Raw genomic sequence first — 55,060 nt, 5'->3', positions numbered from 1 at the left:
TTATTCTTTAGTGAACAGGATAATATATCAAGTTAATATTTCCGTTTATGTTTCCACATTAAATTCCTTTAATATTTTTTAATACTAGTCGAGGTTTTACCACAACGCCACGATTTGATAATGATTATCATACCCATTTGTGAGTATGAACTCAACGGCACATTAAAAATAATGCAACATCAAGTTAAAAATTAAGGTTATTGGCAGAATAAAGAATAACGAAATAATCATTACTGTAATAAGAAGAGATATATTTAAGTTTCTATAATGCAAAATGGGCCACTATAAAAGTGGCCCATTTCTAATATTAATACTTGGCGAACTAAAACAGCCGCGCTTTAGCCTCTGCAATGGCTGAAGCCACTTGCTGCGGTGAAACACCGCCTTTAGCAACCCGCTTATCTAAACAAGATTGCAATGACAAAATTGGATAAACATCATCACCAATGACCGCACTGAATTTTTGCAAATCGCTCAGCGATAAAGCCTCTAATGCTTTCCCCTGACGAATAGCTTCAACCACAGCCTCACCGACAATATGGTGAGCTTCACGGAAAGGCACACCTTTGGCGACCAGATAATCCGCTAATTCAGTGGCATTGGCATAACCTTGCTCAGCAGCTTCTTTACAGCGCGGGCGTTTTACCTGAATGCCATCCAACACCAGCGCCGCCATATGCAAGCAGTCGAGCCAGGTATCGAGGGCATCAAACAGCCCTTCTTTGTCTTCCTGCATGTCTTTGTTATAAGCCAGAGGCAAGCCTTTCAGCGTCATCATCATCCCTGTCAATGCGCCTTGTACCCGGCCACATTTCCCACGGATTAATTCCAGCGCATCGGGGTTTTTCTTTTGCGGCATCAGAGAGGAACCTGAGGTTACGCGGTCAGATAAATCGACAAAAGCTGCTTCGCCGCTGTTGAAGAAGATCAAATCCTCAGCAAAACGCGACAAATGCACCATACCGATGCTGGCGTCAGACAGTAATTCCAACACATGGTCACGGTCAGAAACACTGTCCAAACTATTGCGAGTCGCCGAGGCAAAGCCTAACCAGCCCGCCAATTGTTCGCGATCGATAGCATAAGCGGTACCCGCCAATGCGCCACTGCCTAACGGGCTGACATCAAGGCGTTTTAGGGTATCTTGCAGCCGGCTTTCATCGCGGGCTAACATTTCAGCATAAGCCAGGCACCAGTGGGCGAAGGTGACAGGTTGAGCACGCTGTAAATGGGTATAACCCGGCATCACTGCATCCTGATTGGCTTCAGCAGTAATAACCAGCGCTTGCTGCAACTGCTGCACAGCAGTTTTTAATTCGGTTATCTGGAATTTGCACCACAATTTCAGGTCAGTCGCCACTTGGTCGTTACGGCTGCGCCCGGTGTGCAGTTTCTTACCTAAATCACCCACTTTATCAATCAGCTTGGTTTCTACCCAGCTGTGAATATCTTCAGCATCACTGGCTAAAATGGCCTGTGGATTGGCCTGTACTTCCTCTAATAAAACAGAAAGTGCCTGCTCAAGTTGTTGCTGTTCAGCCGCCGTTAACACGCCCACCGTGACCAGTGCTTTCGACCAGGCAACAGAACCGATAATATCCTGCTCTGCCAGCCGGTAATCAAACCGCAGGGAATCGTTAAATTGCTTAAAACGCTGATCTGCCGCCTGACTGAATCGCCCGCCCCACAATGCCATAATCTTGCTTCCCTAATATCTGAATAAAAACGCATAATATACCCAAAGTAGTTGGAGTGGCAGCAAACGCACAAATCCCGTTGAGCTGACTCAAGTCAGTGATTCGGGTGAGTAAGAGCCGCTAACACCGCTGCAACTTCAAATAAGAAGGGTATTTAGGCCAGAATACGCGTGCCAATTGGCACACCGTTAAACAGCGCCGGTAACTGGTCTGCATGACGCCAACTGGCGATATCCACTGGACGGCCCAATGAGCGAGCCGCATCCAGCGCCGCATTCACTTTGACAACCATACCATCAGTAATGATGCCCTGAGCAATCAATTGCTCGGCTTTTTGTGCCGTCATTTCAGCAATACGCTGGCCTTTGCCATCTAAAATCCCACTGACATCTGACAGCAAAATCAAATCGGCTCCCAGTGTCGCGGCCAAGGCTGTTGCAGCTTGATCGGCATTGACATTCATCAATTTGCCATCAGCGGTAATACCAATAGAGCTGATGATTGGCATGTAATTCGCGGCCAGTAAGGTTTGCACTAAAGCCGGTGAGCCAGCTTCGGCTTTGCCCACATGGCCGAGTTCCGCCTCCAGCGGTGTGACCGACACGGTATTGCCATCACCCAAGCATAAGCCAACAGCATTGATGTCATGCTTCACCGCCCAAGCCAGCAATGTTTTGTTGGCAGTACCGGCTAATGCACCGGTAATAATGTCAATTTGATCAGCTGGAGTCACCCGCAGGCCATTTTTCTTCACCACCGGCAACGCGAGTTTTTTCATTAAATCATCAACCAGACAGCCACCGCCGTGCATAATCACCAGCGGGCGCTCATGCTTCTCGCGATAGGTCACCAATGCAGTAAACAGGCGTCCCAGCGCTTCTTCGCTGTCCAGCAACACGCCACCTAATTTAATGACCAACGGGTTCATCATGTTTCGCCTCAATATAATTGGATAAAAATGTCAGTTTCGACTCGGTTACACCCCCTCCAGTGACCTACAACAGGGATTGGGTTTCCACAAAACCAAAACGTATATTCATGCATTGCACGGCCTGCGCCGCCGCTCCTTTCAGCAGGTTATCTTCTGTCGCGACAATAATTAAATGCTCGCCCTGCACAGAGAAACCGATATCACAGAAAGGTAAACCGACCACTGCTTTCAGTGCTGGCACGCCTTGCTTATAAAGCCGAACCAAGGGTTTATCTTGGTAAGCATTGTGGTATGCCTCGGCGATATCTTGTGCCGTCACACCCGCTTTCAGACGACAGGTAATGGTTGCCAAAATACCGCGGGCGAAATTCCCCAAATGCGGGATAAAAATGACCGGCGTGCCAAGGTGGGCGACAATTTCTGGCTGATGGCGATGATTAAACAAACCATACGGCTGCAAACTCACTTCACAGAAACTATTGCCAATACTGGCTTTACGTCCCGCGCCACTGACACCGCTGACGGCGTTAATGACTGGCCACTGCGCCTCATTGAGTAAATCGCCATCAACCAACGGCTTAAGCGCCAGTTGGGATGCGGTAGGATAGCAGCCAGGTACCGCAATCAATTGGGCCTGTTTAATTTTTTCGGCCTGCCATTCGGCTAATCCATAGACCGCTTTGTCCAGCCAATCGGCATGTTGATGCTCAAAACCGTAATATTGACTGTAAAATTCCGTATCCTGAACCCTGAATGCACCGGAGAGATCGAATACGACACAACCCGCCGCCAGGAATTGTGGCGCTAAATCATGGCTGACTTCATGGGCGGTGGCGAGGAAGACAACATCAACACCTTTTGCCGCCAGAGCCACATCCACCAAGGGTTGTAGCGGAAGATCAATAATGCCTTTTAGCTGCGGATGCAGATCAGAAAGTAATTTCCCTGCATCTGCACTTTGCGCTGAAACCGTTAAACCGGTTATGTTCATATGTGGGTGACGATTCAGGTAAGCCGTAAGTTCTGCTCCGGCATAGCCACTGGCACCAACAATCAGCGTATTCAACATGGGTTTAGTTCACCTTCTGAGTATTCTTACCTAGGTATATACCTCATTATGGATATGGGTATAACAACATAAGTAGTCAAAACCGGCATTTGGGTTATCAGCAAGGTCTTACTGTTCCCCCACGTGATTGAGTATTGACTTTTTCGTCAATTTAAGGGTGTTTTTAGGTTCCCTTACGCTCAAGCTTAATGTATTTTTATTCATAATTAATGCATGAATATTGATACTATCCTAACCAAAGGCTGTCAACAGTGAAGATGAAATTACCTCCATTTATTGAGCTGTATCGGGCGTTAATCGCAACGCCATCGATCAGCGCAACCGATAGCGCCCTTGATCAAAGCAATGAGGCGTTAATCAACTTGTTGGCCGGATGGTTTGCAGATTTGGGTTTTCGCGTCGAAATCCAGCCAGTGCCTGACACACGCCACAAATTTAACCTGCTTGCCTCCATTGGTGAAAAAAGCAGTGGAGAGGGTAGCGGCGGGCTGTTATTGGCGGGTCATACCGACACCGTTCCTTATGATGAAGGGCGCTGGACCCGTGACCCATTCACTCTGACCGAGCATGACAATAAATTGTATGGTTTGGGTACTGCCGACATGAAAGGCTTCTTTGCCTTTATTCTTGATGCAGTGCGCGATATCGATGCCAGTACATTGAGCAAGCCGCTGTATATTTTGGCGACTGCCGATGAAGAGACCACCATGGCGGGCGCGCGCTATTTTGCTGCCTCCACCCAGCTGCGCCCTGACTTTGCCATTATTGGTGAGCCAACCTCGCTGCAACCCGTGCGGGCGCACAAAGGGCATATTTCCAATGCTATCCGCATTACCGGTCAGTCCGGCCATTCCAGTGATCCGGCCCGCGGTGTGAATGCTATTGATTTGATGCATGAATCCATTACTGAGCTTATGAAGCTGCGCACCACGCTGCAAGAGCGCTATAACAACCCAGCATTTGCTATCCCCTACCCGACTATGAATTTCGGTCATATTAATGGGGGTGATGCTGCAAACCGTATCTGTGCTTGCTGTGAATTACATATGGATATCCGCCCGCTGCCAGGGCTGACATTAAGTGATCTGGATGAGTTGATGACTGAAGCACTGGCCCCCGTCAGTGCGCGCTGGCCGGGCCGCTTGAGTATTGATGAACTGCATCCGCCGATTCCGGGCTATGAGTGTCCGACCGACCATCATATGGTCGGGGTTATCGAGAAATTGTTGGGTGAGCGCACGGCGGTGGTGAACTACTGCACCGAAGCGCCATTTATTCAGCAAATTTGCCCGACATTGGTGTTGGGGCCAGGTTCTATCAATCAGGCTCATCAGCCGGATGAATTTATTGATATGGCCTTTATTGAGCCAACCCGCGAGCTGATTGGTCAGTTAGTTAACCATTTCTGCCAACAGAAATAACCCCTATGGGGTAGGCGGATCAATATTGCTGATTAGCTAAACTGATAACGTGGCCCTAGTAATTAAATTTCAGCAATATCCCTAAAAATGATGTTTTTTTGCTAAAAATAGTGTCAATTGGGGTATGGAATTGAACGTGGCGAGTGGATTTGTCCATCTCTGCCTTTTGGGTGAAACTAATTTACATATCCAGCAAGTTGCGAAGGGTACTAAAAGAGATCATATGAACGAACAATATTCCGCAATGCGAAGTAACGTCAGTATGCTCGGCAAACTACTCGGGGATACCATCAAGGAAGCGCTTGGCGAGCACATTCTTGATCGGGTAGAAACCATCCGTAAATTATCTAAATCTTCGCGTGCTGGTAATGAAGCAAGCCGTCAGGAATTGCTGACGACACTGCAAAATCTGTCCAACGACGAGCTGCTGCCGGTAGCCCGTGCTTTTAGCCAATTCCTCAATTTGACGAATACGGCGGAGCAATATCACAGCATTTCGCCACATGGTGAAGCCGCAAGTAACCCGGAAGCCCTGGCCCAGCTATTCACCCGCTTGAAAGACAAAAAGCTGAGTGAGCAAGACATGCGCAGCGCGGTTGATGAGTTGTCTATTGAGCTGGTGTTGACGGCTCACCCAACCGAAATTACCCGCCGAACCCTGATTCATAAACTGGTCGAAGTGAATACCTGCCTGAGCCAGTTGGATCATAATGATTTAGCCGATTACGAACGCAACAAGATCATGCGTCGTTTGCGGCAGTTGGTTGCACAATCATGGCATACCGACGAAATTCGTAAAATTCGCCCATCCCCGATTGATGAAGCCAAATGGGGCTTTGCTGTGGTCGAAAACAGCTTATGGGAAGGGGTACCCGCTTTCCTGCGTGAGTTTAACGAGCAGCTGCAAAACTCTCTCGATTACCGCTTGCCGGTAGAAGCCGTGCCAATCCGCTTCACTTCATGGATGGGCGGCGACCGCGACGGTAACCCGAATGTCACGGCCGAAATTACCCGCCATGTGCTGCTACTAAGCCGCTGGAAAGCCACCGATTTGTTCCTGCGGGATATTCAGGTTTTGGTATCAGAACTTTCAATGTCGGAATGTACGCCAGAACTGCGCGAATTGGCCGGTGGCGAAGAGGTGCTCGAACCTTATCGTGAGCTGATGAAGCGCGTACGCACTCAGTTGACCAACACCCAAGCCTATCTGGAAGACCGCCTGAAAGGCGAACGTGTCTTGCCGCCAACGGATCTCTTGGTCAGTAATGACCAACTGTGGGACCCGCTATACGCCTGTTATCAATCCCTAAAAACCTGTGGTATGGAAATCATCGCCAACGGCCAATTACTGGATACTCTGCGCCGCGTGCGCTGTTTTGGTGTGCCACTGGTGCGTATTGATGTGCGTCAGGAAAGTACCCGCCATACCGACGCTATTGCTGAACTGACCCGCTATTTAGGTCTGGGCGATTATGAAAGCTGGTCTGAGGCGGACAAACAAGCCTTCCTGATCCGCGAGCTGAACTCCAAGCGCCCATTGGTTCCACTGAAATGGGAACCGAGTGCCGATACCCAAGAAGTGCTGGAAACCTGCCGGGTCATTGCCGAAGCACCGCAAGGTTCAATTGCTGCTTACGTAATTTCCATGGCCAAAGTGCCATCGGACGTGCTCGCGGTGCATTTACTGCTGAAAGAAGCCGGTTGCCCGTTCACTCTGCCAGTCGCGCCATTGTTCGAAACTCTCGATGACTTGAACAATGCTGACGACGTGATGACCCAGTTACTGAATATCGACTGGTATCGCGGCCTGATCCAAGGCAAGCAAATGGTGATGATTGGCTATTCGGACTCAGCGAAAGATGCCGGTGTGATGGCGGCGTCTTGGGCGCAATATCGCGCGCAGGATGCTCTCATCAAAACCTGCGAGAAAGCCGGCATCTCTCTGACACTGTTCCATGGCCGTGGCGGTTCTATCGGCCGTGGTGGCGCACCGGCGCATGCTGCACTGCTTTCTCAGCCTCCGGGCAGCCTGAAAGGCGGCTTACGTGTCACTGAACAAGGCGAGATGATTCGCTTTAAGTTTGGTTTACCGGAAGTCACTATCAGCAGCTTAGCGCTTTATGCCGGTGCGATTCTGGAAGCTAATTTGTTGCCGCCGCCGGAGCCGAAAAAAGAGTGGGTGGAGGTGATGGATATCCTGTCTGATGCTTCCTGCGATATGTATCGTGGCTATGTGCGTGAAAATCCTGAGTTTGTGCCTTACTTCCGTGCCGCGACGCCAGAACTGGAATTAGGCAAATTACCATTGGGTTCACGCCCAGCCAAGCGCCGTCCGAACGGCGGAGTAGAAAGCCTGCGGGCTATTCCCTGGATTTTCGCCTGGACGCAAAACCGCCTGATGTTACCCGCCTGGCTGGGTGCCGGTGCCGGTTTGCAGAAAGCGATCGACGCCGGGAAACGGGAAGATTTAGCCACTATGTGCCGTGATTGGCCATTCTTCTCAACCCGGATTGGTATGCTGGAAATGGTGTTCGCCAAAGCAGATTTGTGGCTGGCAGAATATTATGACCAACGTCTGGTGGATAAATCGCTGTGGCCGTTAGGTCAGCAATTACGCGACCAACTGGAAGCCGATATTAAAGTGGTGCTGGCCATTGCCAATGATGACCATTTGATGGCGGATTTACCGTGGATTGCGGAGTCTATTGCGCTACGTAATGTCTACACCGACCCATTAAACGTGTTGCAAGCCGAGCTACTGCACCGCTCGCGCCAGCAAGAACACCCAGATGCCCGCGTTGAGCAAGCATTGATGGTGACGATTGCAGGTGTGGCGGCAGGGATGCGCAATACCGGTTAGTCATTGATTTTGGGGGAAGAGATTCCCCTGATTATCTTTTTTTGGTTGATAGAGCACCGGACCATTATTTCGGTTGTTAGAATTTCAGTGACCACTTAATCCCAGTAGCCTCAACCGAGCAGGAGGGCTAGCCGGCCCTCCTGCACCTGCGGCTTGCGCGAAATATTGCCCTGCGGGTAAACCTCCTACGTCTTTCGGGCTGACGAGCCAGCGCGATTTGCTCCTGCTCAAGCGCGCTTTTCGCGGCCGTCCATGGCCGCTCACTCTACCCTCCATCCTTGTCGGCAATATTCCTGATTGCGCTCAAGGTCAAAAGCCCATTCAAAACCCTGTTTTTAGGTTTTGATCTTAAAAAGCACATTTGAGCCGCCGAGTGAAGAGTGGAGGTAGGACGCGAGGTATGGACGCCGAGCGAGGGCCGCTTGAACAGGAGTGAATCGGCCCGTTCCGTCAGCCGAAACGATGAGTAAGGGAACCCACGCAGTGGGCAGGCGATACGTGCGAAGCGCGGGATTCCACAAGGGTGCGCGCCCGCACCCTTTGGCGGTTGGTTCGTCGGTGGCTAAGCTAACTAGGTGCTTTAACAACCGAACTATTCACTCTGCGAATATCAACCGAAATCAGATCAAACTGAATGACTAATCAAAGCCAATGGGGATTAAAGGGACCACCGCCCCTTTCAAAAACTACGGCCTCACCCCAAGGGTATGGCAAATCGCATAACTCAATTCTGCCCGATTCAGGGTATAGAAATGGAAATCCTTCACCCCTTCGCGGCTGAGAATCTTCACCATATCCATCGCCACTGATGCCCCGACCATTTTGCGCGTCTCAGGGTCGTTATCCAGCCCTTCAAAAATCCGGGTCATCCAATTAGGCACCCGCACATTGGTCATGGTGGCAAAGCGCTGAAGCTGTTTAAAGTTAGACACCGGCAAGATACCCGGCACGATTTCAACGTCAATACCGGTTGCCACACAGCGGTCGCGAAAACGCAGGTAACTTTCTACATCAAAAAAGAACTGCGTAATGGCACGGTTAGCGCCAGCATCAATCTTGCGCTTCAGGTTAATCAAATCAGCCTGCGCACTTTTGGCTTCTGGATGCACTTCTGGATAGGCGGCAACCGAAATATCAAAATCACCCACGTCTTTCAGTAAGCCAACCAAATCAGAGGCATACATTTCTGGCTTGCCACTGTCCGGCGGTAAATCACCCCGTAGGGCGACAATATGGCGAATGCCACTATTCCAATAATCCGTGGCAATCTCACGTAGCTGAGTCGGAGAAGCATCAATGCAGGTCAGATGCGGCGCGGCTTCAAGGCCAGTGCGCTCTTTAATCCCCTTGATGATGCTGTGGGTACGGTCTCGCTCACCAGAGTTTGCACCATAAGTCACTGAGACAAACTTCGGTTTCAGAGTGCTGAGACGGTCAATAGAGCTCCACAGGGTGTCTTCCATCTCGCTGGTACGCGGCGGGAAAAATTCAAAAGAAACATTAATTTGGCCTTGCAGCTCTGCCAAACTTTGATTCAGCGCTTCCCGCTGGTTTGCGTGGAAAAAACTCATACCCTGTTACCCCATTGCCTGTTGTCATCATTTTGATGACTTATGTTATCTGTCATTTTTTATAAGCGTCTATACGTTTAGACGTCTAAATAGAAAATGACCGAAGTTGGCTAAAGAGTCAACTTTTAAATAAGTTTAGAGCGATGATTAATATTCACACACAATGTGCGGAAAATTCATGTTGGAGGAAATATGGCGATTTCACCTCCCCTGCCGCGGGCAGAGGAGGCGAATAAAGACAGTTTACAGCAGTTGAGAAAGGCGATTTAAATCAGATTGAATAGCGCCAGCAGTAACATCACGCCCAGCGCCAGGGCCACGGATGACCAACGGGTTGTCGCGATACCAACGGCTTTCAATGGCAAAAACGTTATCGCACGGCAATAAAGAAGCCAATGGATGGTCAGCACGTACTGCTTCAACGCCCACCCGCGCCTTACCATTAGCATCAAAGCGGGCAACGTAACGTAACACCAGACCCATTTCGTTCGCGGCTTCTAAGCGCTGAATCATTTGCTGATTCAATGCCTCGCCATTTTCAAAGAATTGATCCACGGAACCCACATCAGCACCGGCAGGTACTAGCGATTCTACCCGCACCTGATTTGGTTCAATGTCGTAACCGGCTTCACGGGCTAAAATCACCAGCTTGCGCATCACATCTTGCCCGGAGAGATCCACGCGCGGGTCAGGTTCCGTTAGGCCCTGTTGCCAGGCTTGATCCACTAGCTCGGTAAAAGGCACCGTGCCATCAAATTGCAGGAATAACCAAGATAGGGTGCCGGAGAAAATACCGCTGATCGCCAGAATACTGTCGCCGCTATCACGCAGGTCGCGCACCGTGTGGTTCACCGGCAAACCGGCCCCCACCGTGGCGTTATACAGCCAATGGCGGCCTGTTTTGGAGAAAGCATCGCGGATTTGGCGGTAGTTATTACTGCTGGAGGCTCCGGCTAATTTATTGGCGCTGATAACGTGGAAACCGTAGCTGGCAAAGTCCAAATATTGCTCGGCCAGTGATTCGCTGGCGGTCACATCCAACACCACCAAATCATCAAACGGATGCGCGCGCATCCACAAGAACAGTGACTCTTCATCCTGTTCTTTGGCCTCATCATCATAAAATGCTAACGTCCGGCTGGCATCCAATCCATCATAACTCAACAGACTGCGGCGGCTATCCACAACACCGGCCAGCACGAATTCAAAACCACTGCGCGCCGAGATATTTTTTTGCTCCCGGGCGAAAAGCTCCAACCAACGCGCGCCAATATTGCCTTTACCGAACAGCATCAAGCCAATGCGTTTTTCGGCGCGGAATAATGATTGGTGCAAACCTTGAATTAAGTGCTCAGTCGGCCCAAGACGCAGCACGGCGACCATGCTGATACCATCTTCAGCTTGCCAGATAAACTCGACCGGCTGGTCTTTCAGTTGTTGGTAGAAACGATGGCTGTGCAGTGGGTTCTTACTGACCCCCGCCCCCACCAAGGCCACCAATGCCAGCCCCTCACGCAGAGATAATTTCCCCGGCAGCGCGGCATCTTCCAACACTCTTAGCGCGCTATCGACCACTTCTGAGGTATAGCAAAGTTGCAATAAATTACGGTCAGGGTGAATACCGGTCGCCAGCGGCTTGATTTGCGCGCGTTTGAGCAGTAAATCAATTTCTTTCTGTGCCAGCGAGAAATCATGATGACTGGCAATCTGCAATTCGATCAGGCAAACATCATCGTGGCTGGTGACAATTTTGGCACCCGAACCTGAAGCCAGTACCCGCTCAATGCGGGTTGAACCTTGTTCTGGCTGATAGCTACAGCGCAACTGCAAATCGATATCACTGCCCGAAACCGGCTGCAGTGTGCGGGTATGCAACACTGGAGCCGCCAAACGGGCCAGCTCACTGGCTTCATCCAAGCGCAATAAGGGCAGCAAACAAGCATCTTTCACTTTGCGCGGGTCTGCACTGTATACCCCCGCCACGTCACTCCAAATAGTAACGCGTTCGACTCCCGCCAACGCCCCGACCTGAGTGGCCGAGTAGTCACTGCCGTTACGCCCCAACAACACGGTTTCGCCGGTGTTATTACGCGAGATAAACCCAGTGACCACCAGACGTTGGTGGGGATACTGCGCCATCAATTGTTGCAACAACGGATAAGAACGGCCTTCGTCGATTTGTGGCTGCGCCGCACGTTCAGCACGTAAGAAGCTGCGAGCATCAAGCCAGGTCGCTGCCATATCGAGTTTGTTCAATACCGCAGACATCAAGCGAGCAGACCAAATCTCACCATGGCCGACCACTTCAGCATAAATTGCATCGTCGACTTTGTTATCTAACAGGCCCGCCAGGCGTTCCAAATCATGGATAAACTCACTAATCAGCGGTTCAGCCATTTCTGGCGATAATAAACCGCTAATCAGGTCATGTTGGTAACGACGCAAATTCTGCTGCACCTGATGGGCAGAAAGACGATCACTTTGGCTGAGTTTCAGCCAACTAATCAGTTGGTTAGTGGTGCTACCTGCCGCAGATACCACCATGAGATCGCCGGGATGGCTGTAGTTGGCCATAATATTAGCCACCCGCAGATAACACTTCACATCCGCAAGGCTACTACCACCAAATTTATGCAGTTGACGACCCGTCACCGCCGCTGCTACCGCTGTTGCATTCATACTTACCTCAGTCTCTCGCCAACTGGAAAGCATTGTCCAAATCGGCAATCAAATCTTCGCTGTCTTCGATACCCACGGAAATTCGCAATAAACTATCAGTAATACCTGCGGCAGTGCGCGCTTCTGGCGCCATACCGGCATGAGTCATGGTCGCGGCGTGGGAAATCAGGCTTTCAACGCCCCCCAAAGATTCTGCCAAGGTAAATAATTCAAGGGCAGAGAGGAAACGGCGCAGTACCTGTTCATCACCATTCAGCTCAAAACTGAGCATCGCACCAAAACCAGACTGCTGACGGCGAGCAATTTCGTGGCCGGGATGTTGTGGCAGAGAAGGATGATACAGCTTTTTCACTAAAGGCTGCTGCTGTAAATAGCGAACAATTTCATCCGCGTTGCGCTGTTGTTGAGCCATACGTGGTGATAACGTGCGTAACCCGCGTAATAACAAGTAACTGTCGAATGCCGCGCCAGTCACACCAATATTGTTCGCCCACCATGCCAACTCGACAGCAAGTTCAGGATCTTTGGCAATCACCGCGCCAGCGACCACATCTGAATGGCCATTCAGATATTTGGTACAGGAATGAACCACCAGATCCGCGCCTAAAGCCAGCGGCTGCTGTAATGCTGGGCTAAGGAAGGTGTTATCGCAAACCGTTAATGCGCCGACGGCATGAGCGGCTTTACAGATAGCGGCAATATCCACCACCCGTAACAGCGGGTTACTCGGGGTTTCAATCAACACCAGCTTGGGTTTTTCCGCCAGTGCCTGACTCAGCGCCACTTCATCGCCTTGGTCAACAAACAGAACCCGATATGCACCGCGCTTGCTTAAACTATCGAATAGGCGGTAGCTGCCGCCGTAACAGTCGTGGGGGGCTACCAGTAAATCGCCCGGTTTAAGAAAAGTGGTGCAAACCAAATGAATCGCCGACATCCCGCTGCTGGTCATTACCGCGCCAGCGCCCCCTTCCAGCTCAGCTAATGCGCGCTGCACGACATCACGCGTCGGGTTGCCGCGACGTGAATAGTCATGGGCGCGTGGCTGATTAAAATCGATAAAATTATAGGTACTGGAGAGGTGAATCGGGGGGACAACGCAGCCGTATTGCTCGTCATCGTTCAATCCGCTACGGACTGCTATTGTTGCCTGTTTACGCGTCATATGGATTTCCACCAGCCGGATATCGAGAAAATGTTACGTCAGAGTAGACTCACAAATTACGGACGTCAATACATCTGGACATCTAAACTTCTTTGCGTATAGATTGAGCAATGGGATAATAACCGCTAAAATTATAGAGGTTTTAGATATCCTCATGATGTCAGTCAGATTTCAGTGGTGCTTTGTTTAACCGCAAAGATGATAGAGAAAGGTAATAGCTATCAATAAATAGCAAAAAAGGTTATTTCAGTGACATTAGTCTAGTAAAATCGACATTTATTTAGTGAGAACAGTGAAGATCGGGCATAATTGGCCGGTTTTCAGAATTTAGTATTTTTCCGACAAATTTAAGGTGTCCCATGGCTGAGTGGAACGGCGAGTATGTCAGCCCTTACGCTGAACACGGTAAGAAAAGCGAACAGGTCAAAAAAATTACGGTATCCATTCCGCTGAAGGTGTTAAAAATCCTCACCGATGAACGGACCCGCCGTCAGGTGAACAACCTGCGCCACGCCACCAACAGTGAATTGTTGTGTGAGGCTTTTTTGCATGCATTTACCGGTCAGCCGCTGCCGAATGACGAAGATCTGCGTAAAGAGCGCAGTGATGAAATCCCGGAAGCCGCGAAGATTTTAATGCGTGAGTTGGGTGTTGATCCCGATACTTGGGAATATTGATTTCCGGCGGCAGCTCAGTTTATTGGTCAATGTGAGCCAGGCGGTAGAAATGAAAAAAGGCGCCTAAGGCGCCTTTTTCGTCTGACGGGCAATTACGCTTTAGCAGCACCCGGCACGCTGAAACGCTTGTTAAAGCGGTCAACACGGCCACCGGTCGCAACATCACGCTGCTTGCCAGTGTAGAACGGGTGGCATTCGCCGCACACGTCCAGATTCAGGTCATGACCAACAGTTGAGTTGATCTTGATAACGTTACCGCAAGAGCAAGAAGCAGTAACTAAATCGTATTTAGGGTGGATACCTTTTTTCATGGAAAAACCTCTATATTTAGGCCGCGTCGCTATCCAGCCCTACTCCGCCAGACACCACACGATTGATAAATAACAATTTATCGTTAACGAATAGTTGATTGCTAACGAACAGTTGATTGCTAACGAATAATCGCCGATAAAACAAACAACGGTTGTTAACAGAATTTGATATCGAATTATATCAAAGGCGGCAAATAATACAGAATTTGACCAAGCCGCGCAATCGAATCCGCACATTGTGGGGCACGCAGTGTAAACTGTTCAATCTTTATTTAGACCATTTTATTTATACCCTAAATAATTCGAGTTGCGGGAAGGCGGCAAGCGAGTAAATCCTCAGGAGCTTACATAAGTCAGTGACTGAGGTGATTGAGCACGGCCAACGCACATGCGGCTTGAAGTATGACGGGTATATTAGGATAAAAACACATGTCCGTTGTTCAAGTGGCCTTACCCGTACCGCTAACTCGCACCTTTGATTACCGCCTCGACAGCGCTATGGCCTGCCCGGTAGTTGGGGCCCGCGTCAGTGTGCCATTTGGCAAACGTAATGCCATTGGGATCGTGGTGGGTATCAGTGATACCAGCGCATTCCCCCTTGAACAACTCAAAGCCATTGATGCGGTTTTGGACAGTGACAGCTTATTCCCACCCAGCTTGTGGCGCATTCTGTGCTGGGCAACGGAGTATTATCATTATCCGATAGGCGAAGTACTGTTTCATGCTTTGCCCATTTTATTGCGCCAGGGAAAGCCCGCGAAATCCGCTCCTTTATGGCAATGGTTTGCCACAGAACTTGGTCGCGCCACACCGCCGGAGAGCTTAAAACGTGCTCCGAAGCAACAACAGGCCCTTGCTGCATTATTACAAAAGCCGGTTTATCGCCATCAAGTGAATGAAATGGCATTAACTGAAAGCGCGTTGCAAACCTTGCGTAGCAAAGGGTTGATTGATCTGCGAGCGCAAGAAGTGGCGACCACGGACTGGCGCAATGGGTTTTCGGTGCTGGGCGAACGTCTGCGGCTCAATACCGAGCAAGCCACTGCCGTCGGGGCAATTCGCAGTGAAGATACCCAGTTTGCCGCCTGGCTGCTGGCTGGGGTGACCGGCTCCGGTAAAACCGAGGTTTATCTCAGTGTGCTGGAAAATATTCTGGCGCAGGGCCACCAGGCGCTGGTTTTAGTCCCTGAAATTGGCCTAACTCCGCAGACCATTGCCCGTTTTCGCGAGCGTTTTAATGCACCGGTTGAGGTGCTCCATTCCGCTTTAAACGACAGCGAGCGCTTATCCGTCTGGCTACGGGCGCGTAACGGCGAAGCCGCGATTGTGATTGGGACTCGCTCTGCGCTGTTCACCCCATTCTCCCGTCTGGGGGTCATCATTATTGATGAAGAGCATGACAGTTCCTATAAACAGCAGGAAGGCTGGCGCTACCACGCCCGCGATTTAGCAGTGTTCCGCGCCCGTGAAGAAGGCATTCCTATTGTGATGGGGACAGCCACTCCCGCGCTGGAAACTTTACATAATGTTCAAATGGGTAAATATCGCCAGCTAACCCTGTCAAAACGGGCGGGTAATGCCAAGCCAGCGGTGCAGCACTTACTGGATCTCAAGGGGCTGCCATTAAAAGTTGGCCTTTCTCAGCCGCTGCTAAAACGCATGAAAGCCCATTTGCAAGCCGACAACCAAGTGATTTTGTTTCTCAACCGCCGCGGTTATGCCCCCGCTTTGCTGTGCCATGAATGTGGTTGGATTGCGGAATGCCAGCGCTGTGACCACTATTACACCCTGCATCAGAATCACCGCCAATTGCGCTGCCACCACTGCGACAGCCAACGCCCAGTGCCGCAACAATGTCCGAAATGCGGCTCGACCCATATGGTCTCCGTGGGTGTCGGTACCGAACAGTTGGAAAACGAATTAGCGCCTTTATTCCCAGACACCCCAATCACCCGCATTGACCGCGATACTACCAGCCGAAAAGGCTCGCTGGAGCAACACCTGGCTGATGTGCATCAAGGGGGGGCGCGGATATTGATTGGTACCCAAATGTTGGCAAAAGGCCACCACTTCCCGGATGTCACTTTGGTGGCATTGCTGGATGTCGATGGCGCGTTGTTCTCGGCAGATTTCCGTTCGGCGGAGCGCTTTGCGCAGCTTTACACTCAAGTATCAGGCCGCGCAGGGCGGGCGGGTAAACAAGGCGAAGTCATTTTACAAACGCACCACCCTGAGCATCCGCTGCTGCAAATTCTGCTACAACAAGGCTACGATGCCTTTGCCAAACAAGCATTGGCGGAGCGAAAAAGCGTATTTTTACCGCCCTATACCAGCCATATCATCGTGCGCAGTGAAGACCACGATAACCAGCAATCTGCGCTATTTTTGCAGCAATTGCGCAATTTGTTGGAAGCCAGCCCGCTGAAAGACGAGGCATTATGGATTATGGGGCCGGTTCCGGCGTTGCAGGCTAAGCGCGGCGGGCGCTTCCGCTGGCAATTACTGTTGCAGCACCCCTCACGGCAATTCCTGCAACGGCTGATTAAAACCTCTCAGCCACTTATCAATACGTTGCCGCAAGCACGGAAAGTGAAGTGGACATTAGATGTTGACCCAATAGACAGCTAATCGACCGATATCACCGTGATGTTAGCGGTAATGCCAATGATTTTGGGCGTAAAATCGCATCATAAAGCAATCGATTACCCCACTTTCTGCGAGTCAGTTCGAAAAAACCTACTTATGTCACACTTTTTATGCAAATTAGGTAACAAATTGCCCCAACGATCTGTATAGAATGACGGAAAGCCTGCATTAAGCATTAGTGCTGACTCGGAGTCAGAGCAAGGAGAAAGGCGTTGGAACATAAGAAAGAATTCACGATGGCCACCATGAAGGATGTGGCCGAAATGGCCGGTGTTTCAACTGCGACGGTATCGCGCGCATTGATGAATCCGGAAAAGGTTTCAACAATGACTCGGCAAAAAGTGGAGCAAGCTGTTCTGGCTGTCGGTTATTCTCCCCATGCTTTATCTCGCAATATCAAACGTAACGAATCGCGCACTATTCTGGTTATTGTGCCGGATATCAGCGACCCCTTTTTTGCTGACATCATCCAAGGCATTGAACATGCCGCTGCCCAACAAGGTTATCTGATATTAATTGGTGATTGCGCACAACAACCCCAGCAAGAGCGTAGCTTCGTTAACCTGATTATCACCAAGCAGATTGATGGCATGTTGTTGCTAGGCTCCAATCTACCTTTCGATGCCAGCAAGGAAGAACAACGTAATTTACCGCCGATGGTGATGGCAAATGAGTTTGCACCCGAGTTAGAACTGCCCACCGTCCATATTGATAACCTTACCGCGGCCTATGAAGCGGTAGAATATCTGATTAGATTGGGTCACAAACGTATTGCCTGTGTGGCAGGGCCTGAAAACTTTCCGCTATGCCAATATCGGCTACAGGGCTATATCCAGGCGCTACGTCGTAATGGTATTGAGGTCGACAGCAACTATATTATACGCGGCGATTTTAGCTATGAAGCGGGCGCTGACACCTTTATCAAGCTGATGGAGCTGCCGGAACCCCCGACCGCAATATTCTGTCACAATGATGTCATGGCGATAGGCGCGATGTGGCAGGCGAAGAAAATGGGCCTGCGCATCCCGCAGGATGTCTCTGTCGTCGGCTTCGACGACTTGAAACTGTCACAGTATTGCGATCCCCCTTTGACCACCGTGGCACAACCACGTTATGAAATTGGTCGGCAAGCCATGTTACTATTACTCGAACAGTTACAAGGGCATCCAGTACAGAGTGGCTCCCGCTTGTTAAATACCGAATTAATTGTCAGGGAAAGTACTGCTGCGCCTAAACGCTAGGCAAATATTCAGGGGTTCAGTAACATGACGGGCTTATTCCATCATCACGACGCAGCGAAACGATAGTGGCACAAAGAGATTATGTAAGCCGAGGGCGCTCAGGAGCGCGGCGCAAAAGCACCAGCCGGAAAAAACGCAGTGCTCCAGCAGTATCCAAAACCGTGATGGCACTGGCCGTCGCGCTATTAGTGGTATTTGTTGGTGGCCTTTATTTCATCACCCACAATAAGCCGGGCGAGCTTCCGTTACTGCCCAGCCATGATCCGCGCACCGGCAATGGCTTGCCGCCGAAACCCGAAGAACGCTGGCGTTATATTAAAGAGTTGGAAAACCGTCAGATTGGCGTCCCGACACCGACAGAGCCCTCTGCCGGTGGCGAAGTCAATTCTAAAACGCAACTGACCAATGAGCAGCGCCAATTGCTTGAGCAGATGCAGGCGGATATGCGCCAGCAGCCAACCCAGCTTTCAGAGGTGCCGTATAACGAAGGGATGCAGGTGCCACGCTCTGCGGTGACCATCAAACCCCCGGTCACCAATATGCAGCAGCAACCATTAACGCCGCCGCGTCAGACGGTTGCGCCAGTGCCAGCACCACAGACACAAGTGCCGCCGCAGGTCACGACACCACCGCGCACTCAGCAACCGGTTACTCCAGTCGCGCCAGCGGTGACACCGCCGAAACCGGAAAAAGAGAAAGAAAAAGCGCAACGCTGGATGGTGCAATGTGGTTCATTTAAAGCCGCAGAACAGGCGGAATCTATTCGCGCCCAATTGGCATTCGAAGGTATCGAAAGCCGCATTACCGCAGGCGGTGGCTGGAATCGCGTGGTACTCGGCCCTTACAGCACCAAAGCTGCGGCGGATAAAGCTTTACAGCGTTTGAAAGGTGCGGGCCAATCAGGATGCATCCCCCTCGCGGTTGGGGGTTGAAAAGTAGTAATCCTCCCCCATTTATAATCTCAATATACCCCGTATTGTTTTGCTGAAAGGCAATACGGGGACTCATTCAGTCCGCAACGAGGGTCCGCTCGTGACAACAATTGTAAGTGTACGCCGTAATGGTCATGTAGTTATCGGTGGTGATGGCCAGGTCACTCTGGGCAATACCGTAATGAAAGGCAACGCCAAGAAAGTACGCCGCCTTTATAACAATAAAGTCATTGCTGGGTTTGCTGGCGGTACTGCCGATGCCTTTACACTATTTGAGCTATTTGAACGCAAACTGGAGATGCACCAGGGACACCTGACTAAAGCGGCGGTTGAATTAGCCAAAGATTGGCGCACTGACCGCATGTTACGCAAACTCGAAGCACTCTTGGCTGTTGCTGATGAAACCGCATCACTCATCATCACCGGTAATGGTGATGTGGTTCAGCCTGAAGATGACCTGATTGCTATCGGTTCCGGTGGGCCTTATGCCCAGTCTGCCGCGCGCGCGCTGCTAGAAAATACTGAATTGGGTGCGCGGGATATCGTGGAAAAATCACTGAGCATTGCGGGGGATATCTGTATCTACACCAACCGCTTCCAAACCATTGAAGAATTAACGTACGAAACGTTATCAACACATAAAGCGTAAGGATAGAGTGACATGTCTGAAATGACCCCACGCGAGATTGTCAGCGAACTTGATAGCTATATTATCGGCCAGGATAAAGCTAAACGTGCAGTGGCCATTGCCCTGCGTAACCGCTGGCGTCGGATGCAGCTTAACGAAGAGCTGCGCCACGAAGTTACTCCTAAAAATATTCTGATGATCGGCCCGACCGGCGTGGGTAAAACTGAAATTGCCCGCCGTCTGGCAAAACTGGCCAATGCGCCGTTTATCAAAGTAGAAGCCACCAAGTTCACCGAAGTGGGCTATGTAGGTAAAGAAGTTGATTCTATTATCCGCGATCTGACCGATGCAGCGGTGAAAATGGTTCGTCATCAATCCATTGAGAAAATGCGTTATCGGGCGGAAGAATTGGCCGAAGAACGTATTCTGGATGTGCTGATCCCACCGGCCAAGAATAACTGGGGCCAACCGGATGAAACTCAAGAGCCATCCGCGACTCGCCAGGCTTTCCGCAAAAAACTGCGCGAAGGTCAGCTTGATGACAAAGAGATTGAAATTGATCTGGCGGCATCACCGGTCGGTGTTGAAATCATGGCCCCTCCGGGCATGGAAGAGATGACTAACCAGCTGCAATCGATGTTCCAGAACATTGCTGGCCAGAAACAAAAACCGCGCAAAATCAAAATCAAAGAAGCATTTAAACTGCTGATTGAGGAAGAAGGCGCGAAGTTAGTCAATCCAGAAGAGCTGAAGCAGCAGGCGATTGATGCGGTTGAGCAACACGGTATCGTGTTTATCGACGAAATCGATAAAATCTGTAAACGCGGCCAGACTTCAGGCCCGGATGTGTCCCGTGAAGGGGTACAACGTGACTTGCTGCCATTGGTTGAGGGCTGCACCGTATCAACCAAACACGGCATGGTGAAAACAGACCATATCCTGTTTATTGCCTCCGGCGCATTCCAAGTCTCCAGCCCATCAGATCTTATCCCGGAATTGCAAGGTCGCTTGCCAATCCGTGTAGAATTGCAGGCGCTGACCACCGATGATTTTGAACGCATCTTGACTGAGCCGAGTGCTTCGTTGACTGAACAGTACAAAGCGCTGATGGCAACTGAAGGGGTGACGGTTGAGTTTACCCGTGAAGGTATTCGCAAAATCGCGGAAGCGGCATGGCAGGTTAATGAGCGCACCGAGAATATTGGCGCACGTCGCTTGCATACCGTGTTGGAACGTCTGATGGAAGATATCTCTTATGACGCAAGCGAAAGTAATGGTCAGTCCATCACTATTGACGCGGCATATGTGGGTAAACATCTGGATGAGCTGGTAGCCGATGAAGATTTGAGTCGTTTTATCCTATAATTCGCTTTATAAGCCTTTGCTGGATAAAATGGTTCGCCAAATTAATATTGAGTGGGAGGCGATGCCTCCCACTCTTATTTTATTAACTCGCCGATATGGGCGGACCAGACTCCTATAAAATGAAGCAGAAAATGAGCCTATCAACTAATACCAGCCAGACCCAGGCTTGGCTGGAAAGCCTGCGGCCAAGAACGCTGCCACTGGCCTTTGCCTCTATCGTTACCGGTTCAGCACTGGCTGTCTGGCTCGATAGTTTTAAACCCGCTGTCGCCTTGCTCGCCTTATTAACCGCTGGCCTGCTGCAAATTTTGTCCAATCTCGCCAATGATTATGGCGATGCTATCAAGGGCAGTGATACCGAAGAACGTATCGGGCCATTGCGCGGTATGCAAAAAGGGATGATTACGCGCCAGCAAATGAAAGTCGCGCTTATCATCACTGTTAGCATGACCGTCATTTCAGGTATCGCGCTTATTGCCGTGGCCTGCGAAAAACCCAGCGACATTTTAGGCTTTTTACTGCTTGGGCTGATGGCCATTGTAGCCGCAATTACCTACACCGTGGGTAGTAAACCCTATGGTTATATGGGGTTAGGTGATATTTCAGTATTGGTTTTCTTCGGCTGGCTGAGCGTCGCAGGGACTTACTATCTTCAAGCTGGGCACTTTGACAGTATCGTCATGCTACCCGCCACCGCCTGTGGTTTACTGGCGACGGCCGTTTTAAATATTAATAATTTGCGTGATATCGAAAATGACAAAGCCAATGGCAAGAACACACTGGCAGTGCGTTTAGGCCCGGTGGTTGCTCGTTATTATCATGCCCTGCTGATCACGGCAGCTATCTTCTGTCTGGCATTATTCAATATTCTGTATCTGCATAATTGGGCAGGTTGGCTCTTTATTCTGGCAGTTCCCTTGCTGGTCAAGCACGCACTATTTGTGCTGCGTGAACCCACCGCCGCGGGGATGCGCCCCATGCTCGAGCACATGGTCAAAGCCGCGTTATTGACCAATATTCTGTTTGCTATCGGCCTGGTGCTCAGTTAACCCCGCCGGTTTCTTTCTCCGGGCAACAGCCGATAAACCGGTCCGGAGAAATTTAACAATTGATGATTTTGCCAACAGCGGCCAGAAAGAGATATACTTAACATCCCAGCCGCAACCAGACGTTAATCCTATGAAATATGATACTTCCGAACTCTGTGACATCTATCATGAAGAGGTCAATGTGGTAGAACCCCTGTTCTCCAATTTTGGCGGGCGCACTTCATTTGGTGGCAAGATTACTACTGTAAAATGTTTCGAAGATAACGGCTTGTTGTTTGACCTGCTCGAAGAAAATGGTCTTGGCCGTGTTTTAGTCGTCGATGGCGGTGGCTCAGTGCGCCGTGCATTAATCAATGCTGAACTCGCTGATTTGGCGTTAAAAAACGAGTGGGAAGGCATTGTTGTTTACGGTGCTGTCCGTCAGGTTGATGAACTGGCCGAATTGGATATTGGTATCCAGGCGATGGCCGCTATTCCGGTCGGTGCCGCAGATGAGGGTATTGGTGAGAGTGATATCCGCGTTAACTTTGGCGGGGTGACATTCTTCTCCGGTGACCACTTGTACGCAGACAACACCGGGATCATCTTGTCAGAAGAACCTTTGGATATTGAATAATATCTCTCTGGTTTATCAACTATACCCTAAATAATTCGAGTTGCAGGAAGACGGGTATAGAAAGGGCGATATCAATATCGCCCTTTTTGCCTTTCGTACTCGAACAAGCTGCGTAACTAGCGGCTTTCAGCAATATATTGATGATGCTTTAAGCCAACTGGCACTCAGACTTCTTCCATCTTTCCCAACAGAGCACGCAGACGATCCTGCCAAACATGCTGTTCTTGTTTCAATTGCTCATTTTCGCGCACTAGCGCTTCACGGCCACCTGCCGCTTCCTGAACTTCTTGGGACAAGGTGTTATTTTTCTCTTTCAGCTCTTCAATTTCCATCTGTAACAGAGTGATGGTATCAATCGCCTGCTGAACTTTAACTTCCAATTTCTCAAATACTTCAAATGACATTCTTCGGTCCCCTTATGAGTCGCAAGGCGTACATCCTTTGGTCGCAGTCATCATTTCTAACTTCAGTTGCCACGCAAACCGCAGTAACTATCGGCGAATGAAACTGCTGTGAATACTTATCGCGCTATATATCCAACAAACTAGTGTAACAAGCGCTATGTTTTAGGCGTCCCATCGCACAGGCGACGCAATATGATAAAAACGATAGTCTTATAAGGCGATGCCCTTGTAGAGCGATTGTATGTAGCCAGTCTCCCCCTGTCTAGCGCCATACCGGTACAAACCACACTCTGTAGCAATTTCGTGTCAGTAACTATCAGTGAAAGCCGAAAAACACTTACCGCCCATCCAGCTAAGTGATACACAGCTTTAACAACTGGGAGAGAAAGCACTGGTCTGATCACACTTTCAAAGTCCCTTAACATCCGCGAATAACGCGAAATCGCTCATTTTTATGACGCACCACACACATTTTGATTTCGCTATTTCTCGTTTGTGCTCGTTAACGATAAATTTACATCACTCCCTCCGCACTCCGGAGGGCAAAAATAAGAAATACCCTATAAATCTCTGTCTCTAGGACATCTACTATGAGCCAAACCGCTAGTTCGACCTTGAAGGGCCAATGTATCGCGGAGTTTCTCGGTACTGCTCTACTTATCTTTTTTGGTGTGGGCTGTGTCGCTGCATTAAAATTGGCAGGTGCCAGTTTTGGGCAGTGGGAAATTAGTATCATTTGGGGCCTGGGGGTTGCCATGGCCATTTATCTCACAGCAGCAATTTCAGGTGCTCACCTTAATCCAGCAGTGACTATTGCCTTATGGCTATTTGCCTGCTTTGATCGCAGTAAAGTTATTCCCTACATTTTGGCACAGATTGCCGGTGCATTTTGTGCTGCGGCCTTAGTGTTCGGCCTCTACTACAACCTGTTCATCGATTTTGAACAGACTCATCAGATAGCACGCGGCAGTGTTGAAAGTCTGAATCTGGCCGGTATTTTCTCTACTTATCCAAATCCACATATTTCTGTTTTCCAGGCATTCTTGGTTGAAACGGTCATTACCGCTATTTTGATGTGTCTTATCTTGGCACTGACTGACGACGGTAACGGTATTCCACGCGGCCCACTGGCACCCCTGCTGATTGGTATTTTGATTGCCGTTATCGGCGGCTCAATGGGGCCACTGACCGGGTTCGCCTTAAACCCGGCGCGTGACTTTGGTCCAAAACTATTTGCTTATTTTGCAGGTTGGGGTGAAATCGCCTTCACTGGCGGGCGTGATATTCCTTACTTCTTAGTCCCTATCTTCGGGCCAATTGTCGGCGCATTGGTAGGTGCATTCGGTTATCGTGCTCTGATTGGCCGCCATTTGCCATGCGATGTGTGCGCCATTGAAGATGAAGAAACCACGGTTACGACCACAGAACGCAAAGCGTAAATATTAGATACTGTCACTTAAAAAGTAGGCTAACTATGACAACTGAAAATACTACTCAAAAGAAATACATTGTCGCGCTTGATCAAGGAACCACCAGCTCCAGAGCAGTGGTGCTGGACCACGATGCCAATATCGTGAGTGTTTCCCAGCGTGAATTCACCCAAATTTACCCGAAAGCGGGTTGGGTTGAGCATGACCCCATGGAAATCTGGGCTACGCAAAGCTCCACATTGGTCGAAGTGCTGGCCAAAGCCGGCATCAGTTCTGACGAAATTGCCGGTATCGGTATTACCAACCAACGTGAAACCACCATCGTTTGGGACAAAGCGACCGGTAAGCCGGTGTATAACGCTATTGTTTGGCAGTGCCGCCGTACCGCTGAAATCTGCGAGAAACTGAAAAAAGAAGGTCTGGAAGAGTACATCCGCCACAACACCGGGCTAGTGGTTGACCCTTACTTCTCCGGCACCAAAGTGAAGTGGATCCTTGATAACGTAGAAGGCGCTCGTGACCGCGCTGAGCGCGGCGAGTTGCTGTTTGGTACCGTAGACACCTGGCTGGTGTGGAACATGACGCAAGGCCGCGTACACGTAACGGATTACACCAACGCATCACGGACCATGATGTTTAATATTCGCACCAAAGAGTGGGACGAGCGCATGCTGAAAGCGCTGAATATCCCGCGATCCATGCTGCCAGAAGTTCGCCCATCCTCAGAAATTTACGGCCAGACCAACATTGGGGGTAAAGGCGGAACGCGTATTCCTATCGCCGGTATCGCCGGTGACCAACAAGCCGCGCTGTTCGGCCAGCTTTGTGTACAACCGGGCATGGCAAAAAATACTTACGGAACAGGCTGCTTCCTGCTGATGAACACCGGTACAGAAGCGGTTCAATCCAATCATGGCCTACTCACCACCATTGCCTGCGGCCCACGCGGCGAAGTCAACTATGCGCTGGAAGGCGCGGTATTTATTGGCGGCGCATCCATCCAATGGCTGCGTGATGAGCTGAAACTGATCAGTGATGCCACCGACTCCGAGTATTTTGCCACCAAAGTGAAAGACAGCAACGGCGTGTATGTGGTGCCTGCTTTCACTGGGTTAGGTGCTCCTTATTGGGACCCGTATGCCCGTGGCGCGATTTTCGGCCTGACCCGTGGTGTTAACAGCAACCACATTATCCGCGCCACCCTCGAGTCTATTGCTTATCAAACTCGTGATGTACTGGATGCGATGCAAGCGGATTCAGGTGAACGCCTGAAGTCACTGCGTGTTGATGGCGGCGCGGTTGCGAACAACTTCCTGATGCAATTCCAAGCCGACATTCTGGGCACGCGTGTTGAGCGCCCGGCAGTGCGTGAAAGCACGGCGCTGGGTGCCGCATTCCTCGCGGGTCTGGCGACGGGCTTCTGGAATGATTTGGACGAAGTGAAGAGCAAAGCCACCATTGAGCGCGAATTCCGTCCAGGGATCGAAACCACCGAGCGTGACTTCCGCTATAAAGGCTGGAAGAAAGCAGTGGCCCGAGCTCAAGCTTGGGAAGATCACGAAGAATAACGGCCCGCCGGTAAAATCGAGTCTGTTTTAAGCTCTCTATAACGCGCCATCCCCCCCGATAGCGCGTTTTTTATTGTGAAAAATCTCATCACCCCCAAAGACACCCTACGGCTTCACGTCACAAAGATGGTAGAATTCCAGCTTACATTCTTCTTCTATTACCACCTCAATTAACAGGTCTAACCATGAAACGTGAACTAGCCATCGAGTTTTCTCGTGTCACCGAAGCTGCTGCGCTGGCGGGCTATAAGTGGCTGGGTCGGGGCGATAAAAATGCTGCCGACGGCGCTGCTGTTCAAGCCATGCGTATTATGCTCAATCAGGTCAATATTGATGGGCAAATTGTTATCGGCGAAGGTGAAATCGATGAAGCCCCGATGCTGTTTATTGGTGAGCACGTCGGTACTGGCCAAGGCGATGCCGTTGATATCGCCGTTGACCCTATTGAAGGTACCCGCATGACTGCCATGGGTCAGGCCAATGCGCTGGCCGTGCTGGCGGTGGGAGATAAAGGCACATTTTTACATGCACCTGATATGTATATGGAAAAACTGGTGGTTGGCCCTGGCGCTAAAGGAGTAATCGACCTGAACCTGCCGCTAGAACTCAACTTGCGCAATGTTGCCATCAAGTTGAATAAACCACTGACTGACTTAACTGTTATCACGCTAGCCAAACCGCGTCATGACGGCATCATCGCCGAAATGCAGCAACTTGGTGTCAAAGTGTTTGCTATTCCCGATGGCGATGTCGCGGCCTCTATTTTAACCTGCATGCCAGAAAGTGAAGTGGATGTGATGTACTGCATCGGCGGAGCACCTGAAGGGGTGATTTCTGCTGCGGTAATCCGTGCATTGGACGGCGATATGCAAGGCCGTTTATTAGCGCGCCATCAAGTCAAAGGCGATAATGAAGACAACCGCCGCATTGGCGAACAAGAGCTGGTACGCTGCAAATCAATGGGTATCGAAGCCGGTAACGTGCTGTTATTGGGGGATATGGCTCGCAATGATAATGTGATTTTCTCTGCCACTGGGATTACCAAAGGTGACCTGCTGGAAGGCATTTATCGCAAAGGAAACATGGCGACCACCGAGACACTGCTGATTCGCGGTAAATCCCGCACTATTCGCCGTATCCGCTCGACTCATTTCCTTGACCGCAAAGATCCGGCATTGCATGAGTTCTTACTGTAACTCGGCTAACTAGCTCTTTAGCAAAGCATAAAACATAGGCGGCTGATAAAATCAAACGAAGGGGAAACGTGCCGTTGGGGTCGTAGTCGCGTAAGCGACCGAAGTGCCCCTGGGTGCGATAACCCTTTCGCTCACAATACTATTAGCGACTTAAACACGGTGTTCTTGCGGCTGCATCCGGTGAGATAATGGCCACCAGCACAGCAAAATCAATACCGCCATAGCAAACATCAACAGCCCTAAGCTGAATTGCCCAGTTTGTGGCAGCATGGCTGACAACCACGTCGCCAGACCTGACCCGACATTCTGCAACCCTCCAATCAAAGCCCCCGCAGCACCGGCCAGATAAGGGAAAGGCTCCATTGCCCCGGTGGTGGCCAGCGGGAACAGCATCCCAGCCCCAAAGAAGAATAGCGCAGCCGGTATCACCAGCGTCCAAATATTCATAATGCCAAACCAACCGGGTATCCACATCATCAAACCCGCCAGCAGACAGCTGATCACCGAGTGCCACATCAGGTTATGGAAAGTTTTACTGTCGCGACCGGCGTACCACGCGCCAAAAAACGCCGCCGGAATCGGCAGGATAAATAAAATACTGACCGTCACCCCGCTTAGCCCCAGCACGCCGCCCATCAACACGCCCGCACTGGCTTCAAATACCGCAATACCCGCTAATGCACCAATCAACATCACCAGATAACAGCTAAAAGCGCGGTCAGAGAACAATAAGCGGAAACTGGCCAGCATTCGTCGTTTTTCAGTTTGTTGTGGCCGAGTTTCCGGTAACCAGCGAAACATGCAAAATGCCACCCCACCACATAAAAAAAGCAGAAATGCGTAGCTTGCACGCCAGCCAAACAGACTGGCCAACACCCCACCAATAATCGGGGCCAAGAGCGGGCTGACCAAAATCCCCATGTTCAACATACTGTTGGCGTAGCGTAGCGCCGTGCCGCCATATAAATCTCGCGGCATAGTTCGCGCCATCACTCCCGCAACCCCAGTGCCCATGCCCTGCAAAGCACTGGCTGCGACCAGCATGGGCAAACTATTTGCCAGCCAGGCCCCCAATGCGCCCAACATGAATATCATCATACCCACCAGAATGACCGGCCGACGCCCAACCCGGTCAGACAGTGGGCCATAAATCAGTTGCGAGAAGCCATAAGTCAACAGATAGGCCGCCATGACGCGCTGCACCGTGCCAGTGCGCACTGAAAAGTCGCGGGCGATATCCGCAATAACAGGGACGTAAATGGTTTGCGCCATCTGACCGACAGCCACCAACAGAATCAACATCACCAGCAGGTGGAAATTCTCTATTTTTCTCATTATCTTAGCTATTAACAAATTGTTAGCCGGACCTCGTGCCGCACCCATCTGGCCGTAAAAAGCCATATTTTGCGAGCACCCCACTATTTTTGTGACACAACTCACTTGGCGCATAAGCTAACAAATTCAGATTTTTTAGCGAGCCAGCACGACATATTGCTAAAAGGTCGGCTGGCAGATAAAAACACCACTGGCGTAAAGTTAACTGTCCATATATTCGTTTCCGGCCCCCGAACACTACAGTGGCACTCATGGCGTAAGGAGATAACATTTAATCGATAATATTTTCTACTAATATCCCCTAAAATACCGGCAGCGCTTTAGGTACTACTTTCGATAAGTATTTGAAAAAGGGAATCAGAATTATGGCTGAATGGGTTAGTGGCAAAATTACTCACATTGAACACTGGACTGACTCGCTGTTCAGCATTCGGGTCAATGCGCCAATTGATCCCTTTACCGCCGGTCAATTTGCCAAGCTGGCATTAGATATCAACGGCGAGCGGGTACAGCGGGCCTATTCCTACGTCAATGCACCAAGTGACGATAATCTGGAGTTCTATCTGGTCACCGTGCCCGAGGGGAAACTCAGCCCGCGACTTGACCAACTGACAGTGGGTGGCGAAGTGATGGTGACCAAGCAAGCGGCGGGCTTCTTTGTGCTGGAAGAAATTCCGGATTGCGACACGCTATGGATGCTGGCAACAGGCACCGCTATTGGCCCGTATCTGTCTATTTTGCAGGAAGGGCGCGATTTAGAGCGCTTTAAAAATCTGGTGCTGGTTCATGCTGCGCGCTTTGCCCGCGACCTCAGCTATCTGCCATTGATGCAGCAGCTTGAGCAACGCTATAACGGCAAACTGCGAATTCAGACCGTTGTCAGCCGTGAAGAGTCACCGGGGTCATTGACGGGCAGGGTTCCGGCACTGATTGAAAATGGTGCACTGGAAGCCGCTGTCGGCTTGAAAATTGATGCTCAAGACAGCCATGTCATGCTGTGCGGTAACCCGCAAATGGTGCGAGACACCCAGCAATTGTTGAAAGAACAGCGGGAAATGCGTAAACATTTACGCCGTAAACCGGGGCATATGACCAGCGAGCAGTATTGGTAATAAACAGTATTAGTAATAAACAGTATTGGTAAAGGGCCATCTGGCCCTTTTTACCTTATCAAACCCTATTTACTGCGGTGTTTTTTCAGCCAGAAACTTCACCGGTAACGCTTCTGGGCCAAAACGATTGTCACCCTCGGTCCCGAGAAATGCGCCACAATCAATAAACATCATGACAATAATTAGTGTGGGAATAAACCGCCCAACACCCCATTGCCAGATGGGCGCTAGCATCTGCCAGTTACCCGCCATTAACATCCAGGCCAACACCACCAATAGCGCCCACCAACCGGCTTTATTGCGGTCATGTAGCCGTTTGACGACCACTGTTGCCGTGGGCCACAGTAGAAAAACAATAGCAAAAGCAGCGGTCTGAGTGGTGAGCCAATTCTGCCCGGCCAACGTAAAGATAACCAGCATTGCCAGTAACCACAGCCCAATCCAAATCCAAAAATCACGCCGCCCGATACGGCCTTTTAACGAGAAACACCATTGCTGTATTGTCATCAATGACCTGATCCATTTAACTGATATATACCCAAAATAATCCGAGTTGCAGGAAGGCGGTAAGAGAGATAATCCCGATGAGCTTACATAAGTAAGTGATTCGGGTTATTGAGCGTAGCCAACGCACATGCAGCTTGAAGTATGACGGGTATAACGTAAAGTTGGTATGGACAATAGAGTAACTCAACGCCGTAACTAACCTATACTCTTTGCAGTGAATTTTGACAATCACCCCCAATTACCGCTTTAATCCCCTACACAAACTGCAAACAACGGCGTAAGTCATGAGAAAAGAAATAACCGCAATGCTGACAATACTGCTGCTAATAGCAGCGGTTAGCCGCGCTCATGCCGATCCCGAAGCTGGCGATGAACAGCCGGCAGAAGACACTCAGCCAACAGCTCCTTATCTGCTTTCCGGCGCGCCAACCTTTGATTTAACGCTGGTTAAATTCCGTGAAAGTTATAATCACGCCAACCCGACGCTGCCTATCAGTGAGTTTCACGCCATCATAGTAAAAGATGATGTGCCGCCGCTGACCCGTGCTGCCAGTAAGATTAACGAAAATCTCTATGCTTCAACCGCATTGGAGAAAGGAACGGGGAAAATTAAAACCTTACAAATTACCTATTTGCCAATCAAAGGAAGCGAGGAAAAAGCGGCCCGGCTGATAGCGGTTAATTACATGGCGGCCCTGATGCGCCAGTTTGAACCCACACTCACACTCGAACAAAGTATCAGCAACGTGCAACAATTGCTGATGAAAGGCAAAGGTTCACCTTTCTTCGTCCATCCTGTCGGCGCAATTCGCTATGTTGTGGCAGATAATGGCGAAAAAGGGCTTACCTTCGCTGTTGAACCGATTAAGCTATCACTATCTGAAGCATAATCTCGCCGCAATTAATGACGAAAAGCAAAGCCATTACCGCTAATCATCTCTATACTGTTGGACAGGTAAACTGCCTGTCGGGCAGTCATTATTATTGACCCTCGCGTCCCCTTGTTGGAGGAAGAAACATGCGTCATCCATTAGTTATGGGTAACTGGAAGCTGAACGGTAGCACTCACATGGTTAACGAGCTTATCGCTGGCCTGCGTAAAGAATTGAGCACTGTTGACGGCTGTGGCGTGGCTATTGCCCCACCGGCTATCTATCTGAATCAAGCTAAGCATGAGCTGTCAGGTAGCCGCATCGCGCTGGGCGCACAAAACGTTGATGTGAATCTATCCGGCGCATTTACCGGCGAAACTTCTGCTGAAATGCTGAAAGATGTTGGTGCTCAATACATCATTATCGGTCACTCTGAGCGCCGTACTTATCACAACGAAAGTGATGAATTCATTGCGAAGAAATTTGGCGTACTGAAAGAAATCGGCCTGATCCCCGTATTGTGCATCGGCGAAACTGAAGCAGAAAACGAAGCGGGTCAAACTGAAGCTGTTTGCGCCAAACAACTGGACGCCGTGCTGAATACCTTGGGTGTGAAAGCATTCGAAGGCGCGGTTATTGCTTATGAGCCAATCTGGGCTATCGGCACCGGCAAATCAGCAACTCCAGCACAGGCGCAAGCGGTTCACAAATTTATCCGTGACCATATTGCCAAGCTTGATGCCGCGGTTGCCGCACAAGTTATCATTCAGTACGGCGGTTCCGTGAATGATAAAAATGCAGCAGAATTGTTCACCCAGCCAGACATCGATGGCGCGCTGGTTGGCGGTGCATCACTGAAAGCGGATGCATTCGCCGTTATCGTGAAAGCTGCTGCAAAAGCTAAAAAAGCCTAATTTAGGTATAAGCGGCTGATTAAGCTGGGGCAGATGATGCTCCGGCTTTTTTACTAGCTGTTCCTTGCTCTGTCTTCCCACAGATTAATCCCATTCTCTTCAATGGAACCAAGGAAATCCAAAATCTCAGCGTGACTTCCTGCAATTTCACTCAGCTCACAGCTAAAATGCTTCATCTTTTGGGCATCAAACAAATGAATAATATTGCTATCTTTAAATTTAATCAGATTACAGGCATGCCCATCTATCGCACCGGGTAACCAACTCCGTAAGGCTGGACGATTAATAGCAATAACAGCAAATAACTCATTATCCTTTTTATAACCACTTAAATGATCAGCAAACACCTGAGCGGATAACCCTGACTGAAGCAGTGTTAACATATTCCCTGCGACTCGCGCCCCCCTCAATTCAGGTAAAGCTCGGTATAGAGAATTATCGGTCAATGTATCAACCACAGCAGTGGCACAAGACACACAATTAGTTTGGCCGAAACCTTGGATACCAAAGAACGAAAGCAAAGCAGCCAATGGCCGTAGCCATAAAGGTGCTTTCCCATCACGATTGATTTCTTTTAATAAAACCGCGCCCAGATATGCATCTTTACCTGCACGATAGTCATCCGGCTTTATACCCTCGGGGTCTTTTCTGTTTTCTATTATGGGAGCTGTATAGGTCGGTGTACTCTCTAAACAGCCCTCCTCAAAACAATTAAAATCTTCATCGATTGAATGTGCCGATGAAGTGCTGACGTTCTTCAATGGCCGGGGTTCTGGCTGCAAGTCTTGAGTGCCATCTGAGCTCCAACCAGTATTGCTGGCCCCATTTATATTCATTTTATTCTCCCCCTAATTCATGCAGTTTTATTAGTCTGAGTAATTTAATAAACTATTCAGCACCGCCTGGCGAATCGGGGAGTTTTTATCTGTAAGAAAGAGAAGAATTATAAAAATAATCAGAGGGTTAAAATGGCTAATAAAACAAAGCGCCCGTAAGCATTAACTTACGAGCACTGAGTCAACTACTGCTATCAAATCATTATGTTATTTTTTCTTATTTCATTGTTTACTTATTTTATCGCTTACTGATTTCGTCGAATACGCCGCCGGTCGCAAAATGCACCTGCTGGGCTTTAGTCCAGCCACCGAAAACGTCATCAATGGTAAACAACTTCAGTTTCGGGAACTCATTAGCAAACTTAGCGGCGACAGCCGGATCACGTGGACGATAGTAATTCTTGGCGGCAATAGTCTGGCCTTCCGGTGAATACAGGTATTTTAAGTAAGCATCAGCCACTTCACGGGTACCGCGCTTATCGACCACTTTATCCACCACCGAGACAGTCGGCTCAGCCAAAATAGAAACACTCGGCGTGATGATATCAAACTGGTCTTTACCTACTTCATTCACCGCCAGCAGAGCTTCATTTTCCCAGGCAATCAATACATCGCCAATCCCACGTTCGACGAAGGTATTCGTCGCCCCACGCGCACCAGAATCCAAAACTTCCACATTTTTATACAACTGTTTGACAAATTCTTGCGCCTTGGCCTGGTCATTATTGTTGTGCTCTAGCGCGTAGCCCCATGCCGCCAGATAGTTCCAACGCGCACCACCGGAGGTTTTCGGGTTCGGCGTAATGACCGAGATGCCCGGCTTCACTAAATCTGACCAATCATGAATCTGTTTTGGGTTCCCTTTACGCACCAGGAAAACAATAGTTGAAGTGTAAGGCGCGGAGTTATCAGGTAGGCGCTTGATCCAGTCTTTATCAATACGACCACGCTCAGCAATAGCATCGACGTCATAAGCCAGAGCCAAAGTCACAACATCTGCTTCAATACCATTAATCACCGAGGTCGCCTGCTTACCAGAACCGCCATGTGATTGGCGCACAGTCACCTTGTCACCGGTTTTCTCTTGCCAATATTTACTAAATGCTTGGTTATAATCTTGATAAAATTCACGTGTCGGATCATATGACACATTCAGCAATTGAATATCTTTTGCCATGGCACCTGATGCCAGCAGCAGTAATGAAAGACCTACACCCCATTTACGCATTGACCCGCTCCCCAGATTTGTTGTTATTAACTTAATTAGTTGGCTTGATACTGAGCGTGCCAGAAACTTTCCGGTCAATTAAAGAATAAAAAAGTTTTGATTATATCAATACGGAATATATGAGTGACTGGAAATAAAAAACCCCCGCAATTGCGAGGGTTTAGCGATCAAGCGAATGGCTGTTTTAGAACAGTTTTTTCGCAGTATCGTACCAATCTTCTTTAAATTTACTTTTCTTATTTTCTGGCGCGATACAAACGGAGATTAATTCATGCACCATCTTCTCGTTTTGTACCCCAACGCAAAAGCCGCCGCGCGAATAATCATGATTTTCCAACAGCAGATCAACAGCATAAGCGCCCATACGAGAAGCTAAAATACGGTCATAAGGAACCGGAGCTCCACCGCGCTGGATGTGGCCCAAGACAGTACCACGGGTTTCGCGACCGGTTTCTGTCTCAATGTATTTAGCCAGCTCGTCGATATTGTCCAGTTTTTCAGTAATGGCCACGATCGCGTGCTTTTTGCCTTTCTCGATGCCCGCTTTGATTTCAGCAACCAAATCTTCACGTTTGAATTCAACTTCAGGGATAGCAATAAACTCGCAGCCCCCGGCAATAGCCGCCGCCAGAGTCAAATCGCCACAATAACGGCCCATCACTTCAACGATGGAAATACGCTGATGAGAAGAAGAAGTATCACGCAAGCGGTCAATAGCTTCCACCACGGTGCCCAGTGCGGTGAAGAAACCGATGGTATAGTCAGTCCCGGCGACATCGTTATCAATAGTGCCCGGCAAGCCGATACAGTGAATCCCACCTTCTTTGGTGAGTAAGTCTGCACCGGCATAAGAACCGTCGCCACCGATAACCACCAAGCCATCAATGCCACGGTCTTTCATATTCTGTAGGGCAACTTTACGTTTTTCCGGATCTCGAAACTCAGGGAAACGCGCTGAACCCAAGAAAGTACCGCCACGGTTAATCATATCTGACACGCTATAGCGGTCCAGCTTCCTCATGCGATTCTCAAACAAGCCAAGGTAGCCATCTTCAATACCGTAAACTTCTAATCCTGCTGACAAAGCTGCACGAACAACCCCACGAATGGCTGCATTCATACCTGGCGCATCACCGCCGCTTGTTAATACACCGATTTTCTTGACCATGACTACCTCTGAACTTGTAGATGCGATTTTTTAAAATTATTTATTTGCCGATTATGTCTTGCACAGGCGAACAGTACAGAAAATCAGCTTGATGAGCTTAATATTGAATATTATAGCAAAAACACCAAGCTGAATTGATTCAAGTCATGCCATTTGGCGGTATTTTCTTCATGACTGAACCATTATGTCACCCCAGTTTACCTGTCGTTAATGTAGCAATAACGGATGAATAAATTATAACTCCCAATGCGCATGGCGTTCTTTGGGTACCACCGCAGTAGGATCTTGATGGATAAGGACATCTGCGCCAGGAAAACGGTGTAATAATGCCCGCTCCACTTGATCAGCTAAAATATGCGCCTCCATCAACGGCAGCATATCCTCCATTTCAAGATGGAGTTGAATAAAACGCGTTGGCCCCGACTGGCGAGTCCGCAAGTCATGAGCGCCAATCACACCCGGCCATGACGTCACGATATTGATAATTTCCTGCCGCTCATCATCTGGCAAAGCGCGATCCAGCAAAGCTTGCACCGCTTCATAACCCATACGCAGTGCGCTATAGAGAATATAAACTCCAATCCCCAATGCAAACAATGCATCCGCACGATGAAAACCATACCAACTTAATGCTAATGCAATAAGAATAGCACCATTCATCATGACGTCTGATTGATAGTGCAACATATCGGCACGAATGGCCTGACTCTGAGTTTTTCGTACCACCCAGCGCTGAAATGTGACTAATATCATTGTACTGAATAATGCAATTAACGTTACCCAGATACCTATACCAGGATCTTGCAGCGGTGTTGGTGATGCCAAATGTTGAAAACCCGTCAGGAACAGGAATAACGCCGAGCCGGAAATAAACATACTTTGCGCCAGCGCAGCCAGCGATTCCGCTTTACCATGGCCAAAAGTATGTTCTTTATCAGCCGGTTGCAGCGAGTAGCGCACCACAAAAAGATTGGTTAAAGAGGCGGCTAGATCCACCAGTGAGTCAACTAACGCAGCCAACAAACTCACTGATCCAGTATGCCACCAGGCAAAAATTTTAATTATCAGTAAGATTGATGCCAGCACAGTGGCGCTGAGCGCAGCAGCTTTCACCAGGCGCGCATATTGCGGATCCATAACTCATTCCGAATAATATTCAGGGGTTATGAGTATAACGGAAAAGCGACAAAAAAAAGCCCTCCATCATGGAGGGCGAAAGACAGGGATGGTGTCTATAGCAAGGAAAACAGGGTATTACAGGGTACTACTTACTTCTGGGCAGAAGAGGGTTGTGCTGCTGGCGCCTGCTGCATTTTTTCAATGCGCTGCTGGTGCTTTTGGTTCAAGGCAGCTTTTTGCTCTGGAGTGAGCAAGTTAAACATTTGGTTACGCACTTTGGCCATTTCGACCTGACGATCAATCTGGTCTTTGGACATTTTCTCGGCCTGCGCTCTTACCGCAGCTTCGTCGAATTTATCCGCGGTGACCAACTTGTGCATGGCTTCGCGTTCAGCCAAATCGACACGCGGCTGGTCTTGACGAGACTGGCGCATCAGGTCACGCATTTGCTGGCGTTGCTGTTCTGTCAGATTGACGCCATCAAACATGTTATGGTGACCACGGCCATCTTTCTTGTTCATCATCGCACCGTCACCGTGGCACCAGCCATCAGTGGTCCCGGCCTTATCGGCGGCGAAGGCGGCTTGAGAGCCGAGAACTAACATTGACGCCATGATTAACGTTGCTACTTTAGTTACTTTGCGCATCATTTAACTCCTGGGTTCTGTTTGCTAAGCGGTTTACTGCTCTGCGATTCAATAAGGAGCAGTCTACTGGCCCGGCTGCAAACTAGCGTCAGTGGATGTAAAACTGGAGTCAGGGCATGTAAAGCTAAGTAAAGTCATGGAATACCGGCAGTTGATAACGTATTTTGCGTCAAGAGGAGAAACAATCATGCATAAAATCCTATTAGTTGATGATGACCGTGAACTGACGTCGCTGTTGAAAGAATTACTGGAAATGGAAGGTTTTAATGTTGTCGTTGCCTATGATGGTGAACAAGCATTAAACCTGCTGGACAGTTCTATCGATTTGTTATTATTGGATATTATGATGCCGCGCAAAAACGGTATCGAAACCTTGAAAGAGTTACGCCAGCACCACCAAACCCCGGTGATTATGCTGACGGCTCGGGGTAGTGAGCTGGATCGAGTCCTCGGCCTGGAGCTGGGTGCGGACGATTATCTGGCGAAGCCCTTTAATGACCGTGAGCTGGTAGCGCGTATCCGAGCTATTTTACGCCGATCTAACTGGAGTGAGCAGCAGCAAAATGTCGACCAGGGCGCGCCAATACTGGATGTTGATTGCCTGCAATTGAACCCAGGCCGTCAGGAAGCCAGCTTTGAGGGCCAGTCGCTGGAATTAACCGGCACGGAATTTACCTTACTCTACCTGTTGGCTCAGCACCTCGGCCAAGTAGTCTCGCGGGAGCATCTCAGCCAGGAAGTGTTGGGGAAACGATTAACACCGTTTGACCGTGCCATTGATATGCATATTTCAAACCTACGCCGCAAGTTGCCAGATCGCAAAGACGGGCTACCTTGGTTTAAAACTCTGCGCGGTCGCGGGTATCTGATGGTCTCTGAAACATGATTAACAGTTTAACGACGCGAATTTTTGCGATTTTTTGGTTTACCTTGGCGCTGGTATTGATGCTGGTGCTGATGTTACCAAAACTCGACTCGCGTCAAATGACCACCTTGCTCGACAGCGAACAGCGTCAGGGAACGATGCTGGAGCAACATATTGAAGCCGAATTGGCCAGTGACCCGGCCAATGATCTCATGTGGTGGCGCAGGCTTTATCGCGCCATCGAAAAGTGGGCACCTCCCGGCCAGCATTTAGTGTTAGTGACCACCGAGGGCCGCGTTATTGGTGCCCAGCGCCACGAAATGCAAATGGTGCGTAATTTTATCGGCCAGTCAGATAACTCCGATCAGCCGAAAAAGAAAAAATATGGCCGTGTTGAGATGGTCGGCCCCTTCTCCATCCGTGATGGCGAAGATAACTATCAGCTCTATCTGCTGCGCCCAGCGAGTAGCCCGCAATCCGATTTTATCAATTTGATGTTTGACCGGCCGCTGCTGCTCTTAATTGCAACTATGTTGATCAGTGCGCCACTGCTGTTATGGCTGGCATGGAGTTTGGCGAAACCGGCGCGTAAGTTGAAAAATGCCGCTGATGACGTAGCGCGAGGCAACCTGAAACAGCACCCTGAGTTGGAATCCGGCCCACAAGAGTTTTTGGCAACCGGCGCCAGTTTCAACCAGATGATCAGTGCGCTCGACCGGATGGTTGTGGCCCAACAACGGCTGATTTCTGATATCTCCCATGAGCTACGCACGCCACTGACTCGCTTGCAACTGGCCACTGCGCTGATGCGCCGCCGCCATGGCGAGGGGAAAGAACTGGAGCGTATTGAAATGGAAGCGCAACGATTAGATAGCATGATCAATGATTTGCTGGTGTTATCCCGCAGTCAGCATAAAAACGAGCTGCACCGCGAGCCGATCAAAGCGAATGAACTGTGGTCTGAAGTGCTGGAAGATGCGCAGTTCGAAGCTGACCAGATGGGGAAAACGCTGGAAGTGACCGCACCTCCGGGGCCATGGACCTTATTTGGCAACCCGGCGGCCCTCGACAGTGCGTTGGAGAATATCGTGCGTAATGCGCTGCGTTATTCTCATCATCACATTGCCGTGGCGTTCAGCTCGGATAATCAGGGAATAACTATCACTGTCGATGATGATGGGCCCGGTGTCAGCGAGGAAGACCGTGAACAAATCTTCCGGCCATTCTACCGCACAGATGAAGCGCGAGATCGTGAATCCGGCGGGACAGGTTTGGGGCTGGCGATTGTAGAAACTGCGGTTAATCAGCATCGCGGTTGGGTACGGGCCGAAGACAGCCCATTAGGGGGTCTGCGCCTGATTATCTGGTTGCCGCTGCATCCACTTAAATCTTAATGAAGTGACAAACCCGGCTGCCCGATCCAATATGATCGGGCAGCCTATACTGGATTGAGCAGGCCATCGGCGGCCTATTTTTGGCTTTCTTTCTCCAACAAATATTTTTTGCGCTCAATCCCCCAGCGATAGCCTGACAATGCACCATCCTGACGAATGACTCGATGGCAGGGAATGGCGACCGCCAGCATATTGGCAGCACAGGCACCCGCCACCGCGCGTACCGCTTTTGGCGAACCGATTTTTGCGGCAATATCGGCATAACTGGCGGTCTCGCCTGCCGGTATTTCCCGCAACGCCTGCCAAACCCGCTGCTGGAATGCCGTGCCACGGATATCCAAGGGCAAATCTAGCCCAAGCTTAGGGGCCTCAACCAAGCCCACCACCAGCGCGAACCATTGTTCAAACTCGGCATCCCCGCCAATTAACTCCGCCTGTGGAAACTTATCCTGCAATTGCTGCACCAGCAGGGCCGGTGAGTCACCCAACAAAATGGCGCAGATTCCCAGCTCACTTTTCGCCATCAAGATAGCCCCGAGAGAACTTTCCCCCACCGCAAACCGCAGTGTGACATCGCGGCCACCTTGGCGGTAACGGGTCGGCGTCATGCCCAATAACTGATTGGATTGTTCATAAAAACGGCCATTGGAGTTGTATCCAGCATCAAAGATGGCGTCAGTCACCGAGCCTTCGCCCGCCAATTGGGTGCGGACTCGTGCACTGCGGGTCGCGGTGGCATACGCCTTGGGCGTTAACCCGGTCATGGATTTAAATAATCGATGGAAATGAAAAGTGCTGAGATTCAGCTCGGCCGCCAACTCACTGAGTTTGAACGGTATTTCTGCTTGTTCAATTAAACGGCATGCCCGGCTAATTTTTTCTGCATGCAGTTGCGCTTGAGATAACTGAGTGGGTCGGCAGCGTTTACAAGGCCGATAACCCGCGAGTTCGGCGGCGTCATTATCAGCAAAGAATTCAATGTGTTCTGCTTTCGCCTGGCGGGAAGAACATGAGGGCCGGCAATACACACCGGTGGTTTTCACCGCATAAACAAACTGACCATCGGCGGTTTTATCGCGATTAATAATGGCGGCCCAGCGTGGGTCTGACAAACTGTCTATTACGCCCCGAACTGATGTCATGATGAATACTCCATTAATACTGACTGTGGCGGTCAGCATATAAAATCACCACATTTGGCGCTCTCCGCTCCTTGCTTTCAAATTTTTATTTTATCGCCCCGGTTTATTTTACAAACCTATTTATTTTACAAAGCTATGGAATGGCCGACAAAAATGGGTAACCGCTGCACTGAGCGGGGGTTTCTGATATCCTGCGCCCCTCATTATTGGGGGACATATGCTTAATATTGTTTTATTTGAACCCGAAATCCCGCCGAATACCGGCAATATTATCCGGTTATGTGCGAATACAGGTTGCCAGCTCCATCTGATAAAACCTTTAGGTTTCACCTGGGATGACAAACGCTTACGCCGTGCGGGTCTTGATTACCATGAGTTTGCTAACATCAAGCATCACCATGATTATCAAGCATTCCTCGACAGCGAAAAGCTCGATGGCGCGCAATCTACCGGTGACCCATCTGCCGGAGCAAATGCTGCCCGCTTATTTGCTCTGACGACCAAAGGGACGCCAGCCCACAGCGCCGTCAATTATCAGCTAAATGATTATCTGCTGTTTGGCCCGGAAACTCGCGGCTTACCGCCCACGGTTCTGGATGCACTACCTGCTCAACAGAAAATCAGAATTCCAATGCTAGCCGCTAGCCGCAGCATGAACCTGTCCAATGCCGTGTCCGTGGTGGTGTATGAAGCCTGGCGGCAATTAGGTTATCCGGGTGCATTACTGAAAGAGTAGCAAGATGGTAGTCAGGGATTGGGGTCTGCCTATATAGAATAGATCCCCAAAGGCATTGGCGTCGCAGCAAGGCGGCAAGCGAGCAAATCCCGATGAGCTGACATAAGTCAGTGATTCGGGTTTGTGAGTGCGGCTAACACCGCTGCACCGTCAAGGACGAAAGGGATGATTAGATGCCGTCGCCGTACTCAAACCCATGGCTCACCCCATTGAAATGCTGATCCATATCCAATGAAGGTTTATCACTCTCTGGCTTGCCGACAATGCGAGCGGGGACACCGGCGGCTGTGGTGTGGGGAGGCACGGCCTGCAACACCACTGACCCGGCACCAATTTTGGCACCACGTCCGACTTCAATATTCCCCAGAATTTTTGCACCCGCGCCAATCATTACACCTTCACGAATCTTCGGATGACGGTCACCACTGGTTTTCCCGGTACCGCCCAGAGTGACGGATTGCAGAATGGAAACATCATTCTCAACCACAGCGGTTTCACCAATGACAATGCCGGTGGCGTGGTCCAGCATGATGCCGCAACCAATGGTTGCCGCTGGGTGGATATCCACACCAAAAGCGACAGACACTTGATTTTGCAGGTAAATAGCCAGTGCTTTACGATCCTGCGCCCATAGCCAGTGGCCAATACGATAAGCTTGTAAAGCATGAAAACCTTTCAGATACAGCAACGGCGTAGAGTATTTATCCACTGCGGGGTCGCGCAAGCGTACCGCCAGAATATCGCGGGCAGCAGAGATAATCATCTGTTCATCAACTCGATAAGCATCTTCAACCACCTCACGGATGGCAATCGCGGGCATGATGGGATTGGCTAGTTTATTCGCCAGAATATAGCTCAGCGCACTGCCTAAATTCTCATGCTTCAGTAAAGTCGCGTGAAAAAAACTTGCCAGCATGGGCTCACACTCGGCCAGTGCTCTCGCTTCTGATTTAATGCTACTCCAAACCAGCTCTAACTCTTCTGACGACATTGCATACTCCTGCCCATAAACAAGCAGCTTCGGGGAACGACCGAAGCCACTGACACCCTAATTCCTTGACGTGGCAACGCCAAGGATTGGCACTCTATATTTATTATTTTATTACCGCTGAACAATCTAAATGCCGCTTTTTTCATCTTTTTTGGTCCGACCCAATAAGGTCAGCGCCGCTTCACGCGCATTCTTGTGGCAGTACAGCACCTGATAAATTTGTTCAGTAATTGGCATTTCAACACCGTAGCGCTGTGCCAGCGCCAGAACTTCCTTGGTATTGCGGTAACCTTCAACCACTTGACCAATTTTATCCTGTGCTTCTTGTACGCCTAACCCCTGCCCAAGCATGATGCCAAACCGGCGATTCCGAGATTGGTTATCTGTGCAGGTTAGCACCAAATCACCTAACCCCGCCATGCCCATAAAGGTGGAGGGATCAGCGCCTAATGCCGTGCCCAGACGAGTCATTTCCGCCAAGCCACGGGTTATCAATGCGGTTCGCGCATTGGCACCAAAACCAATACCATCGGACATCCCAGCGCCAATCGCAATCACGTTTTTCACTGCGCCACCGAGTTGCACCCCGATAAAATCAGGATTGCTGTACACGCGGAAACTTTTGCCACAGTGCAACAGCTGTTGCAGGTCTTCACTAAATTGTGTGTCGGTCGATGCCAGTGCAATCGCAGTGGGTAAACCGGCAGCCAGCTCTTTAGCAAAAGTCGGGCCGGAAACCACGGCGAGCGGAATACTCTCGCCCAGCACTTCCCGCGCCACATCCGCCAGCAAGCGGCCTGTTTCTGCCTCAAGCCCTTTAGTCGCCCAAACAATACGCGCATCTGGGCGTAAGTGTGGTTTGAGCTGATTTAATACCGCGCCAAAAACATGACTGGGCACCACCACCAGCACATCACGGCTGGCGGCCAGCGCACGTGCCAAGTCGGTTTCCAGTAACAGAGTGTCGGGGAAAGGGACATCAGGCAGGAAAGCTTGGTTACAACGGTCTTGTTGCAGAGTTTGAATATGCTTAGGGTCGTGGCCCCATAACACAACTTGATGGCCATTACGCGCTAGCGTAATGGCTAATGCGGTGCCGTAAGATCCGGCACCGATTACAGTCATTGAAGCATGGGTGGTGTTCATCAGGCATCCTGACGTTGTTCAGCACCTTCAACTTCACCTTCAGCCTGCTGTTGCAGATAGTTCATGAACAGGGCATCAAAGTTAACCGGTGCCAAATTCAGCTGTGGGAAAGTACCGCGAGATACCAAGCTGGTGATACATTCACGCGCATACGGGAACAAAATGTTCGGGCAGTATGCACCTAAGCAATGCGCCAGTTGGGTGCCATCGATACCAGCGATGGAGAAGATGCCGCCCTGCTGTACTTCACACAGGAATGCAGTTTCTTCGCCCAAAGAAGCCGTGACAGTCACACGCAGTACCACTTCATACACATCTTCAGCCAGCTGACTGGAAGCAGTATCAAGATCAAGTTTAACTTCTGGCTGCCAATCCTGCTGGAAAACCTGCGGAGCATTAGGTGCTTCGAAGGAGATATCTTTGGTGTAGATACGTTGGATCTGGAAAGCCATCTCGGTGTTATTTTGTTCTGACATGTGTATAGATACCCTAAAGTTAGACGTCCTTATTAAACAGCACTTCCGCCGCAGGCTCTTTCCATTACAGTAATGGGGCCCACTGGCGAGTTAAAGCAGCGGGTCAAGCCCACCGCGCGCATCCAGGGCATGTAAATCATCACAGCCGCCGATATGCTGCCCATCAATAAATACCTGAGGCACCGTCGTCCGCCCGCTACGAGCAATCATCTCTTCACGTTTGGCCGGGTCATTATCAATTGCGATTTCATGAAAAGCAGCACCTTTGCTGTTCAACAGTGCTTTAGCACGATGGCAGTACGGGCAGGTTACTTTGGTATAAATCTCAATCTTCGCCATGGATACACCTCAAATTTACATTTCATTGATATAGCGATTTTTATAACAATTACTTGCCGCGCGCCAGTGGCAGATTCTCGCCACTCCAGCCAGATATACCGTCTTTCAAGGTCAACACTCGCTCAAAACCGGCTTTATTCAGCAGCTCAGCGGAGGCACGGGAGGTCGTCCCTGTAGCACAAACTACAATAATAGGCTGTGCTTTGTGCTTTTCCAATTCAGCCAGATTGCCGTTTTTAATATCGCTTGGCAGTAAATTAATAGAGCTGGCGATATGACCCTTGCGGTAATCATCACGTGTGCGGATATCAACCACCACCGCATCTTCTTTGTTAATCAGACGCGTCGCTTCACCACGGGTGATTTCTTTCACTTTTGACAGCGAACTTTTAAAGGTGGTGAAAATTACGGCGACGAACAACGCCACCCAAGCCAAACTCAAAACTGGATGCTGGCTAATGAATTGCATAATTTCTTGCAACATGGGGGTAAAAACTCCCGTTAGTTAGGGGATAATATTCAAGGTCACAGAGTATACCTGCGCGTTGCGGCAAATACAGCCAATATGCAAGCGCCATTGCAGAAACTGCGAACAATCTCTGGAAGTTTTGTCGTCTCTTTGATGATTTTTACGCAAAACCCCACACCAATGTTGATCTCTTTGGGCTATTTTTAACCGGTTCTGTAGTAAATTACCGCCTTTCTAATAAGAAAGAGGTTCTGCAATGTCGAGCACTAAAAAACCGCTGGTTCTGACTATTCTGGATGGCTATGGCTACCGCGAAGAACAGCAAGATAATGCCATTCTGAATGCCAATACGCCGGTTATGGACCGTTTATGGCAACAACAGCCTCATACATTGATTGCCGCTTCAGGTCTGGATGTTGGTTTGCCCGATGGGCAAATGGGCAACTCTGAAGTCGGTCACGTCAATCTGGGGGCTGGCCGTATTGTTTATCAGGATTTAACCCGCCTCGACAAAGAAATCAAAGAGGGTGACTTTTTCACAAACCCAACCCTGACCGCAGCTATTGATAACGCAGTTAAAGCGGGCAAAGCGGTGCATATCATGGGCCTGTTGTCTGCCGGTGGTGTTCACAGCCACGAAGACCACATTCTGGCGATGGTTGAGCTGGCGGCTAAACGCGGGGCGACTGCCATTTATCTGCATGCATTCCTCGATGGCCGCGACACCCCGCCGCGCAGTGCTGAATCTTCACTGAAACGATTCACTGAAAAGTTTGCCGAGCTGGGCAAAGGCCGTATCGCGTCTATTATTGGCCGCTATTATGCTATGGACCGTGATAATCGCTGGGATCGAGTACAACTGGCCTACGATTTACTGACTCAGGCAAAAGGCGAATTCACCGCAGATAACGCGGTTGCTGGCCTGCAAGCTGCCTATGCCCGTGATGAAAATGACGAATTTGTCAAACCAACCGTGATTAAAGCCGCGGGCGAAGCTGATGCTGCCATGAATGATGGTGATGCATTAATCTTCATGAATTTCCGTGCAGACCGTGCTCGCCAAATCACCCGCACCTTTGTGAATGCCGACTTTGACGGCTTCAAGCGCGATAAAGTGGTTAACTTCGGCGATTTCATCATGTTGACGGAATATGCGGCTGATATTAAAGCGGCTTGTGCTTACCCGCCAGCATCACTGAGCAATACTTTCGGTGAATGGCTGATGAAGCATGACAAAACACAGCTGCGCATTTCTGAAACTGAAAAATATGCTCATGTGACTTTCTTCTATAACGGCGGCGTGGAAGAACCATTCAAAGGTGAAGATCGCATTCTGATTAACTCACCGAAAGTGGCAACCTATGACCTGCAACCGGAAATGAGTTCCGCAGAACTGACTGAAAAATTGGTCGGCGCTATCGCCAGCGGCAAATATGATGTGATCATTTGTAACTATCCGAATGGCGATATGGTCGGCCATACCGGTGATTATGATGCCGCCGTGAAAGCAGTAGAAACTCTGGATAATTGCATTGAACAAGTTGTTGCTGCGGTGAAAGCAGTTGATGGGCAATTGCTTATCACCGCCGACCACGGCAATGCTGAGCAGATGAGTGACCCGGCGACTGGCCAGGCACACACCGCCCATACCAGCCTGCCTGTTCCCCTGATTTATGTCGGCAATAAAGAGGTTAAAGCTGTCTCCGGCGGCAAACTTTCAGACATCGCACCGACCATGCTGTCACTGATGGAAATGGAAATCCCGCAAGAGATGACTGGTAAGCCGCTGTTCATCGTGGAATAATCCTTCGTTATGAAGGAAAAGGCGTCATTCGCGATATCAATGGTTACGGAAGATAGCATCAACGGCAATACAGAGGGCTTCTCTGCATTGCCGAATAGGTTGGTGCCTCGCCCGTGGTCAGCACTGTACGCCAGCGTTTTTTGCGCTGGCGTATTGCTGTTTCCATTATCCAGCCATGCCGCTGATGCCCCTGCTACTACCCCTTCAACTATAAAAACAGCAGAAAACAAAAGTCAGTTGAAAACACTTCAGCAAGATATCGCTGAGAAAGAAAAAAGTGTTCAGCAACAAAAACAGCAACGCAGCTCCCTGCTAGACCAGTTGAAACAACAGGAAAATACCATTGCTCAGGCTAGCCGCAGCCTACGTGAAACCCAAGGTACCCTGAGTGAGCTGGACAAAGAAATTTCCAGCCTTACCGCCTCGATTGGCAAACTCCAAAGCCAACAATCTCAGCAACAAGATATCCTGTCAAAACAGCTTGATGCGGCCTTTAAACAAGGTCAGCACAGTGGCTTACAGCTTATTTTAAGTGGTGAAGAGAGCCAGCGCAGTGAGCGTATTTTGGCGTATTTCAGTTATCTCAATGAAGCCCGCCAGAAATCCATTGAAGCACTGGAACAAACCCGCACTAACCTGTCTGCTGAGAAAAAAGTGCTGGAACAAAAGAAAAACCAGCAAAAAGCTTTATTGGATGAGCAGAAAACTCAGCAGCAAAAGCTGGAAGAAGCGCGGACTGCCCGCAAGAAAACCCTGACTTCGTTGGAAGCCTCGCTGGAGAAAGATCAGCAGGGTCTGGCGGAGCTAAAACTGAATGAATCACGTTTGCGCGACCAAATCGCCAAAGCCGAACGCGAAGCCAAAACCCGTGCAGAGCGGGAGGCTAAAGAAGCGGCCCGCGTACGCGAACAAGTCAAAGTCAAAGAACAGCAAGCCAAGAAAACCGGTTCCAGCTATAAACCAAGTGAAAGTGAGCGCTCATTAATGGCGCGAACTGGCGGTCTGGGTCGTCCGGGCGGCCAAGCTATGTGGCCCGTTAGGGGGAATGTGACTCACCGCTTTGGCGAGGCCTTGCAAGGTGAACTCCGTTGGAAAGGCATGGTTATTTCTGCGCCAGAAGGCAGCGAGGTCAAAGCGATTGCGGATGGCCGGGTACTACTGGCGGACTGGTTGCAGGGCTATGGACTGGTGGTCGTCGTTGAGCACGGCAAAGGGGATATGAGTTTATATGGCTACAACCAAAGCGCGCTGGTCAATGTCGGCGCTCAGGTAAAAGCTGGCCAGCCAATTGCGCTCGTCGGCACCAGTGGCGGTCAGGGTGAACCATCACTCTATTTCGAAATCCGCCGTCAAGGGCAAGCGGTTAACCCACAACCTTGGTTAGGAAGATAGAGAACAACATTAGGGAACACCTATTGCGCTATTTCAATACACGTCGGTTTATCATAGTAAGCACTCTACTCATTGCTAACGCCGCGCAGGCGGGCAAACTTTCAATCGTTATTGATGACTTTGGTTATCGCCCTCAGAACGAAAACAAGGTGTTACAGATGCCGCTGCCGATCTCAGTGGCGATTTTACCTAATGCCCCCTATGCCAAAGAGATGGCCATCAAAGCCCATAATCAAGGACGCGAAATTCTAATTCACCTGCCGATGGCCCCGCTGAGCAAGCAACCGCTGGAGCGCGATACATTACAGCCATCAATGAGCAGTGAAGAAGTCCAACGCATCATTCGTCAGGCGGTGGGTAATGTTCCTTACGCCACCGGTATGAATAATCATATGGGCAGCGCGATGACTTCCAGCTTGCCGGGCATGCAAAAAGTGATGCAGGCATTGGAGCACTATCAGCTCTATTTCCTTGATAGCGTGACTATTGGCAACAGCCAGGCCAGTAAAGCGGCCGAAGGTACTGGCGTCAAAGTGATTAAGCGCAAAGTTTTTTTGGATGATTCACAAAATGAAGCCGCGATCCGCCAACAATTTAACCGCGCAGTAGCATTAGCCCGCCGTAATGGTTCGGCCATTGCGATTGGGCACCCACATCCAGCCACCATTAAAGTGCTGCAACAAATGTTGCCTCAATTACCTGCGGATATTGTTTTGGTCAGACCCAGCGCGCTGCTGAATGAACCAGTACGCAATAATAGCGGCAGCGGCACTGTCTCACCGGGCAAATCAAAACCGCGTAACCCGGCCAAAGGCGAGCGCCTGAAAGCTATCAAGCAATGCAACGCGAAAGCCAGTTATGTCCCGGAGAAAATCTACGCCGATGAGATGTTTATTGTCTTAGGTGAGAGCCTGATGCAAAGCCCGGCAGTGACATTTGTTAAGAAGCATTGGCAGCAATATTTCCCGCCAGTCGCGCCCGTGACTCCGGTTGATAAACCGGCAGTCGATGAATCTAAAGCTAAAAATCCGTAAAAATGGGGCAGTCATCACCTGACTGCCCCGCTTTCATCCTTGCAACTTCAAGGGAGAAAAGGCAATACCCAAAGTCATTGGAGTTGCAGGTAGGCGGCCAGCAAACTCATCCCGATGAGCTTACACAAGTAAGTGATTCGGGTGAGTGTGTGCAGCCAACACCCCAGCAACTTCAAGGACGAAGGGTATTTTTAATCCCAGTTTAATATCACCTTACCTGATTTCCCCGAGCGCATAGCATCAAACCCTTGCTGGAACTCATCGATGGAGAAACGATGGGTGATAATCGGGGTCAAATCCAAACCAGATTGAATCAATGCCGCCATTTTGTACCAAGTTTCGAACATCTCACGGCCATAAATCCCTTTGATAAACAGCCCTTTGAAAATCACCTGATTCCAGTCGATAGACATATCCGATGGCGGTATCCCCAGCATCGCAATACGGCCACCGTGATTCATTGAGTTAAGCAAGGTACGGAAGGCTGGCGGCGCACCGGACATTTCCAGACCGACGTCAAACCCTTCAGTCATACCCAGCTCAGCCATCACATCATTCAGATTTTCTTTACTGACATTAACTGCGCGGGTTACTCCCATTTTACGCGCCAGATCCAGACGGTATTCATTCACGTCAGTGATAACAACATGGCGAGCGCCGACATGTTTACAGACCGCAGCAGCCATGATACCAATCGGGCCAGCGCCGGAAACCAGCACATCTTCCCCAACTAAATCAAAGGATAACGCGGTATGCACAGCATTACCGAACGGGTCAAAAATAGCCGCGAGTTCATCAGAAATATTGTCGGGGATTTTGAAAGCATTAAAGGCCGGAATCACCAGATATTCGGCAAAAGAACCCGGGCGGTTTACGCCGACACCCTGGGTATTGCGACAAAGGTGGGTGCGCCCGCCCCGGCAATTACGGCAATGCCCGCAGGTAATATGCCCCTCGCCAGACACCCGGTCACCTATATTAAAGCCTTTAACTTCCTGACCGATTGCCACCACTTCACCAACATATTCGTGACCAACGACCATAGGGACAGGAATAGTTTTTTGTGACCATTCATCCCAGTTATAGATATGCACATCAGTGCCGCAAATAGCAGTTTTGCGAATTTTGATCATGATGTCATTGTGGCCCAGCGCAGGCGTAGGCACATCAGTCATCCAAATACCTTCTTCTGCTTTTAGTTTGGATAATGCTTTCATAGACAATACTTTCATCAAAATCCCTTACGCAATAACGTTAAGCTGTTTGCCAATACGGATGAAGGCTTCAACAGCCCGCTCAACCTGCTCTGGCGTATGATCTGCCGACATCTGAGTGCGGATGCGCGCCTGACCTTTCGGCACCACCGGATAGAAGAAACCAGTGACGTAAATCCCCTCTTTCAGCAATGCATTGGCAAATTCTTGCGCGAGTGTCGCGTCGCCCAGCATCACCGGAATGATGGCGTGATCGGCACCGGCCAAGGTGAAACCGGCGGCACTCATTTTCTCGCGGAATAAACGGGCATTGGCCCATAGGCGATCACGTAGCTCAGCGCCGTCTTCCAATAGCGATAACACTTCAATAGAAGCCGCGACTATTGCTGGAGCTAATGAATTTGAGAACAAATAAGGCCGTGAGCGCTGGCGCAACCACTCAACCACTTCTTTACGCCCTGCGGTATAACCGCCCGATGCCCCACCCAGCGCCTTGCCTAATGTGCCGGTGATAATATCAACGCGATCCATTACTTCGCAGTATTCATGAGTACCGCGACCATTTTCACCCACAAAGCCCACTGCATGGGAGTCGTCGACCATCACTAGCGCCTGATATTCATCTGCCAAATCACAAACGCCTTTCAAGTTGGCAATAACGCCATCCATAGAAAATACGCCGTCGGTGGCGATCATAATATGGCGCGCGCCGTCTGCTTTGGCTTGTTCTAGCTGGGCTTTCAATTCGCTCATATCATTATTGGCATAGCGGTAGCGCTTAGCTTTACATAACCGCACTCCATCAATAATTGAAGCGTGATTCAGCGCATCGGAAATAATGGCATCCTCTGGCCCCAACAGAGTTTCAAACAAACCGCCGTTGGCATCGAAACAGGAGGAATAAAGAATGGCATCTTCCATACCGAGGAAACTGGCCAGCTTCTGTTCCAGCTCTTTATGGGCATCTTGAGTGCCGCAAATAAACCGCACCGAGGCCATACCAAAGCCATGAGTATCCATGCCTTTTTTAGCCGCCGCGATCAGCCGGGGGTGGTTTGCCAGCCCTAAATAGTTGTTGGCGCAGAAATTAATCACATGGCGGCCATCCGCCACAGCAATATCAGCTTGCTGCGCGGAAGTAATTATCCGCTCATTTTTATACAGCCCTTCAGCGCGGGTTGTTTTGATTTGTTGTTCTAATTGCTGATAAAAGGCGTTTCTATTACAAGGCAAGGACATGCGGTTATCTCCAGAATAAGCATTTTCACCCTACATTTTACTGCCTGATGGATGAACTGACGAGAAACCTTGTCTTATATTATAAAAAATGCAGCACATATCACGGGGAACATTCCTAAAGCCGCATAGAAACAGAGAGATTAGCCCCTTCCGGCTGTGCGCTATCCTATGAAATGTTATGATAACGGCAAATAGAGTGTGGGGCATTGTGCCCGACCAAGAAGATTAACAAGGGTGAACCTGATGATTATCGTCACTGGCGGCGCCGGTTTCATTGGCAGCAACATCGTTAAGGCACTGAATAATATCGGCTATAAAGATATTTTGGTTGTGGACAATCTGAAAGACGGCACTAAATTCGTCAATCTGGTTGATCTGGATATCGCCGATTACATGGATAAAGAAGATTTTGTTGCCAGCATTGTTGCCGGTGATGATATGGGTGATATCGACGCGATCTTCCACGAGGGTGCCTGTTCTTCCACCACCGAGTGGGATGGCAAGTACATGATGGATAACAACTATCAGTATTCTAAAGATATCCTGCACTTCTGTCTGGATCGCAGTATTCCGTTCCTGTATGCCTCTTCCGCTGCCACCTACGGCGGGCGTACTGATAACTTCATTGAAGATCGTCAGTATGAACAGCCACTTAATGTTTATGGCTACTCCAAATTCTTGTTCGATCAGTATGTGCGCGAAATTTTACCAGAAGCTGATTCACAGATTTGCGGGTTCCGTTATTTCAATGTTTATGGCCCACGTGAAGGCCATAAAGGCGGCATGGCGAGTGTGGCTTTCCATCTGAATAACCAGATCAAAGCGGGCGAAAACCCTAAATTGTTCTCCGGCAGTGAAAACTTCAAACGCGACTTTATTTATGTCGGCGATGTTGCTGACGTTAACCTGTGGTTCTGGCAAAACGGCGTATCCGGCATTTTCAACTGCGGTACAGGCCGTGCAGAATCTTTCCAGGCGGTTGCCGATGCGGTGGTGGATTTTCATCAAAGCGGGCCTGTGGAATACATTGAATTCCCAGAAAAACTGAAAGGCCGCTATCAGGCATACACGCAAGCTGATTTAACTAATTTGCGCGCTGCCGGTTATGACAAGCCGTTCAAAACTGTCGCCGAAGGCGTCAAAGAATACCTGGCCTGGCTCAATCGCTCAGTCTAAATAACTTGCTGCAAGGAATTGATAAACGGTATGAAAATACTGGTCATCGGCCCTTCTTGGGTTGGCGATATGATGATGTCGCAAAGTCTTTACCGCACCCTGAAGGCCGAATATCCGGCAGCAGAAATTGATGTGATGGCGCCCGCATGGTGCCGTCCGCTTTTGGCGAGAATGCCAGAAGTTCGCCATGCCGTCCCGATGCCATTAGGCCATGGGGTTTTTGCTTTTGAGGAGCGCCGCCGCTTAGGTCTGGCCTTGCGTGAAACAGGCTATGATCGCGCTTATGTGTTACCAAACTCATTTAAATCTGCCCTAATACCTTATTTTTCAGGGATTAAACAGCGAACTGGCTGGCGTGGCGAAATGCGCTATTTCTTACTCAATGATATGCGCATTCTGGATAAACACGCTTTCCCGATGATGGTTCAGCGCTATGTTGCATTGGCCTACGATAAAGAGCGTATTCGCTCAGCAAATGATTTACCACAGCCTTTGCTACGGCCTCAATTACAGGTTCAGGATGAAGAAATTGCCGAGATTACGGCAGCATTCAACCTAACGGATAACCGCCCAATTATTGGTTTCTGCCCTGGCGCTGAGTTTGGCCCGGCAAAACGCTGGCCACACTACCACTATGCCGCGCTGGCCCAGAAACTGATTGATGCGGGCTATCAAGTCATCTTGTTGGGATCAGCCAAAGATAATGAAGCTGGCGAAGAAATCCGCCAGGCGCTGGATGAAAGCGCCCGCGAATATTGCCTCAATTTTGCCGGCCAGACATCGCTGGATCAAGCCGTGGTCATGATTGCCGCCTGTAATGCCGTGGTCAGTAATGACTCCGGTTTGATGCATGTTGCTGCCGCGTTAAATAAGCCGTTAGTCGCTTTATATGGCCCAAGCAGCCCGGACTTCACTCCGCCACTGTCTGACAAAGCCACAGTTATTCGCCTGATTACCGGCTATCACAAAGTGCGTAAAGGCGACAGTGCGCAGGGTTATCATCAGAGTTTGATTGATATCCAACCTGAACAAGTGATGGCTGCCCTTGAGAAGCAGCTTTCGGCACCAACCTGTTCAGCGAAAGAGGCCGATTAATGCATGTATTGATCGTTAAAACCTCTTCAATGGGCGATGTTTTACATACATTACCCGCGCTGACTGATGCCATGAATGCCATTCCCGGCATTCGCTTTGATTGGGTGGTAGAAGAAGGTTTCAGCCAAATCCCCAGCTGGCACCCGGCGGTGGATAAAGTTATTCCGGTTGCCATCCGCCGTTGGCGAAAAAATTGGTTCGGCAGTGATACCCGGCAAGAGCGCTGTGATTTTAAACGCGAGGTACAACAACGCAGCTATGACCTGGTGATCGATGCTCAGGGGCTAATTAAAAGTGCCGCATTGATTACCCGCATCGCTAAAGGGATAAAACATGGCCCAGACAGCAAAAGCGCCCGCGAACCCTTTGCCAGCTGGTTTTACAACTGCCGCCATCAGATTGATATCAAACAACATGCTGTCGAACGCATCCGCCAATTGTTTGCGAAGAGTCTCGGCTACGATAAGCCCGAAAGTTATGGCGATTATGCTATCGCATCGCGTTTTTTAAGCCACTTACCTGCTAATGCTGGCCAATATCTGGTTTTCCTGCATGCAACCACCCGCGACAGCAAACACTGGCCTGAGAGTCATTGGCTAAAACTGATTGAGCTGGTTGCTCCGACGGGTTTAAAAATAAAATTACCCTGGGGGGCGGAACATGAGTATCAACGTGCTTTGCGGTTAGCGGAGCATTTTTCTCATGTTGAGGTCTTACCTAAACTCAGTCTCCAGCAAGTGGCCGAGGTGCTGGCGGGTGCAAAAGCCGTGGTTTCCGTTGATACCGGTCTCAGCCACCTGACCGCCGCACTGGATCGCCCCAACATTACCTTGTTCGGCCCAACTGACCCTGGTTTGATTGGTGGCTATGGCAAAAACCAGATTGCGGTAATCTCCGAGCAAAAAAGTATGGATACCATTACGGCTGAAAGCATTATGGCGCAATTGGAACCGCTTATTTCATAAGCAATTATTTCTAGCCTGTAATGCCCGCTTAAAAGATCCGTTAGTCCGCATTTACTGTGTAATAACAGCCAGCGCTGGTAATTATCAGAGCTGGCTGTTATCAGAACTGATGGTTGTAAGAATGGATGGTTGTAAGAATAGATGGTTGTAAGAACTAATTGTTGTCAGTATTCTGATAGTTAAACATTGTTAATCTGTTATTCAAGCTATTAACGGAGCCCATTAATTCACTTTTTGCTAATAACAGCTCATTGATTTCTCTATGTTCTTAATTAATGACTCAATACCGTCCCAATAAAACTTAATTTTCCTGAGTGCGTGATAAACCGTTAAATAACAAAGTATTATTAGCTGAAAATAGCATCATTGAATAAGCTGATGATATATAC

The 55,060-nt window shown here is 49.7% G+C and carries 48 protein-coding genes; 25 read left to right on the top strand and 23 right to left on the bottom strand.

All coding sequences use genetic code 11. The annotated features are described in order from the left end of the window. Positions 1-322: 322 nt before the first annotated feature. The 3 genes from argH to argC all read right to left on the bottom strand — a co-directional run bounded on the left by argH (position 323) and on the right by argC (position 3,697). The gene (gene argH, locus FTA91_RS06515) at positions 323-1,696 is read right to left on the bottom strand and encodes an argininosuccinate lyase (protein WP_050114726.1); all 1,374 of its coding nucleotides are present in this window, start codon (positions 1,694-1,696) and stop codon (positions 323-325) included. A gap of 155 nt (positions 1,697-1,851) precedes the next feature. Beyond that, positions 1,852-2,625 carry an acetylglutamate kinase gene (gene argB, locus FTA91_RS06510; RefSeq protein WP_050114728.1) on the bottom strand — a complete coding sequence of 258 codons (774 nt, stop codon included), beginning with the start codon at positions 2,623-2,625 and terminating at the stop codon, positions 1,852-1,854. A 67-nt stretch (positions 2,626-2,692) separates the two neighbouring features. Next, entirely contained in the window at positions 2,693-3,697 is a 1,005-nt protein-coding gene (argC, locus tag FTA91_RS06505; protein ID WP_145535693.1) for an N-acetyl-gamma-glutamyl-phosphate reductase, read from the bottom strand. A gap of 257 nt (positions 3,698-3,954) precedes the next feature. Here argC and argE point away from each other — a divergent pair, with 257 nt between their 5' ends. Together argE and ppc are read left to right on the top strand one after the other, a co-directional pair. Next, positions 3,955-5,118: an acetylornithine deacetylase gene (gene argE / locus FTA91_RS06500; RefSeq protein WP_186366619.1), complete on the top strand. Its 1,164-nt coding sequence runs from the start codon at positions 3,955-3,957 to the stop codon at positions 5,116-5,118. Between the two features lie 223 nt (positions 5,119-5,341). Then, positions 5,342-7,978: a phosphoenolpyruvate carboxylase gene (ppc, locus tag FTA91_RS06495; protein ID WP_145535696.1), complete on the top strand. Its 2,637-nt coding sequence runs from the start codon at positions 5,342-5,344 to the stop codon at positions 7,976-7,978. A 686-nt stretch (positions 7,979-8,664) separates the two neighbouring features. On the opposite strand, the gene metF is transcribed toward ppc, so the two are convergent. The 3 genes from metF to metB form a co-directional block, all read right to left on the bottom strand. Further along, positions 8,665-9,549 (bottom strand): methylenetetrahydrofolate reductase, encoded by an 885-nt coding sequence (gene metF / locus FTA91_RS06490; protein WP_050114736.1) that lies wholly within the window; start codon positions 9,547-9,549, stop codon positions 8,665-8,667. Positions 9,550-9,792: 243 nt separating this feature from the next. Next, entirely contained in the window at positions 9,793-12,228 is a 2,436-nt protein-coding gene (locus FTA91_RS06485; protein WP_145535698.1) for a bifunctional aspartate kinase/homoserine dehydrogenase II, read from the bottom strand. A gap of 7 nt (positions 12,229-12,235) precedes the next feature. Next, positions 12,236-13,393 carry a cystathionine gamma-synthase gene (metB, locus tag FTA91_RS06480; protein ID WP_050114741.1) on the bottom strand — a complete coding sequence of 386 codons (1,158 nt, stop codon included), beginning with the start codon at positions 13,391-13,393 and terminating at the stop codon, positions 12,236-12,238. Positions 13,394-13,752: 359 nt separating this feature from the next. On the opposite strand from metB, the gene metJ reads away from it, so the two are divergent. Then, positions 13,753-14,070 (top strand): met regulon transcriptional regulator MetJ, encoded by a 318-nt coding sequence (gene metJ, locus FTA91_RS06475; RefSeq protein ID WP_004392248.1) that lies wholly within the window; start codon positions 13,753-13,755, stop codon positions 14,068-14,070. Between the two features lie 92 nt (positions 14,071-14,162). On the opposite strand, the gene rpmE is transcribed toward metJ, so the two are convergent. Next, positions 14,163-14,381 (bottom strand): 50S ribosomal protein L31, encoded by a 219-nt coding sequence (gene rpmE / locus FTA91_RS06470; protein WP_050114744.1) that lies wholly within the window; start codon positions 14,379-14,381, stop codon positions 14,163-14,165. Between the two features lie 429 nt (positions 14,382-14,810). On the opposite strand from rpmE, the gene priA reads away from it, so the two are divergent. From priA to rraA, 7 genes are all read left to right on the top strand, one after another. Next, positions 14,811-17,009, top strand: coding sequence for a primosomal protein N' (gene priA, locus FTA91_RS06465; protein WP_145583088.1), 2,199 nt, complete (start codon positions 14,811-14,813; stop codon positions 17,007-17,009). A 230-nt stretch (positions 17,010-17,239) separates the two neighbouring features. Further along, entirely contained in the window at positions 17,240-18,268 is a 1,029-nt protein-coding gene (gene cytR, locus FTA91_RS06455; protein WP_145535702.1) for a DNA-binding transcriptional regulator CytR, read from the top strand. Between the two features lie 65 nt (positions 18,269-18,333). Continuing rightward, positions 18,334-19,200, top strand: coding sequence for a cell division protein FtsN (gene ftsN, locus FTA91_RS06450; RefSeq protein ID WP_145535704.1), 867 nt, complete (start codon positions 18,334-18,336; stop codon positions 19,198-19,200). Positions 19,201-19,300: 100 nt separating this feature from the next. Continuing rightward, positions 19,301-19,849 (top strand): ATP-dependent protease subunit HslV, encoded by a 549-nt coding sequence (gene hslV / locus FTA91_RS06445; RefSeq protein WP_038638000.1) that lies wholly within the window; start codon positions 19,301-19,303, stop codon positions 19,847-19,849. Between the two features lie 12 nt (positions 19,850-19,861). Beyond that, positions 19,862-21,193, top strand: coding sequence for an HslU--HslV peptidase ATPase subunit (gene hslU, locus FTA91_RS06440; protein ID WP_004392241.1), 1,332 nt, complete (start codon positions 19,862-19,864; stop codon positions 21,191-21,193). A 131-nt stretch (positions 21,194-21,324) separates the two neighbouring features. Further along, the gene (locus FTA91_RS06435; protein ID WP_145535706.1) at positions 21,325-22,242 is read left to right on the top strand and encodes a 1,4-dihydroxy-2-naphthoate polyprenyltransferase; all 918 of its coding nucleotides are present in this window, start codon (positions 21,325-21,327) and stop codon (positions 22,240-22,242) included. A 130-nt stretch (positions 22,243-22,372) separates the two neighbouring features. Next, entirely contained in the window at positions 22,373-22,858 is a 486-nt protein-coding gene (gene rraA, locus FTA91_RS06430; protein ID WP_038637991.1) for a ribonuclease E activity regulator RraA, read from the top strand. Between the two features lie 164 nt (positions 22,859-23,022). Here the strand turns inward: rraA and zapB are convergent, their stop codons facing one another. Then, complete coding sequence (gene zapB, locus FTA91_RS06425) at positions 23,023-23,262, bottom strand: septal ring assembly protein ZapB (RefSeq protein ID WP_004392238.1); 240 nt, start codon at positions 23,260-23,262, stop codon at positions 23,023-23,025. Between the two features lie 590 nt (positions 23,263-23,852). On the opposite strand from zapB, the gene FTA91_RS06415 reads away from it, so the two are divergent. The 3 genes from FTA91_RS06415 to glpX all read left to right on the top strand — a co-directional run bounded on the left by FTA91_RS06415 (position 23,853) and on the right by glpX (position 27,456). Continuing rightward, positions 23,853-24,701, top strand: coding sequence for an MIP/aquaporin family protein (locus FTA91_RS06415; RefSeq protein ID WP_050114754.1), 849 nt, complete (start codon positions 23,853-23,855; stop codon positions 24,699-24,701). A gap of 35 nt (positions 24,702-24,736) precedes the next feature. Beyond that, positions 24,737-26,260 carry a glycerol kinase GlpK gene (gene glpK, locus FTA91_RS06410; RefSeq protein WP_050114756.1) on the top strand — a complete coding sequence of 508 codons (1,524 nt, stop codon included), beginning with the start codon at positions 24,737-24,739 and terminating at the stop codon, positions 26,258-26,260. Positions 26,261-26,445: 185 nt separating this feature from the next. After that, positions 26,446-27,456 (top strand): class II fructose-bisphosphatase, encoded by a 1,011-nt coding sequence (gene glpX / locus FTA91_RS06405; protein ID WP_050114759.1) that lies wholly within the window; start codon positions 26,446-26,448, stop codon positions 27,454-27,456. A 150-nt stretch (positions 27,457-27,606) separates the two neighbouring features. On the opposite strand, the gene emrD is transcribed toward glpX, so the two are convergent. Further along, on the bottom strand, positions 27,607-28,791 hold the full coding sequence (gene emrD, locus FTA91_RS06400) for a multidrug efflux MFS transporter EmrD (protein ID WP_050114892.1): 1,185 nt from the start codon (positions 28,789-28,791) through the stop codon (positions 27,607-27,609). Positions 28,792-29,156: 365 nt separating this feature from the next. Here emrD and fpr point away from each other — a divergent pair, with 365 nt between their 5' ends. Then, entirely contained in the window at positions 29,157-29,903 is a 747-nt protein-coding gene (gene fpr / locus FTA91_RS06395) for a ferredoxin--NADP(+) reductase (protein ID WP_050114761.1), read from the top strand. Positions 29,904-29,972: 69 nt separating this feature from the next. Here the strand turns inward: fpr and FTA91_RS06390 are convergent, their stop codons facing one another. Next, positions 29,973-30,410, bottom strand: coding sequence for a DUF805 domain-containing protein (locus FTA91_RS06390; protein WP_145535710.1), 438 nt, complete (start codon positions 30,408-30,410; stop codon positions 29,973-29,975). Between the two features lie 284 nt (positions 30,411-30,694). On the opposite strand from FTA91_RS06390, the gene FTA91_RS06385 reads away from it, so the two are divergent. Continuing rightward, entirely contained in the window at positions 30,695-31,300 is a 606-nt protein-coding gene (locus tag FTA91_RS06385; protein ID WP_050114766.1) for a DUF1454 family protein, read from the top strand. A 128-nt stretch (positions 31,301-31,428) separates the two neighbouring features. Then, a complete protein-coding gene (tpiA, locus tag FTA91_RS06380) occupies positions 31,429-32,196 on the top strand; it encodes a triose-phosphate isomerase (protein WP_004392229.1) in 768 nt (255 codons plus the stop codon). A 53-nt stretch (positions 32,197-32,249) separates the two neighbouring features. On the opposite strand, the gene FTA91_RS06375 is transcribed toward tpiA, so the two are convergent. The 5 genes from FTA91_RS06375 to cpxP form a co-directional block, all read right to left on the bottom strand. Further along, positions 32,250-33,032 (bottom strand): hypothetical protein, encoded by a 783-nt coding sequence (locus FTA91_RS06375; protein ID WP_050114767.1) that lies wholly within the window; start codon positions 33,030-33,032, stop codon positions 32,250-32,252. A 238-nt stretch (positions 33,033-33,270) separates the two neighbouring features. After that, positions 33,271-34,260, bottom strand: coding sequence for a sulfate ABC transporter substrate-binding protein (locus tag FTA91_RS06370; protein ID WP_050114769.1), 990 nt, complete (start codon positions 34,258-34,260; stop codon positions 33,271-33,273). Positions 34,261-34,444: 184 nt separating this feature from the next. After that, a complete protein-coding gene (gene pfkA, locus FTA91_RS06365; RefSeq protein ID WP_050114771.1) occupies positions 34,445-35,428 on the bottom strand; it encodes a 6-phosphofructokinase in 984 nt (327 codons plus the stop codon). Positions 35,429-35,662: 234 nt separating this feature from the next. Continuing rightward, positions 35,663-36,565 (bottom strand): CDF family cation-efflux transporter FieF, encoded by a 903-nt coding sequence (gene fieF, locus FTA91_RS06360; protein WP_050114773.1) that lies wholly within the window; start codon positions 36,563-36,565, stop codon positions 35,663-35,665. A 131-nt stretch (positions 36,566-36,696) separates the two neighbouring features. Then, complete coding sequence (gene cpxP, locus FTA91_RS06355; protein WP_145583086.1) at positions 36,697-37,194, bottom strand: cell-envelope stress modulator CpxP; 498 nt, start codon at positions 37,192-37,194, stop codon at positions 36,697-36,699. A gap of 187 nt (positions 37,195-37,381) precedes the next feature. Between cpxP and cpxR the strand changes: the two genes are divergently transcribed. Beyond that, the gene (gene cpxR, locus FTA91_RS06350; RefSeq protein WP_050114776.1) at positions 37,382-38,080 is read left to right on the top strand and encodes an envelope stress response regulator transcription factor CpxR; all 699 of its coding nucleotides are present in this window, start codon (positions 37,382-37,384) and stop codon (positions 38,078-38,080) included. Continuing rightward, positions 38,077-39,453, top strand: coding sequence for an envelope stress sensor histidine kinase CpxA (cpxA, locus tag FTA91_RS06345; protein WP_038637953.1), 1,377 nt, complete (start codon positions 38,077-38,079; stop codon positions 39,451-39,453). The genes cpxR and cpxA overlap by 4 nt, the downstream gene beginning before the upstream one ends. Positions 39,454-39,527: 74 nt before the next feature. Here the strand turns inward: cpxA and ada are convergent, their stop codons facing one another. After that, positions 39,528-40,595 carry a bifunctional DNA-binding transcriptional regulator/O6-methylguanine-DNA methyltransferase Ada gene (ada, locus tag FTA91_RS06340; RefSeq protein WP_413081185.1) on the bottom strand — a complete coding sequence of 356 codons (1,068 nt, stop codon included), beginning with the start codon at positions 40,593-40,595 and terminating at the stop codon, positions 39,528-39,530. Between the two features lie 217 nt (positions 40,596-40,812). On the opposite strand from ada, the gene trmL reads away from it, so the two are divergent. After that, positions 40,813-41,331: a tRNA (uridine(34)/cytosine(34)/5-carboxymethylaminomethyluridine(34)-2'-O)-methyltransferase TrmL gene (trmL, locus tag FTA91_RS06335; RefSeq protein WP_050114780.1), complete on the top strand. Its 519-nt coding sequence runs from the start codon at positions 40,813-40,815 to the stop codon at positions 41,329-41,331. 169 nt (positions 41,332-41,500) lie between these two features. On the opposite strand, the gene cysE is transcribed toward trmL, so the two are convergent. From cysE to FTA91_RS06310, 5 genes are all read right to left on the bottom strand, one after another. Next, positions 41,501-42,322 (bottom strand): serine O-acetyltransferase, encoded by an 822-nt coding sequence (gene cysE / locus FTA91_RS06330; RefSeq protein WP_050114782.1) that lies wholly within the window; start codon positions 42,320-42,322, stop codon positions 41,501-41,503. Positions 42,323-42,448: 126 nt separating this feature from the next. Then, entirely contained in the window at positions 42,449-43,468 is a 1,020-nt protein-coding gene (gene gpsA / locus FTA91_RS06325; RefSeq protein ID WP_050114785.1) for an NAD(P)H-dependent glycerol-3-phosphate dehydrogenase, read from the bottom strand. After that, a complete protein-coding gene (gene secB, locus FTA91_RS06320) occupies positions 43,468-43,944 on the bottom strand; it encodes a protein-export chaperone SecB (protein WP_032820633.1) in 477 nt (158 codons plus the stop codon). Before secB ends, gpsA begins: the two co-directional genes overlap by 1 nt. Positions 43,945-44,034: 90 nt before the next feature. Then, positions 44,035-44,283, bottom strand: a complete 249-nt coding sequence (gene grxC, locus FTA91_RS06315; RefSeq protein ID WP_050114787.1) for a glutaredoxin 3 — start codon at positions 44,281-44,283, stop codon at positions 44,035-44,037. A 49-nt stretch (positions 44,284-44,332) separates the two neighbouring features. Next, complete coding sequence (locus tag FTA91_RS06310) at positions 44,333-44,767, bottom strand: rhodanese-like domain-containing protein (protein ID WP_050114788.1); 435 nt, start codon at positions 44,765-44,767, stop codon at positions 44,333-44,335. A 241-nt stretch (positions 44,768-45,008) separates the two neighbouring features. Between FTA91_RS06310 and gpmM the strand changes: the two genes are divergently transcribed. The 3 genes from gpmM to FTA91_RS06295 are packed head-to-tail and all read left to right on the top strand — an operon-like array spanning position 45,009 to position 48,982. Continuing rightward, positions 45,009-46,556, top strand: coding sequence for a 2,3-bisphosphoglycerate-independent phosphoglycerate mutase (gpmM, locus tag FTA91_RS06305; RefSeq protein WP_145583083.1), 1,548 nt, complete (start codon positions 45,009-45,011; stop codon positions 46,554-46,556). A 9-nt stretch (positions 46,557-46,565) separates the two neighbouring features. After that, the gene (gene envC / locus FTA91_RS06300) at positions 46,566-47,948 is read left to right on the top strand and encodes a murein hydrolase activator EnvC (protein WP_145583081.1); all 1,383 of its coding nucleotides are present in this window, start codon (positions 46,566-46,568) and stop codon (positions 47,946-47,948) included. A 23-nt stretch (positions 47,949-47,971) separates the two neighbouring features. Beyond that, positions 47,972-48,982, top strand: a complete 1,011-nt coding sequence (locus FTA91_RS06295; RefSeq protein WP_050114793.1) for a divergent polysaccharide deacetylase family protein — start codon at positions 47,972-47,974, stop codon at positions 48,980-48,982. A 191-nt stretch (positions 48,983-49,173) separates the two neighbouring features. On the opposite strand, the gene tdh is transcribed toward FTA91_RS06295, so the two are convergent. Then, complete coding sequence (tdh, locus tag FTA91_RS06285; RefSeq protein WP_050114894.1) at positions 49,174-50,199, bottom strand: L-threonine 3-dehydrogenase; 1,026 nt, start codon at positions 50,197-50,199, stop codon at positions 49,174-49,176. A gap of 24 nt (positions 50,200-50,223) precedes the next feature. After that, positions 50,224-51,435: a glycine C-acetyltransferase gene (gene kbl, locus FTA91_RS06280; RefSeq protein WP_145535718.1), complete on the bottom strand. Its 1,212-nt coding sequence runs from the start codon at positions 51,433-51,435 to the stop codon at positions 50,224-50,226. Between the two features lie 243 nt (positions 51,436-51,678). Here kbl and rfaD point away from each other — a divergent pair, with 243 nt between their 5' ends. Genes rfaD through rfaC form a run of 3 tightly spaced genes read left to right on the top strand, consistent with a single transcriptional unit; the run spans position 51,679 to position 54,671 of the window. Continuing rightward, complete coding sequence (gene rfaD / locus FTA91_RS06275; protein ID WP_050114797.1) at positions 51,679-52,611, top strand: ADP-glyceromanno-heptose 6-epimerase; 933 nt, start codon at positions 51,679-51,681, stop codon at positions 52,609-52,611. Between the two features lie 30 nt (positions 52,612-52,641). Further along, positions 52,642-53,706, top strand: a complete 1,065-nt coding sequence (gene rfaF, locus FTA91_RS06270; RefSeq protein ID WP_145583080.1) for an ADP-heptose--LPS heptosyltransferase RfaF — start codon at positions 52,642-52,644, stop codon at positions 53,704-53,706. Next, entirely contained in the window at positions 53,706-54,671 is a 966-nt protein-coding gene (gene rfaC / locus FTA91_RS06265) for a lipopolysaccharide heptosyltransferase RfaC (RefSeq protein WP_050114801.1), read from the top strand. Before rfaF ends, rfaC begins: the two co-directional genes overlap by 1 nt. Positions 54,672-55,060 lie beyond the last annotated feature (389 nt).

The organism is Yersinia thracica (assembly GCF_902170565.1).
GTDB lineage: Bacteria > Pseudomonadota > Gammaproteobacteria > Enterobacterales > Enterobacteriaceae > Yersinia > Yersinia thracica.
This window is presented reverse-complemented; position numbering and strand designations above follow the sequence as displayed.

Bases quoted from the DNA above. Each gene is read 5' to 3' on its own strand.
- argH (WP_050114726.1), bottom strand. From the start codon at position 1,696: ATGGCATTGTGGGGCGGGCGATTCAGTCAGGCGGCAGATCAGCGTTTT.
- argB (WP_050114728.1), bottom strand. From the start codon at position 2,625: ATGAACCCGTTGGTCATTAAATTAGGTGGCGTGTTGCTGGACAGCGAA.
- argC (WP_145535693.1), bottom strand. From the start codon at position 3,697: ATGTTGAATACGCTGATTGTTGGTGCCAGTGGCTATGCCGGAGCAGAA.
- argE (WP_186366619.1), top strand. From the start codon at position 3,955: ATGAAATTACCTCCATTTATTGAGCTGTATCGGGCGTTAATCGCAACG.
- ppc (WP_145535696.1), top strand. From the start codon at position 5,342: ATGAACGAACAATATTCCGCAATGCGAAGTAACGTCAGTATGCTCGGC.
- metF (WP_050114736.1), bottom strand. From the start codon at position 9,549: ATGAGTTTTTTCCACGCAAACCAGCGGGAAGCGCTGAATCAAAGTTTG.
- FTA91_RS06485 (WP_145535698.1), bottom strand. From the start codon at position 12,228: ATGAATGCAACAGCGGTAGCAGCGGCGGTGACGGGTCGTCAACTGCAT.
- metB (WP_050114741.1), bottom strand. From the start codon at position 13,393: ATGACGCGTAAACAGGCAACAATAGCAGTCCGTAGCGGATTGAACGAT.
- metJ (WP_004392248.1), top strand. From the start codon at position 13,753: ATGGCTGAGTGGAACGGCGAGTATGTCAGCCCTTACGCTGAACACGGT.
- rpmE (WP_050114744.1), bottom strand. From the start codon at position 14,381: ATGAAAAAAGGTATCCACCCTAAATACGATTTAGTTACTGCTTCTTGC.
- priA (WP_145583088.1), top strand. From the start codon at position 14,811: ATGTCCGTTGTTCAAGTGGCCTTACCCGTACCGCTAACTCGCACCTTT.
- hslU (WP_004392241.1), top strand. From the start codon at position 19,862: ATGTCTGAAATGACCCCACGCGAGATTGTCAGCGAACTTGATAGCTAT.
- FTA91_RS06435 (WP_145535706.1), top strand. From the start codon at position 21,325: ATGAGCCTATCAACTAATACCAGCCAGACCCAGGCTTGGCTGGAAAGC.
- rraA (WP_038637991.1), top strand. From the start codon at position 22,373: ATGAAATATGATACTTCCGAACTCTGTGACATCTATCATGAAGAGGTC.
- zapB (WP_004392238.1), bottom strand. From the start codon at position 23,262: ATGTCATTTGAAGTATTTGAGAAATTGGAAGTTAAAGTTCAGCAGGCG.
- FTA91_RS06415 (WP_050114754.1), top strand. From the start codon at position 23,853: ATGAGCCAAACCGCTAGTTCGACCTTGAAGGGCCAATGTATCGCGGAG.
- glpK (WP_050114756.1), top strand. From the start codon at position 24,737: ATGACAACTGAAAATACTACTCAAAAGAAATACATTGTCGCGCTTGAT.
- glpX (WP_050114759.1), top strand. From the start codon at position 26,446: ATGAAACGTGAACTAGCCATCGAGTTTTCTCGTGTCACCGAAGCTGCT.
- emrD (WP_050114892.1), bottom strand. From the start codon at position 28,791: ATGAGAAAAATAGAGAATTTCCACCTGCTGGTGATGTTGATTCTGTTG.
- fpr (WP_050114761.1), top strand. From the start codon at position 29,157: ATGGCTGAATGGGTTAGTGGCAAAATTACTCACATTGAACACTGGACT.
- FTA91_RS06390 (WP_145535710.1), bottom strand. From the start codon at position 30,410: ATGACAATACAGCAATGGTGTTTCTCGTTAAAAGGCCGTATCGGGCGG.
- FTA91_RS06385 (WP_050114766.1), top strand. From the start codon at position 30,695: ATGAGAAAAGAAATAACCGCAATGCTGACAATACTGCTGCTAATAGCA.
- tpiA (WP_004392229.1), top strand. From the start codon at position 31,429: ATGCGTCATCCATTAGTTATGGGTAACTGGAAGCTGAACGGTAGCACT.
- FTA91_RS06375 (WP_050114767.1), bottom strand. From the start codon at position 33,032: ATGAATATAAATGGGGCCAGCAATACTGGTTGGAGCTCAGATGGCACT.
- FTA91_RS06370 (WP_050114769.1), bottom strand. From the start codon at position 34,260: ATGCGTAAATGGGGTGTAGGTCTTTCATTACTGCTGCTGGCATCAGGT.
- pfkA (WP_050114771.1), bottom strand. From the start codon at position 35,428: ATGGTCAAGAAAATCGGTGTATTAACAAGCGGCGGTGATGCGCCAGGT.
- fieF (WP_050114773.1), bottom strand. From the start codon at position 36,565: ATGGATCCGCAATATGCGCGCCTGGTGAAAGCTGCTGCGCTCAGCGCC.
- cpxP (WP_145583086.1), bottom strand. From the start codon at position 37,194: ATGCGCAAAGTAACTAAAGTAGCAACGTTAATCATGGCGTCAATGTTA.
- cpxR (WP_050114776.1), top strand. From the start codon at position 37,382: ATGCATAAAATCCTATTAGTTGATGATGACCGTGAACTGACGTCGCTG.
- cpxA (WP_038637953.1), top strand. From the start codon at position 38,077: ATGATTAACAGTTTAACGACGCGAATTTTTGCGATTTTTTGGTTTACC.
- ada (WP_413081185.1), bottom strand. From the start codon at position 40,595: ATGACATCAGTTCGGGGCGTAATAGACAGTTTGTCAGACCCACGCTGG.
- trmL (WP_050114780.1), top strand. From the start codon at position 40,813: ATGCTTAATATTGTTTTATTTGAACCCGAAATCCCGCCGAATACCGGC.
- cysE (WP_050114782.1), bottom strand. From the start codon at position 42,322: ATGTCGTCAGAAGAGTTAGAGCTGGTTTGGAGTAGCATTAAATCAGAA.
- gpsA (WP_050114785.1), bottom strand. From the start codon at position 43,468: ATGAACACCACCCATGCTTCAATGACTGTAATCGGTGCCGGATCTTAC.
- secB (WP_032820633.1), bottom strand. From the start codon at position 43,944: ATGTCAGAACAAAATAACACCGAGATGGCTTTCCAGATCCAACGTATC.
- grxC (WP_050114787.1), bottom strand. From the start codon at position 44,283: ATGGCGAAGATTGAGATTTATACCAAAGTAACCTGCCCGTACTGCCAT.
- FTA91_RS06310 (WP_050114788.1), bottom strand. From the start codon at position 44,767: ATGTTGCAAGAAATTATGCAATTCATTAGCCAGCATCCAGTTTTGAGT.
- gpmM (WP_145583083.1), top strand. From the start codon at position 45,009: ATGTCGAGCACTAAAAAACCGCTGGTTCTGACTATTCTGGATGGCTAT.
- envC (WP_145583081.1), top strand. From the start codon at position 46,566: ATGAAGGAAAAGGCGTCATTCGCGATATCAATGGTTACGGAAGATAGC.
- tdh (WP_050114894.1), bottom strand. From the start codon at position 50,199: ATGAAAGCATTATCCAAACTAAAAGCAGAAGAAGGTATTTGGATGACT.
- kbl (WP_145535718.1), bottom strand. From the start codon at position 51,435: ATGTCCTTGCCTTGTAATAGAAACGCCTTTTATCAGCAATTAGAACAA.
- rfaD (WP_050114797.1), top strand. From the start codon at position 51,679: ATGATTATCGTCACTGGCGGCGCCGGTTTCATTGGCAGCAACATCGTT.
- rfaF (WP_145583080.1), top strand. From the start codon at position 52,642: ATGAAAATACTGGTCATCGGCCCTTCTTGGGTTGGCGATATGATGATG.
- rfaC (WP_050114801.1), top strand. From the start codon at position 53,706: ATGCATGTATTGATCGTTAAAACCTCTTCAATGGGCGATGTTTTACAT.